This is a genomic window from Streptomyces sp. DvalAA-43 (assembly GCF_900091725.1).
Lineage (GTDB): Bacteria > Actinomycetota > Actinomycetes > Streptomycetales > Streptomycetaceae > Streptomyces > Streptomyces pulveraceus.
On sequence record NZ_FMBW01000073.1, the window covers coordinates 1 to 47,744 of the forward strand.

General features: G+C 69.9%; 36 protein-coding genes and 1 pseudogene. 22 read left to right on the forward strand and 15 right to left on the reverse strand.

The features are described 5' to 3' along the window. The 6 genes and pseudogenes from infB to GA0115234_RS31080 form a co-directional block, all read left to right on the forward strand. Positions 1-2,480 (forward strand): annotated as a pseudogene (gene infB, locus GA0115234_RS31055) (translation initiation factor IF-2); the annotation flags it as partial. A gap of 168 nt (positions 2,481-2,648) precedes the next feature. Further along, a complete protein-coding gene (locus tag GA0115234_RS31060) occupies positions 2,649-2,945 on the forward strand; it encodes a DUF503 domain-containing protein (RefSeq protein WP_093548378.1) in 297 nt (98 codons plus the stop codon). Positions 2,946-2,970: 25 nt separating this feature from the next. Continuing rightward, positions 2,971-3,423 carry a 30S ribosome-binding factor RbfA gene (rbfA, locus tag GA0115234_RS31065; protein WP_093548380.1) on the forward strand — a complete coding sequence of 151 codons (453 nt, stop codon included), beginning with the start codon at positions 2,971-2,973 and terminating at the stop codon, positions 3,421-3,423. Continuing rightward, the gene (truB, locus tag GA0115234_RS31070; protein ID WP_093548382.1) at positions 3,420-4,316 is read left to right on the forward strand and encodes a tRNA pseudouridine(55) synthase TruB; all 897 of its coding nucleotides are present in this window, start codon (positions 3,420-3,422) and stop codon (positions 4,314-4,316) included. Before rbfA ends, truB begins: the two co-directional genes overlap by 4 nt. Before the next feature lie 203 nt (positions 4,317-4,519). Further along, complete coding sequence (locus GA0115234_RS31075) at positions 4,520-8,296, forward strand: S1 family peptidase (RefSeq protein ID WP_093548384.1); 3,777 nt, start codon at positions 4,520-4,522, stop codon at positions 8,294-8,296. 43 nt (positions 8,297-8,339) lie between these two features. Then, complete coding sequence (locus GA0115234_RS31080; protein ID WP_093548386.1) at positions 8,340-9,293, forward strand: bifunctional riboflavin kinase/FAD synthetase; 954 nt, start codon at positions 8,340-8,342, stop codon at positions 9,291-9,293. Between the two features lie 109 nt (positions 9,294-9,402). On the opposite strand, the gene GA0115234_RS31085 is transcribed toward GA0115234_RS31080, so the two are convergent. The 9 genes from GA0115234_RS31085 to eccE all read right to left on the reverse strand — a co-directional run bounded on the left by GA0115234_RS31085 (position 9,403) and on the right by eccE (position 21,002). Continuing rightward, the gene (locus GA0115234_RS31085) at positions 9,403-10,398 is read right to left on the reverse strand and encodes an oligopeptide/dipeptide ABC transporter ATP-binding protein (protein ID WP_093548388.1); all 996 of its coding nucleotides are present in this window, start codon (positions 10,396-10,398) and stop codon (positions 9,403-9,405) included. Beyond that, positions 10,395-11,417, reverse strand: coding sequence for an ABC transporter ATP-binding protein (locus tag GA0115234_RS31090; protein ID WP_093548390.1), 1,023 nt, complete (start codon positions 11,415-11,417; stop codon positions 10,395-10,397). The genes GA0115234_RS31085 and GA0115234_RS31090 overlap by 4 nt, the downstream gene beginning before the upstream one ends. Then, a complete protein-coding gene (locus GA0115234_RS31095; protein WP_093548391.1) occupies positions 11,414-12,355 on the reverse strand; it encodes an ABC transporter permease in 942 nt (313 codons plus the stop codon). The genes GA0115234_RS31090 and GA0115234_RS31095 overlap by 4 nt, the downstream gene beginning before the upstream one ends. Beyond that, a complete protein-coding gene (locus GA0115234_RS31100; protein ID WP_093548393.1) occupies positions 12,352-13,434 on the reverse strand; it encodes an ABC transporter permease in 1,083 nt (360 codons plus the stop codon). Before GA0115234_RS31100 ends, GA0115234_RS31095 begins: the two co-directional genes overlap by 4 nt. A 90-nt stretch (positions 13,435-13,524) precedes the next feature. Continuing rightward, positions 13,525-15,396, reverse strand: coding sequence for an ABC transporter substrate-binding protein (locus GA0115234_RS31105; RefSeq protein ID WP_093548394.1), 1,872 nt, complete (start codon positions 15,394-15,396; stop codon positions 13,525-13,527). A gap of 197 nt (positions 15,397-15,593) precedes the next feature. Next, positions 15,594-18,284, reverse strand: a complete 2,691-nt coding sequence (locus GA0115234_RS31110; RefSeq protein WP_093548396.1) for an SCO5717 family growth-regulating ATPase — start codon at positions 18,282-18,284, stop codon at positions 15,594-15,596. A 324-nt stretch (positions 18,285-18,608) separates the two neighbouring features. Continuing rightward, positions 18,609-18,842: a DUF397 domain-containing protein gene (locus GA0115234_RS31115; protein WP_093548397.1), complete on the reverse strand. Its 234-nt coding sequence runs from the start codon at positions 18,840-18,842 to the stop codon at positions 18,609-18,611. A gap of 112 nt (positions 18,843-18,954) precedes the next feature. After that, positions 18,955-19,665: a hypothetical protein gene (locus GA0115234_RS31120; protein WP_093548399.1), complete on the reverse strand. Its 711-nt coding sequence runs from the start codon at positions 19,663-19,665 to the stop codon at positions 18,955-18,957. Then, the gene (gene eccE, locus GA0115234_RS31125; protein WP_093548401.1) at positions 19,662-21,002 is read right to left on the reverse strand and encodes a type VII secretion protein EccE; all 1,341 of its coding nucleotides are present in this window, start codon (positions 21,000-21,002) and stop codon (positions 19,662-19,664) included. Before eccE ends, GA0115234_RS31120 begins: the two co-directional genes overlap by 4 nt. A gap of 182 nt (positions 21,003-21,184) precedes the next feature. Between eccE and eccB the strand changes: the two genes are divergently transcribed. The 7 genes from eccB to GA0115234_RS31160 all read left to right on the forward strand — a co-directional run bounded on the left by eccB (position 21,185) and on the right by GA0115234_RS31160 (position 28,371). Beyond that, a complete protein-coding gene (eccB, locus tag GA0115234_RS31130; protein WP_093548403.1) occupies positions 21,185-22,717 on the forward strand; it encodes a type VII secretion protein EccB in 1,533 nt (510 codons plus the stop codon). A gap of 14 nt (positions 22,718-22,731) precedes the next feature. Beyond that, positions 22,732-23,988: a type VII secretion-associated serine protease mycosin gene (gene mycP, locus GA0115234_RS31135; protein WP_093548405.1), complete on the forward strand. Its 1,257-nt coding sequence runs from the start codon at positions 22,732-22,734 to the stop codon at positions 23,986-23,988. Positions 23,989-24,163: 175 nt separating this feature from the next. Continuing rightward, entirely contained in the window at positions 24,164-24,625 is a 462-nt protein-coding gene (locus tag GA0115234_RS31140; RefSeq protein WP_176729323.1) for a hypothetical protein, read from the forward strand. Then, positions 24,622-26,295 (forward strand): hypothetical protein, encoded by a 1,674-nt coding sequence (locus tag GA0115234_RS31145; RefSeq protein ID WP_093548409.1) that lies wholly within the window; start codon positions 24,622-24,624, stop codon positions 26,293-26,295. Before GA0115234_RS31140 ends, GA0115234_RS31145 begins: the two co-directional genes overlap by 4 nt. 25 nt (positions 26,296-26,320) lie before the next feature. Further along, positions 26,321-27,565 carry a S8 family serine peptidase gene (locus GA0115234_RS31150; RefSeq protein ID WP_093548411.1) on the forward strand — a complete coding sequence of 415 codons (1,245 nt, stop codon included), beginning with the start codon at positions 26,321-26,323 and terminating at the stop codon, positions 27,563-27,565. 79 nt (positions 27,566-27,644) lie between these two features. Continuing rightward, complete coding sequence (locus tag GA0115234_RS31155; RefSeq protein WP_093548413.1) at positions 27,645-28,004, forward strand: WXG100 family type VII secretion target; 360 nt, start codon at positions 27,645-27,647, stop codon at positions 28,002-28,004. Between the two features lie 64 nt (positions 28,005-28,068). After that, positions 28,069-28,371, forward strand: coding sequence for a WXG100 family type VII secretion target (locus GA0115234_RS31160; protein ID WP_093548415.1), 303 nt, complete (start codon positions 28,069-28,071; stop codon positions 28,369-28,371). 134 nt (positions 28,372-28,505) lie between these two features. Here the strand turns inward: GA0115234_RS31160 and GA0115234_RS31165 are convergent, their stop codons facing one another. The 4 genes from GA0115234_RS31165 to eccCa all read right to left on the reverse strand — a co-directional run bounded on the left by GA0115234_RS31165 (position 28,506) and on the right by eccCa (position 35,442). Beyond that, positions 28,506-28,970 (reverse strand): hypothetical protein, encoded by a 465-nt coding sequence (locus GA0115234_RS31165; protein ID WP_237541885.1) that lies wholly within the window; start codon positions 28,968-28,970, stop codon positions 28,506-28,508. A 155-nt stretch (positions 28,971-29,125) separates the two neighbouring features. Then, positions 29,126-30,937 (reverse strand): alpha/beta hydrolase, encoded by a 1,812-nt coding sequence (locus tag GA0115234_RS31170; RefSeq protein WP_093548417.1) that lies wholly within the window; start codon positions 30,935-30,937, stop codon positions 29,126-29,128. Positions 30,938-30,946: 9 nt separating this feature from the next. Then, positions 30,947-31,408 (reverse strand): hypothetical protein, encoded by a 462-nt coding sequence (locus GA0115234_RS31175; protein WP_093548419.1) that lies wholly within the window; start codon positions 31,406-31,408, stop codon positions 30,947-30,949. 59 nt (positions 31,409-31,467) lie between these two features. Beyond that, positions 31,468-35,442: a type VII secretion protein EccCa gene (eccCa, locus tag GA0115234_RS31180; RefSeq protein ID WP_093548421.1), complete on the reverse strand. Its 3,975-nt coding sequence runs from the start codon at positions 35,440-35,442 to the stop codon at positions 31,468-31,470. A 229-nt stretch (positions 35,443-35,671) separates the two neighbouring features. Between eccCa and eccD the strand changes: the two genes are divergently transcribed. From eccD to GA0115234_RS31210, 6 genes are all read left to right on the forward strand, one after another. Beyond that, the gene (eccD, locus tag GA0115234_RS31185) at positions 35,672-37,180 is read left to right on the forward strand and encodes a type VII secretion integral membrane protein EccD (RefSeq protein WP_093548423.1); all 1,509 of its coding nucleotides are present in this window, start codon (positions 35,672-35,674) and stop codon (positions 37,178-37,180) included. Between the two features lie 187 nt (positions 37,181-37,367). Then, complete coding sequence (rpsO, locus tag GA0115234_RS31190) at positions 37,368-37,658, forward strand: 30S ribosomal protein S15 (protein ID WP_093548425.1); 291 nt, start codon at positions 37,368-37,370, stop codon at positions 37,656-37,658. A gap of 336 nt (positions 37,659-37,994) precedes the next feature. Continuing rightward, positions 37,995-40,208: a polyribonucleotide nucleotidyltransferase gene (locus tag GA0115234_RS31195; protein WP_093548427.1), complete on the forward strand. Its 2,214-nt coding sequence runs from the start codon at positions 37,995-37,997 to the stop codon at positions 40,206-40,208. Then, positions 40,205-41,584, forward strand: coding sequence for a M16 family metallopeptidase (locus GA0115234_RS31200; RefSeq protein WP_093548429.1), 1,380 nt, complete (start codon positions 40,205-40,207; stop codon positions 41,582-41,584). The genes GA0115234_RS31195 and GA0115234_RS31200 overlap by 4 nt, the downstream gene beginning before the upstream one ends. A gap of 25 nt (positions 41,585-41,609) precedes the next feature. Further along, entirely contained in the window at positions 41,610-42,362 is a 753-nt protein-coding gene (dapB, locus tag GA0115234_RS31205) for a 4-hydroxy-tetrahydrodipicolinate reductase (RefSeq protein WP_093548431.1), read from the forward strand. A gap of 12 nt (positions 42,363-42,374) precedes the next feature. Continuing rightward, entirely contained in the window at positions 42,375-42,833 is a 459-nt protein-coding gene (locus tag GA0115234_RS31210) for a tetratricopeptide repeat protein (protein WP_093548433.1), read from the forward strand. Positions 42,834-42,872: 39 nt separating this feature from the next. Here GA0115234_RS31210 and GA0115234_RS31215 read toward each other — a convergent pair whose 3' ends face one another. Continuing rightward, the gene (locus GA0115234_RS31215; protein ID WP_093548435.1) at positions 42,873-43,424 is read right to left on the reverse strand and encodes a hypothetical protein; all 552 of its coding nucleotides are present in this window, start codon (positions 43,422-43,424) and stop codon (positions 42,873-42,875) included. A gap of 94 nt (positions 43,425-43,518) precedes the next feature. Further along, positions 43,519-43,758, reverse strand: coding sequence for a hypothetical protein (locus GA0115234_RS31220; protein ID WP_093548437.1), 240 nt, complete (start codon positions 43,756-43,758; stop codon positions 43,519-43,521). Between the two features lie 186 nt (positions 43,759-43,944). Between GA0115234_RS31220 and thyX the strand changes: the two genes are divergently transcribed. From thyX to GA0115234_RS31235, 3 genes are all read left to right on the forward strand, one after another. Then, positions 43,945-44,682, forward strand: a complete 738-nt coding sequence (gene thyX, locus GA0115234_RS31225; RefSeq protein WP_093548439.1) for an FAD-dependent thymidylate synthase — start codon at positions 43,945-43,947, stop codon at positions 44,680-44,682. A 152-nt stretch (positions 44,683-44,834) separates the two neighbouring features. Beyond that, complete coding sequence (dapA, locus tag GA0115234_RS31230; protein WP_093548441.1) at positions 44,835-45,734, forward strand: 4-hydroxy-tetrahydrodipicolinate synthase; 900 nt, start codon at positions 44,835-44,837, stop codon at positions 45,732-45,734. A 128-nt stretch (positions 45,735-45,862) separates the two neighbouring features. Beyond that, complete coding sequence (locus GA0115234_RS31235) at positions 45,863-47,548, forward strand: ribonuclease J (protein WP_093548443.1); 1,686 nt, start codon at positions 45,863-45,865, stop codon at positions 47,546-47,548. Positions 47,549-47,744: the final 196 nt, after the last annotated feature.

Below are 47,744 nucleotides of genomic sequence, written 5' to 3' on the forward strand. Positions count from 1 at the left end.
GGCCGGTCCCCGTCCGGGCAACAAACCCCTTCACCTCCGGTGGCTCGACGGGCATGGCCCGTCCGCAGGCGCCCCGTCCCGGCGGCGCCCCGCGTCCCGGCGGCGGCCAGGACCGTCCGGGCGCCCCGCGTCCGCAGGGCGGCCCCGGTGGCGCGCAGACCGGGCGGCCTCAGGGTCCTGGCGGTGCCCGTCCGACTCCGGGCGGCATGCCCCGTCCGCAGGCTCCCCGTCCGGGCGGTGCCCCCGGCGGTAACCGTCCGAACCCGGGCATGATGCCGCAGCGTCCCGCTGCCGGCCCGCGTCCCGGTGGTGGCCCCGGCGGTGGCCGTGGTCCCGGTGGCGGCGGTCGTCCCGGCGGCGGTGGCGGCGCAGGCCGTCCCGGCGGCGGTGGCTTCGCAGGCCGTCCGGCCGGTCCCGGTGGCGGTGGCGGCGGTTTCGCCGGTCGTCCCGGTGGCGGCGGCGGTGGCGGTGCGGGTCGTCCCGGCGGTGGCGGCGGCTTCGGCGGTCGTCCCGGCTTCGGTGGACGTCCCGGCGGCCCCGGTGGCCGTGGTGGCACACAGGGTGCGTTCGGCCGTCCCGGCGGTCCCGCGCGTCGTGGTCGCAAGTCGAAGCGGCAGAGGCGCCAGGAGTACGAGGCCATGCAGGCCCCGTCGGTGGGCGGCGTCATGCTGCCTCGCGGCAACGGACAGTCCGTCCGTCTGTCGCGCGGTGCCTCCCTCACCGACTTCGCGGAGAAGATCAACGCCAACCCGGCGTCGCTCGTCGCCGTGATGATGAACCTCGGCGAGATGGTCACGGCGACGCAGTCCGTCTCCGACGACACTCTCAGGCTGCTCGCGGACGAGATGAACTACGTCCTCGAGATCGTCAGCCCCGAGGAGGAGGACCGCGAGCTGCTGGAGTCCTTCGACATCGAGTTCGGCGAGGACGAGGGCGGCGAAGAGGCCCTGGTCTCCCGTCCGCCGGTCGTGACCGTCATGGGTCACGTCGACCACGGAAAGACCCGACTGCTGGACGCGATCCGCAAGACGAACGTCGTCGCGGGCGAGGCCGGCGGCATCACCCAGCACATCGGTGCCTACCAGGTCTCCTCCGAGGTCAACGGCGAGGACCGCCGGATCACCTTCATCGACACCCCGGGTCACGAGGCGTTCACCGCCATGCGTGCCCGTGGTGCGAAGTCCACCGACATCGCGATCCTCGTGGTGGCGGCGAACGACGGTGTGATGCCCCAGACGATCGAGGCGCTGAACCACGCCAAGGCGGCCGAGGTGCCGATCGTGGTCGCGGTCAACAAGATCGACGTCGAGGGTGCCGACCCGACCAAGGTGCGCGGTCAGCTCACCGAGTTCGGTCTGGTGGCCGAGGAGTACGGCGGCGACACGATGTTCGTCGACATCTCCGCCAAGCAGGGCCTCAACATCGAGGCACTGCTGGAGGCCGTCGTCCTCACCGCCGACGCCTCGCTCGACCTGCGGGCCAACCCGGAGCAGGACGCGCAGGGTATTGCGATCGAGTCCCACCTCGACCGCGGTCGCGGTGCCGTTTCGACGGTCCTGGTCCAGCGCGGCACGCTGCGCATCGGCGACACGATGGTGGTCGGCGACGCGTACGGCCGTGTCCGGGCGATGCTCGACGACAACGGCAACAACGTCGAGGAAGCGGGTCCGTCGACCCCCGTCCTCGTGCTCGGTCTCACCAACGTCCCGGGTGCCGGCGACAACTTCCTGGTGGTCGACGAGGACCGTACGGCCCGTCAGATCGCCGAGAAGCGTGCCGCCCGTGAGCGCAACGCCAACTTCGCCCGCAAGGGCGTCCGGTTCTCCCTGGAGAACCTGGACGAGGCGCTCAAGGCCGGTCTGGTCCAGGAGCTCAACCTCATCATCAAGGGCGACGCGTCCGGTTCGGTGGAGGCTCTCGAGTCCTCGCTGCTCCAGCTCGACGTCGGCGAAGAGGTCGACATCCGGGTCCTGCACCGCGGTGTGGGTGCGGTCACCGAGTCGGACATCGACCTGGCGACCGGCTCCGACGCCATCGTCATCGGCTTCAACGTCCGCGCTGCCGGGCGTGCCCAGCAGATGGCGGAGCGCGAGGGTGTCGACGTCCGCTACTACTCGGTGATCTACCAGGCCATCGAGGAGATCGAGGCGGCCCTCAAGGGCATGCTCAAGCCGGAGTACGAAGAGGTCGAGCTCGGTACGGCGGAGATCCGCGAGATCTTCCGCTCGTCCAAGCTGGGCAACATCGCCGGTGTGCTGGTCCGCTCCGGCGAGGTCAAGCGCAACACCAAGGCGCGCCTGCTGCGCGATGGCAAGGTCATCGCGGAGAACCTCAACATCTCCGGTCTGCGCCGCTTCAAGGACGACGTCACCGAGATCCGCGAAGGCTTCGAGGGCGGTATCAACCTCGGAAACTTCAACGACATCAAGATCGACGACGTCATCGCGACGTACGAGATGCGCGAGAAGCCGCGAGGCTGATCCACGGGGAATTCCGGGGGGAGACCCCCGGATCTCTCTTCCACAGTCGGGGCCGGTCGACGGGTCGTATTTCCGTCGATCGGCCCCGGCCGTTCCGTGTACGGTTCTGGTGTCCCTGCCAAGCACTGGCGGGGCGCGAACCCGAACCGGCGGGACATCCGGACACACATGTATGTGGGGACACTGTCCTTCGATCTGCTCCTCGGCGACGTACGGTCGTTGAAGGAGAAGCGCTCAGTCGTCCGTCCGATCGTCGCCGAGCTCCAGCGCAAATTCGCGGTGAGCGCGGCGGAGGTGGGCGGTCAGGATCTCCATCGCAGGGCCGAGATCGGCCTTGCCGTGGTCTCCGGGGAGACCGGACACCTCACAGATGTTCTGGACCGGTGCGAGCGGCTGGTGGCCGCCCGCCCGGAAGTGGAGCTGCTGTCCGTACGACGGCGGGTCCACAGCGACGAAGACGATTGAGCAAGGCGAAGAAGGAGACGGACCAGTGGCCGACAACGCGCGGGCGAAGAAGCTGGCGGACCTCATCCAGGAGGTGGTCGCCGAGAAACTGCAGCGCGGTATCAAGGACCCGCGTCTGGGTACGCACGTGACCATCACGGACACCCGGGTCACCGGTGACCTGCGGGAGGCCACGGTCTTCTACACGGTCTACGGCGACGACGAGGAGCGGGCGAGCGCCGCGGCCGGTCTGGAGAGCGCCAAGGGCATCCTGCGTTCCGCGGTCGGAGCGGCGGCGGGGACGAAGTTCACCCCCACGCTGGCCTTCGTGGCCGACGCCCTTCCGGAGAACGCCAAGGCGATCGAGGACCTCCTCGACCGGGCGCGTGCCTCGGACGCGCGGGTGCGCGAGGCGTCCTCCGGCGCCACGTACGCCGGTGGTGCCGACCCGTACCGCAAGGCGGACGACGAGAACGACGAGGACGCCGCCTCCGAATGACATCGCAGAAAACGCCGGACGGCCTTGTCATCGTCGACAAGCCGTCCGGCTTCACCTCGCACGACGTCGTCGCCAAGATGCGCGGCATCGCCCGGACCCGCCGGGTCGGCCACGCCGGCACGCTGGACCCGATGGCGACGGGGGTTCTCGTGCTCGGTGTCGAGAAGGCCACCAAACTGCTGGGCCACCTCGCGCTGACCGAGAAGGAGTACCTCGGCACGATCCGGCTCGGCCAGAACACCGTCACGGACGACGCGGAGGGCGAGATCACCTCGTCCACCGACGCCTCCGGCGTGACCCGGGACGGCATCGACGCCGGGGTCGCGGCCCTGACCGGACCGATCATGCAGGTGCCGTCCAAGGTCAGCGCCATCAAGATCGACGGCAAGCGGTCCTACGCGCGGGTACGCGGCGGCGAGGAGTTCGAGATCCCGGCCCGGCCGGTGACGATCTCGTCCTTCCGCGTCTACGACGTCCGGCCGGAGACTGCCGAGGACGGCACCCCGGTCGTCGACCTGGTCGTCTCGGTGGTCTGCTCCTCGGGTACGTACATCCGTGCGATCGCCCGGGACCTCGGCGCCGGGCTCGGCGTCGGCGGGCATCTGACCGCGCTGCGGCGCACCCGGGTCGGGCCCTACGGCCTCGACGCGGCGCGGACGCTCGACCAGCACCAGCAGGAGCTGACCGTGATGCCGGTGGCCGAGGCCGCCGCCTCGGCCTTCCCCCGCTGGGACGTGGACGAGAAGCGCGCCAAGCTGCTGCTGAACGGCGTACGGCTGGACATGCCGGCCTTTCCGCCGGGACCGGTCGGTGTCTTCGGACCCGACGGCCGGTTCCTGGTCCTCGTCGAGGAGCAGAAGGGCAAGGCCAAGAGCCTGGCCGTATTCGCCTGACGGGTGGACCGGCCTCCGGGACGTCATCGTGGAGCGGGCGGGGCAGTTCCCTGCGCCCGCTCCACGGTCCCTCACATGTTCTGTCCACCGGGCGCCTTCAATTCACCCCAATGAGCAGGCGCTCGGAGTGAATCAGGGGTGCATTCGGGGGCGCGTTTACTCCGAGTGGTCCACGCGCTGATCATCCGGCCTAACGTCGGACCATGGAAAGCGGGGACCGGACAGCGCTGGTACGTATCTGCGATCCGGCCGGCCGGCCGAGGGGGACCGGGTTCGTCGCGGACGACCGGGGCACGGTCCTGACCAGCCACGAAGCCGTGGCCGGCCTCGCCCGGTCCGTCCTGCACGGAGCGGGCGGCCGCAGCCGCACCGTCGAGGCCGGGGACATCACCGCGCTGCCCGAGCTGGACCTCGCGCTGCTGCCCACCGCCGGCCCCGGTGAGCTGGGCGTCGAACCCGTCGCGATCGCCCTGCGCGACCGGATCGACGCCGGTACGTACGTGACGATCGCCGCGCACGGCTGGCGCGAGGCCCGGGTGCTCGGCACGGCCCCCGTGACGTACACCGCGCACGGCCGCTCCCACCGGATCGGCGCGGCGCTGGAGCTGGCGCTCGGCACGGACGGCAGGGACGCCCTGCGGCTGGGCGGCGCCGCCGTGGGCGGGCCCGTCCTCGACCCGGAGAGCGGCGCGGTCATCGCCGTGCTGGGCAGTGCGCTGCGCGCCGGACATCCGGGCGCGTTCGCCGTGCCGCTGTGGGCGGCGGGCACCGGCGGCCCGCTCGACGCACTGCTGCGGCGCAACGCGACGAGCGTCCCCGGATACGGGCGCGACCTCAATCTCGCGGGCGCCCTGCACCTCACCGCCACCTCGCTCGGCTCCTCGGACGGCCCGGCCGCCTGCCCCGATCCGGTCGAACGCCCGGACGTCGTCGCGGAGCTCACCGCCTTCGAGTCCCCGGACCGCGCCGCGACGGCACCGGACGGTCCCGCCGTCGTCCTCGGCCTCGTCGGGGCACCGGGCACGGGCCGCACCACCGAACTGGCCGCGCTCACCGCACGCCGGGCGCGCGGCCCGGTCCCCGCACCCACCCTCTGGCTGCGCGGCGCCGACCTGCTGACCGACGACACCTCGGTCGCCGACGCCGTCGCCCGTGCACTGCGCCGGGCCGGAAGGATCGTCACCGCCGCCGGGGCCCGGGGCGACATGGCGAGCGCCACCCCCGAGCGGGTGGCCCGGCTGGCCGAGGAGTCCGGGAGCCCGTTGCTGGTCCTGCTGGACGGCCCCGAGGAGATGCCTCCCGCGCTGGCCCACGAGCCGGCCCGGTGGACCGACGCCACCGTCGCATGGCTGCGGGAGAACGGGGCGCGGCTCGTGATCGCCTGCGGGCCCGAGCACTGGGAGACGGCCGGCGCGCTCTGCCCGCCCGAAGTGCTGCACCGCCCCGCCAGACCGGCCGCGCGGCTGCCCTCCGCGGTCCGCCTGGGCGACCTCACCGCGGTCCAGGCCGAACGGGCCGGGGAGCGGTACGCCATCCCGCCCGGGGCGCTCGCCCCCGGCCACGACCGCCACCCGCTCACCCTGCGCCTGCTCGCGGAGGTGCGTGCCGCGCTGCCCGGCGACGTCGCCGGGCAGCCCGACACCGAGGAGGTCTTCGGTGCCCACCTGGACCTGATGTGCCTGCGCGTCGCGGTCCGTATCGCGGCCGCCTCGGGCCCGGCGCCGGGGGGCGGCGCGGTCCGCAGGCTGGCCGCCCGGGTGGCGGGGCAGGTCCACGAGGCGGCGCGGCGCTGTCTGGGCCCCGGCCAGGGGGAGCTGGACCGGGAGGCGTTCGAGGAGGTCTTCCCCTGGCGCACGGGCTGGGCGTCGGCCGTCCTCACCGAGGGCCTGCTCGTCCCGGCGGGCGCCGGCTACCGCTTCGCGCACGAGGAGCTGGGGGACTGGGTGCAGGGCGCCCACCTGGATGTGGACGCGGCACTGTACGCGCTGGTCCACCGGTGGCATGCGCAGGAGGGGCCGCGCCAGGAGCCGGGCCCGACGGTGGCCGGACGCCGGGTCCCGCGGCCGAGGAGCCCGCGTACGGGGCGCGAACGGGCCGCGGCGGTGTCCACGCAGCCGCGTACGGGGCGGGGCGGGGCGGTGCCCATGGAGCCGTGTACGGGGCGGGGCGGGGCGCCTCTGCCGGACCCGGCGGAGCAGCCCAGGGCGGCGACCGGGCCGCGCACCCTGCCCGTGCCGCGTCATCGCATCGGCCCGGTGATCCAGGCCCTGCTGCTCCTGGGCCGCCGACAGGGGCCCGCCGCGCTCTCCCACCAGCTGGCCGATCTCATCGACGCGCTGGACCGGCTGTCGGCGGAGGAGGGTCCGGGTGCGGATCCGGAGGCGGCGGACGGTGTCGTGGCCGACAGAACACCGCGTCATGACGCCCGCTGGTGGGCGGTCCGGCTGCTCTCCGAGACCCTGCTCCGGGTGCCCGACGCCCGTCCGTATCTCGGCGTGCTGCGACTGTTGGCCGGCCGGGTCGTGCGCCGGGCGGCCGCGGGCCCGGGGACGTACGCCGCGTTCGGGCCGTGGTTCTGGCGGCGGCTGAGACTGCCCGAGGAGGACCGGATCGATCTGTTCCGGCGTCTCGTCCCCGCCGACGAGCCGCCCCGCGCCGACCGTTCCTGCGGTACGCCCCCCGACGCCGACGGCGAACGGTTCCTGGACGCCGTCGCGCGACGGCTCGCCGACCGGCCCCGGACCGTACAGCCCCTGCTGTGCAGCTGGTTCACCGACGAGCGCCCGCTGCCCGCCGGGGACGGGGGCGCGATGCGGCCGACCGTGGCCGCCGCCGCCCAGGCGCTCCTCTACGCCCGCCGGGACCTGGCCGTCGACGATCTGACCGACGCGCTCGTCTCCACCTCCCACCCCAGGGCCGAGGAGCTGCTCGCCGCGCTGGCCGAGGACGCGCCCGCCGCGCTGTGCCGGGCCGTCCACCGCTGGGCCCACGACGAGGACCGGCCCGCCCGCCGCACCGCCGCCGCCTCCTATGCGCTGGTCACCTCGGCGCACACCACCCTCGACGCCGACCGCGAGCTGCTGCGCGGATCGGCCCTGGCGCTGCTGGCCCGCCCGGCGGACGCCGCCCTGCACGGGGCCGCGCTCGCCCTCCTCGTACAGGATCCGCGGACCAGGGACCGCTATCTCCCACAGGCGCTCCGGGCCTTCGTCGCGGGGGAGTCCGGGCCGTCCGCGCAGGCGCTCGCTGTCGCCTTGCCCTCCCATCCGGAACCGGTGCTCGCCGCGTTCCGGGAGCGGCTCACCCGGCCGGACGAGGGGGCGGGCGAGACGCTCCGCTCGCTCGCCGGGATCGAGGCCCCCGCGCTCGCCCTGCACACCGCCGGACTCGTGCGCGCCTACATCGACAGCCACCCGGACGACACCGTGCACGCGGCCTCGTACGTCGACCGGAGGCTGGAGCGGGGCCCAGCCGCCCGCGCCCTGCTGCTGCCGCTGATCACCGGGCTGCTGCGGGACCGTCCGGTGGCGCCGCCGGTACGCGGTGCGCTCGCCGGGGTGCTCGCCGCGCCCGGCAGTCCCGCCTCCGGGCCGCTGCGGGAACAGCTGCTGGAGGTCCTGCTGGATTTCGAGCAGGAGGCCCACCGGGATCCGGCCGTGCTCGACGCGCTGCTGCGGGCCGCCGCGACCGGTTCCGGCAAGCGCGCCCCCGCCCGTACCCGCGCCCTGGTCCACCGCACCGGGACGCTGCTGGTCCGGACCCCCGAGGGCGCGGTCCGTTTCGACCGCGCGCTGGTCGAACTCGCCCGTGACGTGCCCGGATTCGCCGCCCTGGTCACCGGGTGGCTGGCCGGGGCTCCGCAGGAATGGGCGGCGCTCGTCGGCCCGAGCGCACGGCGCACGGTGGAGGCGCTGGGAAGCCGGAAGGCGATGCCGATGCAGGCCGCGGGGCGTGAGCATGGCAGTCTTAGACCTGCGTAACAGGCAATCTCACGTACACGGGTTCGGGCGAGGAGCGGTCACAGTGCAGCGCTGGCGTGGCTTGGAGGACATCCCCCAGGACTGGGGACGCAGCGTCGTCACCATCGGCTCCTACGACGGGGTGCACCGCGGACACCAGCTGATCATCGGGCGCGCTGTGGAGCGCGCCCGCGAGCTGGGCGTTCCCTCGGTCGTGGTGACCTTCGACCCGCATCCCAGCGAGGTCGTACGGCCCGGCAGCCACCCGCCGCTGCTCGCCCCGCACCACCGGCGCGCCGAGCTGATGGCGGAGCTGGGGGTGGACGCGGTGCTCATCCTGCCGTTCACCGCCGAGTTCTCGAAGCTGGCACCGGCCGACTTCATCGTGAAGGTCCTCGTCGACAAGCTGCACGCACAGCTGGTCATCGAGGGGCCCAACTTCCGCTTCGGCCACAAGGCCGCCGGGAACGTACAGCTGCTCACCGAGTTCGGTGAGACCTACGACTACGCCGTCGAGGTCATCGACCTGTACGTGAGCGGCGAGGCGGGCGGCGGCGAGCCGTTCTCCTCCACCCTCACCCGTCGGCTGGTGGCCGAGGGCGATGTCGCGGGCGCCGCCGAGATCCTGGGCCGCCCGCACCGGGTCGAGGGCATCGTGGTCCGCGGCGCGCAGCGCGGCCGCGAGCTCGGCTTCCCCACGGCCAACGTGGAGACCCTGCCGCACACCGCGATCCCCGCCGACGGCGTCTACGCGGGGTGGCTGAACGTGGACGGCGAGGCGATGCCCGCCGCGATCTCGGTCGGCACGAACCCGCAGTTCGACGCCACGGAGCGAACGGTGGAGGCGTACGCGATCGACCGCGTCGGCCTCGATCTGTACGGGCTCCATGTCGCGGTGGACTTCCTCGCGTATGTGCGCGGGATGCTGAAGTTCGAGTCGATCGACGATCTGCTCGTCGCGATGGCCGCCGATGTGAAGCGGTGCAGCGAGCTGATCTCAGCGTACGAGCGCGGCTGAACCCCCGCCGCGCGCGTAGGGGCGCGGCCGGTCTTCTTCCCGTGGGGCGACTCGGGGCCGGAACCGTCCTCGACGGTCCCGGCCCCGCGTCCTCGTATAGGCGGCCGGGTCAGGGGCGCGCCTTCGCGGCGGCGACCGCCCAGTGGCACGCCACCTGTGTCTGCCCGCCGCCCGCGAGCACCGGCAGATCCTGCGTACGGCAGGCCTCCGCGACGCCCGCCCGTTCCGCCTCGCCCGACGCCAGCACCTGGCAGCGGGCATGGAACCGGCAGCCGGACGGCACCCTGGACGGGTCCGGCGGCTCACCGGTCAGGATCACCGGCTCGGCCCCGGACTCCGGGAGCACCGACAACAGCGCCTGGGTGTACGGATGCTGAGGAGCCGTCAATATCTGCTCCACCTTTCCCGTCTCCACGATCCGCCCGAGGTACATCACCGCGACCCGGTCCGCGATGTTCCACGCCAGACCGAGATCGTGCGTGACCACCAGGGCGGACAGGCCCAGCTCGTCCCGCAGTCGCAGCAGCAGAGCCAGGATCTCCCCGCGCACCGAGGCGTCGAGCGAGGCCACCGGTTCGTCGGCGACGATCAGCTCGGGCTCCAGGACGAGCGCGCCCGCGATCACGACCCGCTGGCGCTGACCGCCGGACAGCTCATGCGGATAGCGCAGGAAGAATCGTTCCGGCGGCCGAAGACCGGCCCGCGACAGCGCCCCGGCGACCGCCTCCCGCTCGTCCCCGGCGTAGCCGTGGATCCGCAGGCCCTCGGCGACGGCGTCGTACACCGTGTGCCTCGGATTGAGCGAACCGCTGGGATCCTGGAGCACCAGCTGGACCCGCTTGCGGTACGTCTTCAGCGCCCGGCTCGCGTAGTCGAGCGGCTTGCCGCCGAAGGTGACCTGGCCGGACGTCGGCGGGACCAGCCCCAGCAGCGAACGCGCCAGCGTCGTCTTGCCGCAGCCCGACTCGCCGACCAGTGCGACGATCTCGCCGGGCCGGATGTCCAGGTCGACACTGTCCACGGCCCGCGCCGGGGCGGCCCCGCGCCGGCCGGGGAAGGTGACCTTCAGCCCCTGGGCGCTGAGCAGCGCAGTGGTGGTGGTCATGGTGTGCTCCTTGCTTCCTCGGCGCCCGGCCGGGCCGCGACCGCCCCCGGCTCCACCAGCACGCAGGCGGCCCGCCGCTCCGGCCCCGCGTCCCGCAGCTCCTGATCCTCGGTCACGCAGGACTCCAGGGCCACCGGACAGCGCGGATGGAAGGTGCAGCCGCCGGGCAGCGCCGACGGGTCCGGCGGATCGCCGGGCAGCCCGCGGGGCGCGAACCGGGAGGCCGGGTCGCCGATGCGCGGGAACGCGCCGGACAGGGCCTTGCCGTACGGATGGTGCGCGTTCTCGTAGACCTCGGACGCCGGGCCCTCCTCGACGACCCGGCCCGCGTACATCACCGCGAGCCGGTCGCAGGTGTCGGAGAGCACCGCGAGGTCATGGCTGATCATGATCAGGCCGAGGTCCTGCTCGGACACCAGCTGCTCGATCAGCCGCAGGATCTGGGCCTGGATCATCACATCGAGAGCCGTGGTCGGCTCGTCCGCGATGATCAGCCCCGGGTCGCAGGCGAGCGCCATCGCGATCATCACGCGCTGGCGTTGACCGCCGGAGAGCTCGTGCGGATAGGCGGAGGCGCGGGCGGCGGGCAGCCCCACCTGCTCCAGCAGCTCGCCGGCCTTCTTCGCCGCACCGGCCTGCGTCGCCTTCCGGTGCAGCAGAATCGGTTCGGCGATCTGTTCTCCGATGCGGTGCACCGCGTTGAGCGAGTGCATCGCGCCCTGGAAGACGATCGACGCGCCTGCCCAGCGCACCGCCCGGACCTGGCCCCACTTCATGGTGAGGACGTCCTCGCCGTTCAGCAGGATCTCGCCGGAGACCTTCGTGCCGGCGGGCAGCAGCCGCAGCAGCGCGAGCGCCAGCGTCGACTTCCCGCAGCCCGACTCGCCGGCGATGCCGAGCTTCTGCCCCGCGTCGACCGAGAGGTTCACACCGCGGACGGCCTGTGCTCCGCCGGCGTACGTCACCGTGAGGTCCCGTACGTCCAGGAGCGGTGTCTTGCGGATGCTCGTCGTGCTCAACGGGCCACCCCCAGCTTGGGATTGAGGACGGACTCGATGGCGCGGCCGCACAGCGTGAACGCCAGGGCCACCAGGGCGATGGCGATGCCGGGCGGTGCCAGGTACCACCAGTCGCCCGCGCTGACGGCGCCCGCCTCGCGAGCGTCCTGGAGCATGCCGCCCCAGGAGGTGGTGGTCGGGTCGCTGAGACCGAGGAAGGCCAGGGTGGCCTCGGTGAGGATCGCGCTGGAGATCACCAGTGTGGTCTGCGCCAGCACCAGCGGCATCACGTTCGGCAGCACGTGCCGGATCATGATGTGCCCGTGACCGCCGCCCAGTGCGCGGGCGCGTTCGATGTACGGGCGCGACTCCACCGCGAGCGTCTGGGCCCGCACCAGCCGGGCCGTGGTCGGCCAGGTCGTGACCCCGATCGCGATGATGACCGTCCACATCGAGCGGTCCATCACGGTGGCGAGCGCGATGGCGAGGACCAGGGTCGGCATCACCAGGAACCAGTCGGTGATCCGCATCAGGACCGTCGAGTACCAGCCGTGGAAGTGGCCCGCGACGATGCCGACGACCGTACCGATGGCGACGCACAGAAACGCCGCGAGCAGCCCGACCGTCAGCGAGACCCGGGTACCCCACACCAGCAGGGCCAGCACACTGCGTCCGAACTGATCGGTGCCCAGCGGGAATTCACCGCTCGGCGACTCCAGCGCGCCACCCGGGGCGTCGGTGACGCTCTGCGAGTCGGCGCCGACGAGCTGCGGCGCGAACAGGGCGACCAACGCGATCGCGACGAGCGCGGCCAGACCCCACAGTCCGCTCCGGTGGCCCCGGTACGCCCGCCAGAAGCGGGCGGCGGACCGGCGCTTGCGCGCGCGGGCCAGAGCGCGTGGATTCCCCTCGGTCTCCGCCTTCGTGGGCGTGGGCGTGGGCATGGATTCGGTCGTCATCGGCCCACCCGGGGATCGAGCAGCGGATAGAGCACGTCGGCAAGGGTGTTCGCCAGGATCACCGCGGTGGCGAAGACGAAGAACAGCGCTTGCACGAGCGGGAGATCGGGCACGCTGAGTGCCTGGTAGAAGAGGCCGCCGAGGCCCGGCCAGGAGAACACCGTCTCGACCAGGATCTGTCCGGCGACCACATGCCCGAGGTTCACGAACATCAGAGTGAAGGTCGGCAGCATCGCGTTCGGCACGGCGTGCTTGCGGCGTACGACATCGTCCCGCAGCCCCTTCGCGCGGGCCGTCGTCAGATAGTCGCTGCCCATCTCGTCGAGCAGCGAGGAGCGCATCACCAGCAGCGTCTGCGCGTACCCGACGGCGACCAGCGTGATCACCGGAAGAACCAGATGGTGCGCCACGTCCAGGACGTAGGCGAAGCCGGTCTCGTTGCCCGACTCCAGCCCGCCGGTCGGGAACATCCCGGGGATCGGGCCGATGCCCACCGAGAAGACGATGATCAGGAGCAGGCCCAGCCAGAACGACGGCACGGAGTAGAGCGTGAGCGCGAACGCGGTGTTGAAGCGGTCGCTCAGGGAGCCGTTGCGCCAGGCGGTCCGGGTGCCGAGCCAGATGCCGAGCGCGGTGTAGAGGACGTACGAGGTGCCGGTGAGGAGCAGGGTCGCCGGTAGCGCCTCGGTGATCTTGTCGATGACCGGCGCGTGGAACTGGAACGAGGTGCCGAAGTCGCCCGTGAGGGCGTCTGCGACATAGGTCGTGAACTGCTGCCACATCGGCTGGTCGAGTCCGAACTGATGCCGCAGCGACTGGAGTTGCTCGGCGGACACGGGCCGGCCGCCCGTCATCTGCTTCACCGGGTCGCTGGGGAGCAGCCGGAAGAGGAAGAAGCTGGTGACCAGGACCGCGAACAGCGATACCGCTGCCCCCGCGATCTTGGCCGCCACGTACTGGAGATAGGCCTTGGTGTTGCGCGCCCGTGGACCGCGGGCGGCCGACGCGCCGGGCTGAGCCGGGCCGTCGGTGTCCGCGTCCGCGATCTGCACGAGCGCCGGAGTGCTGTCAGCTGTCATGGGGAACTCTCGTTACTCGTGCTGCACGTGGAGGGGCCGGCCGGCGGGGCGGGTGCTCCCCGGCCGGCCCCTCTTCACCCGTCCGAGTGATTACTCGCGGTCGTCCGCCGTGTTGCGGCGGCGCATCGCGATGAACAGCCCGCCGCCGACGAGCACCACGACCACCACGATGATGCCGACGACGACGCCGGTGGAGCCCGACCCGCCGGAACCGTCCGAACTGCCGCCGGACGCGGGAACGGCCGACCACCAGCTCCAGTAGCCGTCCTGGCCGTAGATGTTCCCGGCCGCCTCGGGCATGGTCGTGATCGACTTGATCTGGTCGGTGCGGTACGCCTCCAGCGCGTTCGGGTACGCGATGACGCTCATGTACCCGGAGTCGTAGAGCCACGACTGCATCTGGTCGACGATCTCGGTGCGCTTGGCGGGGTCGTACTCGGCGAGCTGCTTCTTGTAGAGCTCGTCGTACTTCTTGTCGCAGATGAAGTTGTCGGTGGAGGCGCTGTCCTTCGCCTTCGCCGGCAGTGCGGCGCAGGTGTGGATGCCGAGGACGAAGTCGGGGTCCGGGTTGACCGACCAGCCGTCGAAGGCCAGGTCGTACTCACCGGCATACCAGGGAACGGAGACGTCGTCGAGGCAGTCGACCTTCAGGCCGATGCCGAGCTTGCCCCACCACTCCTTGAGGTACTTGCCGACCGCCTTGTCGTTGGGGTCCGTGGCGTGGCAGAGGATGCGCAGGTCGAGCGGCTTGCCGTCCTTGCCGACCCGCTGGTCGCCCTTGAGCCGGTAGCCCGCCTCGTCGAGCAGCCTGGCCGCCTTGGCCGGGTCGTAGGCGAGGCTCTGCTCGGCGGTGGGCTGCCAGTGGTACGCGGAGAAGCGCGGCGGGATGTAGCCCTGGCCCTCGACGGCGTGGCCCTGGAAGACCTTGTCGATGATGGTCTTGCGGTCGATGGACAGGAAGAGGGCCTGGCGCACCTTCTGGTCGAGAAGGGCCTTGTTGCCGTCGCCGAACTTCTTGCCGTCCTTGGTCTGCGCGCCCGGGTTGGCGGCCAGCGCGAAGAAGCGGCGGCCGGGACCCTCGTTGACCTTGACGTTCTTCTCGCCCTTGAGGGACGCGGCCTGAGCGGGCGTCAGCGCGGGGGAGCCGGCGACGAAGGAGACCTCGCCCTTGCGCAGCGCGGCGACGGCGGCGTCCTGGTCCTTGTACGTCTTGAAGACCAGCTCGTCGAACTTGGGTCTGCCGCGCCAGAAGTCCTTGTTGGCCTTGAGCTTCACATACTGGTCGACCTTGTAGTCGGTCAGGATGAACGGCCCGTTGCCGACGACCGGGAACGACGTGTCGTTGTTGAACTTGGAGAAGTCACCGACCTTCTCCCAGACGTGCTTCGGCACGATCGGCACATCGAGTGCCGCCATGGTGGCCTGCGGCTCCTTGAGCTCGATGACCAGCTGGGTCGGGCTGGGAGCCGTGACCTTCTTGAAGTTCGCGACGAAGTTGCCGTTGGCCTGCGCGGCGCCCTCGTCGGTCATCATCTTGTTGAACGTCCAGGCCGCGTCCTCGGCGGTGGCCTGCTGCCCGTCCGACCACTTCGAGTCGGACCGGATGGTGTACGTCCAGGTCAACTTGTCCGCGGACGGCTCCCACTTGGTGGCCAGGCCGGGGATCGCGTGGTTGTCCTTGGTGTCGTAGTTGGTGAGGAAGTCGTACATGAGCCGGGTGATGCTGGTGCTGAGCAGCTTCTGGGCCAGGAACGGGCTCATCGAGTCGGCGCTCTGTGCGACGGCGACGGTCAGTGTCGACTTCCCGCCGTCGGCTGCCTGCGCCTGCTGCGGTGCGGCGCCGAGCGGCACACCCGGGACGACGGACCCGGCGGCCAGCGCCAGTGCGGCGGCACCGGAGGCCAGGAGCACACGCAGCCGTGTGCGTGGCTTGGCGGAGCGTGGTGGAACTCTTTCGACCATGGTCAGGGACCTCGCGTCATGACTCGCACGGAGAAGGCGGGTTGATCTGTGGTTCGCCAGCTGGTGAAGCGAAGGTTTATCAGCGGTGGTCGAGTTGCGTCAACGGTCATCGAAACGGCGTGTGGGCTGCGGGAATGTGCAGAGGGCCCGCACCGTGGAGACGGTGCGGGCCCTCATTGGTTCAGACCTCTGATGCCTTACTGCTGAGGCGCTGGCGGCGGCTGCTGAGGCCATCCCGCGGGCGGTACGGGCCCCTGGAGCTCGGGCGGAACCGGCTGACCCGGCTGCCCAGGCTGACCGGGCAGGGCCGGCTGCTGCTGGTGGGGCGGGAGCGGGCCCGCCGGGGCCGCGGCGGACGGGGCCTGCGGAGGCAACGGCTGCTGCCAGCCGTGCTGTTGCACTCCGGGTCCGGGCTGCGGCGGGTACGGCTGCGCGGGCGGCTGGCCGCCGTACGGCTGCTGCTGCGGGAACGGCTGCTGCGGGGGGTACTGCTGCTGTTGGCCGGGCATCGGCGGGGCGTACTGCGGCGGCGGGTTGGAGCCGTGCGAGGTCCACAGGCCCTGCTGCTGCTGGGCGCGGGAGAAGTCCTCGGCGACCATCGCGGAGAGGTTGAAGTACGCCTCGCGGGTCTTGGGTCGCATCATGTCGAGGTCGACCTCGGCACCGGCCGACAGGTGCTCGTCGAACGGCACGACCACCACGCCCCGGCAGCGCGTCTCGAAATGCTGCACGATGTCGTCGACCTTGATCATCTTGCCGGTCTCGCGGACCCCCGAGATGACGGTGATGGAGCGCTGCACGAGCTCCGCGTAGCCGTGCGCGGACAGCCAGTCCAGCGTGGTGGACGCGCTGGACGCACCGTCCACCGACGGCGTCGAGATGATGATCAGCTGGTCCGCGAGGTCCAGCACCCCGCGCATCGCGCTGTAGAGCAGACCGGTGCCCGAGTCGGTGAGGATGATCGGGTACTGCTTGCCCAGCACGTCGATCGCGCGCCGGTAGTCCTCGTCGTTGAACGTCGTGGAGACCGCCGGGTCCACGTCGTTGGCGATGATCTCCAGCCCGGAGGGCGCCTGCGAGGTGAACCGGCGGATGTCCATGTACGAGTTGAGGTACGGGATCGCCTGGACCAGGTCACGGATGGTGGCGCCGGTCTCGCGGCGCACCCGGCGGCCGAGCGTGCCCGCGTCCGGGTTGGCGTCGATGGCGAGGATCTTGTCCTGCCGCTCGGTGGCCAGGGTCGCGCCCAGCGCGGTGGTCGTCGTGGTCTTGCCGACGCCGCCCTTGAGGCTGATCACCGCGATCCGGTAGCAGGACAGCACCGGCGTACGGATCAGCTCCAGCTTGCGCTGGCGCTCGGCCTCCTCCTTCTTGCCGCCCAGCTTGAAGCGGGACGCGCCGGAGGGGTTGCGGCTGCTCTTCGCCTTCTGCTTGCCCCGGACCAGCCGGTCGGAGGAGAGCTCCACGGCCGCCGTGTACCCGAGCGGGGCGCCGGGTACGGAGCGCTCGCGCTGGTCGTGGGTGACCGGGGTCGGCCAGGCGCCCCCGGTGCGCGGGTCGACGGGGGCTCCCGGCTGCGGCTGCCCCGGAGGCTGCGGTGGCTGGTGCTGGTGGGGAGGCTGGGGCTGGGCGGGCTGCTGCGCTGCCTGCGCGGGCAGCTGGGGCGCGGCCTGAGCAGGGGGCTGGGGTGCCTGCGGTGCCTGAGGGCCGTGGGGGACCTGCGGCGGCAGCGGGGCGCCCTGCTGCGCGGGCCATTGCGACTGCTGGGGCGCCTGGGCCTGCGGGGGTGCGTGCGGAGGCTGGGGTGCGTGCGACGGCTGAGGCTGCTGCGGTGGCTGAGGCTGCTGTGGGAATCCGTAACCGCCCTGTCCCGGTGCCTGCTGCGCCGGGGGAGCAGGCTGCTGCGGGAATCCGTAACCGCCCTGAGGCTGCTGGGGCGGCTGGGGTGCCCCGGCCTGCGGGAAGCCGTAGCCGCCGGGCGCCTGGCCGGCCGGGCCTGGTGCGGGCCACTGCGGAGCCGGCTGGGGCGCGGTGGGCTGCGGCGCGGCGGGCTGGAAGGCGGGCGGAAGCGGCGGCAGGCCACCGCCCTGCGGCGCCGCCGGGGCCCAGGGGTTCGGTGTGGCGGGCGCCGGGGTGTTCTGCGGCGCACCGGCGGGCGGCACGTCCTGGGGCGTCGCGTCCGTGGCGGCGTCGGCGGGGGCGGAGTCCTGCGGACCGTCGGCAGCGCCGTCCGGGCCGTCCGTCCGGCTTCCGGCGGCTGAATCCGCGGCGGTGGCGCCGTCGGACCCCCCGGTGGACGCGTCCGGTGTCCGCGCGGAGTCGGAACCGGGCGCCTCGCCCGCCCCCGTGCCGCCAGCACCGGCAGCAGCGGAGCCCGAGCCCGAGTCCGGACCGGAGCCGCTCCCGGAGGTGTCCGCCGCACCTCCCTCGATCTCCGCGATCTGCCGCTTCAGCGCGGCCGGAGAGAACCGCATGGTCGTGCCGCTCTCCACGTCACCGCTCCCGAACGGGTCCGACGCACCGCCGGAATCCCCCGTACCCGGCGCGGGAGAAGGCGCGGTGTCACCCGTCGCGGAGTCACCCGCGGCGGACTGGGCGGGAACCGGTGCGGGCGCGGACGGTGCGGGCGGTGCGGGGGTCCAGTCGGAGTCGAAGCCGCCCGCGCTCGGCGGCGGGGGCACGGAGAGCGGCGCCCCGGTGGGCGGCGGAGGCGGCGCGAGATGCGTTCCGGCACCGCCCGACGAGTCCCCCGGCGCGTTCTGCGTGTACCAGGCGGGCGGGGTGTAGTCGATGGTGAACTCACCCGTCATCTCGGCGGGCTCCGCGTCGGACGACTCGTCGACGGGCTTGTTCCAGCCCCCGCGGATCTCGTCCCGATCGCCGTTCACTTTGCCTCCTGGTGTGGTCGAGCACCCTTGTGCCGTGGTGGGTGGGGTCGACCGTTTCCGTCTGCCTGACCGCCCGGCTCTCCCCCTGGGACACGCATTGCCTGCCCGCAGGTTCTTCTGCCGCGCCCGGACCCACCCTAATCGTCATGGGGCTCCCTCCGGCAGGCCGTACGGCACCGCAAGAACTGTCCCGTGCATCACGTGGTGCGCTCAAGTACCCCGGGCGCCAACAGCACACAGAGCGAAGCGGTCAATTCGCTGCATATCCCGGCATGGCGAAGGGTGGCCGCCGATCCGGACAGCCACCCCGCACGTTGCCCTCGCCTACGTGAGGTCGAACTCACCGTCCCGTGCGCCCAGTACGAAGGCGCGCCACTCGGCCTCGGTGTACCGCAACACGGTCTCGGGGTCCAGCGACGAGCGCATGGCGACCGCGCCGCCCGGCAGATGTGCGATCTCGACCCGTTCCTCGACGTTCTCGGTCCCCGGTGCGCTCAGCCACTCCACATCCGAGATGTCGAGCGCGTAGAGCTCTTCCTTTTCCTGCTGGGTGCCCATGTCGGCGTCCCTTCGATCGAACCAAGTCGTTGCCCGGCCATCTTCCCCGGAAGCGGCAGGTCCGGGGGCATGAACGGGACAGTATTCAGCCCATCATCCGGTCCATCCGGATTCAGTCCATCCGGCGGGCGGCGCCCAGCAGCCCGGTCTCGATCTCCGTCGCACCGGTCATCACCCAGTGGCGCTCACGGCCCGCCACCCAGAGCGTGACCCCGTCCGCCAGCGTGGGCAGTGCCTCGCTCTCGGTCCGGGCGAGCCCCAGGATCCGGCCGACCTGGTCCGCCTCGGCGGGTGAGACCCGCTGCACGCCCACGAGCGTCGACGCCCGCATCAACCGGGGCGCCACGGGGCTCAGATAGGGCAGCAGCGTCAGCACCGACTGCCAGGGCGAGGACACCACCCGGCCACGGGGCGGGCGCATCCCGCAGTCCCGCACCACGACCACCGGGCTGCTCACGGCCGCACCGGTCGGCGGAACCCGCCCCACGTCGTGGAGCGAGACACACTCAAGACCCGCACCCGCGGCCTGGGCCAGAGTCGTCCACGCCTGGGTGCGCCCGGTCTCCACCGCCACCCGCGCGCCCGTGGCCGCCGCACGCAGCGCCAGTACCTGCGCGGTCCACAGACCGCCGATCAGCAGGACGTCGTACGGTGCCGGGCGGTGGAACCCGATCATCTGCGTACGCCCCTCGGCATCGGTACCGAGGATCACCCCGTCGTCCCCGACCGGCAACGACAGCGCGCCCAGATGCTCCGCGGCCAGTGTGTGTCCCGCGTGGCGAGGGCCGCGCAGGCCCCGCCCCGGGCGGATACGAACCGTCACTGTGCTCCTCCCAGCGGGAGCGTCGCCAGTACGCCCGGCAGCTGCTCGCGGTCCAGCCGCACCAGGCCGACTTCGGCGTGCCGTGCGGCCTGCTCCAATGTCCTTCGCACGCCGACCAGTTCGGTGTCCGAGCCACCCGTGATCCGGACGTGACCGGAGACGGAAACATCGCCCTGGCGCGAACCGCGGCGCACCGTCAGGCTGAAGGTCGTCGCATACGCGGGCACCGAGGTCAACAGCGCGACGAGGCGGGGAAGCGGGGTCGCCCCCCGGCCCAACTCGGGCCAGCGGTCCACCGCGTAGGCGGTGTGCCAGCGATCGTCGCACCGCCAGACCCTCGACGTCTCCGACGTCCGCCGCTGCGGAGGGACATCCGGGCGCCCGGCGCGGGCGGAGAGCATCGGATTGGCACACGCGGACGTCGCCAGGGCGGAGTGCAGCTCCTCCTGGTCCAGCACCACGGCCCGGAATCCGGCACCGGTGATCCGGCTCGCCACATGGTCAGCGACCCGGACCAGACAGCGCTGAGCACCGCCGACACCGCCCCCGCGCGCCTCGACCGCCTCCCGGCACAGTGCCGGATCCAGCTTCACCGCCACCCAGGTCATCCGGAGCGCGGGCGCCCCGGTCTGCTCCTGGAGGGGCGTGTAGGAGAGCCGTGCCGCCGACTGCTGCGGCAGATGCTGCGCCGGAGCGGGGCGCACCTGCTGCACGAGCTGCGCGGACTCCAGCACGATGTCGTCCACCGAGAGGGCGTCGCCCAGGAGGGACAGCGGAAGCGCCCGCGCCCCCTGCGCCTGGCGGAGGGATTCACCACTGGCCTCGACCCGTACGACCGCGGTCAGGAACGTGCCGTCCCCTACCATGCCCACCGTGCGACGATTCCGGTCGACATAGATGTACGGGGCGAAGCCCGGCACACTCTCGGCCACCGGCGCCAGCTGAGGCTCGGCGTCCACGGGGGGCGCCGCGGCCGTGCGCCTGCGGTCGCGGACGGAGAGCGCCGTCGACAGCCAGTCCTGCACGGTGCGGCCCCGGCGACGTACCACCGCGAGAGCCACCAGCAGGCAGGCGATCGCGATCGCGGGCACCGGCCAGGTACCGCCGAGCGCGGCACCCACCGCGGCGACCGCCAGGGCCGCCTCGACGAACACCATCTGTCGCAGTACGGGACCGAGGCCACCGGTCCGCGAGAGCGACCGCAGAGTCGTCGCCGCGGGGGCGTTCACCGACGGGGCGGGAGCTGGGCCGGCCGGTTCGTTGCCACGTTGCCGTCGGGAATTTCCGGATGTTCGATGGGTAGCCGGCCCCGTGCGTTCGCGCGTCGCTGAGCCCATCGCCGCGTTGCCCCCTCGTATGCGTATGTGCTGTTTTCCCACGGGTGTCGACCGGGCGATCACCCTACCTGAGCAGTGCCCGCCAAGCCCCAACGGGCATAGTAGGGGGCCCAGTCGGCGGCAGTGGCCCACGGTGTGTGTGGGAGCCTGGTCGCCCACGGGGGAAAAGGGGCAGTCGACAGATGGCATCACGGCGGGACGAACTCAACGCCTACACCTTCGCGAAGCGGAGATTGATCGCGCAGTTCCTGCAACCCGGCCCGACCGGCTCCGAGGAGGGCGCGCCGCGCCCCCTGCGCGCGGTGGTGCCCGGGGCGGTCGTCGGTGCCGTCGTCCTCGCGGCGTTCGGAGCCTGGGGGATGTTCAAACCCGTGGCACCCGAGAAATGGGACACCCCCTACGAGAACGTCATCATCGCCAGCAAATCCACCACGCGCTATGTGGTGTTGACGACCGACGGCAAGACGCAGCTCCACCCGGTGCTGAACATGTCGTCCGCCAAGCTCCTCCTCGCCCCGGACAAGGGCAAGGTCATCAACGTCGACGAATCGGTCCTCGACAACGGCACGATCCCGCACGGCGCCACGCTCGGCATCCCCTACGCCCCCGACCGGCTGCCGGACCAGAACGAGGCCGGCTCGAAGAAGCGGTGGGCCGTCTGCGAACGGCCGGGCGAGGGCGGCAGGGCCATCCAGAAGGCGTCGTTCGTCTTCGCGGAGCGCGACCAGAAGCGGACCGAGGGCGCGGGCCGGCTGCACGGTGGTGAGGTGATGTACGTCGAAGGGCCGGGACCGGACCGGGCCCGCTACCTCGTGGACGCCGAAGGGAAGGCGTACCGGGTGAAGCGGGACGAACTGCTGCTGCGCACCCTGTTCGGCGAACGCCGGACCCCCCAACGGGTCTCCGCCGCCTGGCTGGACACCCTGCACCAGGGGGATCCGATCGACTTCCCGGACATCCGCGACACTCCCGGCACCGACGCGGGCATCCCGGGGAAGCTGCCGCCCGAGGCGAACAAGGTGGGCATGGTCCTCGCGGCGACGTCCGGCACCAGGACGCAGAAGTACGTGGTCCTGCCCGGCCGGGTCGCCCCCGTATCGGACTTCGTCGCGAAGCTCCTGCTCAGCAGGCGGGACCTGGTCCCCCTCGGCCAGGACGGCAGGGAAAGGCATGTCAGCGCCGGAGCGTTCGAGCCCGGCGAGGCCTTCGGGCAGCGCATGGACTGGCCCACGAGCCAGGCGAAACAGGTCAACTCCGCGCGGACCGCGCCCGGCAGCCACAACACCGTGTGCAACGTCCTGCGCGGTGTCGCCACGAAGAACGGTGCCACCACACTCAGCACCTGGGTGGGCACGAGCTTCCCCGCGACGCTCCCCACCGGCTCCAGCAGCGCCTACGTCACCCCCGGATCCGGGCAGCTCTTCCGGCAGTTCAAGGGGTCCAGCGCCGACTCCGGACCGCTCTTCCTGGTCACCGACACCGGTCTGCGCTATGCCATGCAGTCCAACGGCGACAGCGTGGGGGACGACTCCGGCATCGGCGAATCAGGAACGAAGCAGGAAAGGGCGGAGCGGCAGCAGGAGGCACAACAGGCCCAGAACCGGCTGGGATACAAGGACATCGTGCCCGCCCCCGTCCCCGCCGCATGGTCCTCCTTCCTGCCCACAGGGCCACGCCTGTCGACCGGCGCGGCACGCCAGCCGCAGGGTTCCTGAGGGAGCTCATCCACATGACGACGCACTCCTCTCCGTACCGGCGCCCGCTGACGGCCGCAGCCGCCACCGCCGTCCTCCTCGTCACACTGCCGGTACTGCCCGCGGCGGCGGACGACTCCACCCAGTGCACCTTCCCCTCGGCGAAGTACGCGGGCCGCCCCTGGTCGTTGCAGCGTGTCCTGATGGACGAGCTGTGGAAGCAGTCCACGGGCAAGGGGGTGCGGGTGGCCGTCATCGACACGGGCGTGGACATCAGGAACCCCCAGCTCAAGGGGGCTGTCGACACCAGGAGCGGCCGCAACTTCCTTGACAAGAACCTCACGGACGACAACGGCGGCAGGATCGAGCGCGGCAAGGAGAACGGCACCACCGACAGGGTCGGTCACGGCACCAAGGTCGCCGGAATCATCGCCGCACGAGAGATCAAGGGCACCGGCTTCACCGGCCTGGCCCCGGACGCGACGATCATCCCGATCCAGCAGAACGACGCGGAGGGCCATGGAACGGCCAAATCGCTGGCCACCGCCATCCGCTACGCAACGAACGACGCCCACGCGGACATCATCAACATCTCCCAGGACACGGCCAAGGCGGTGCGGCCCGAGAGCGTTCTGAAAGAGGCGGTGGACGCCGCCCTGGCCAGAGAGATCGTGATCGTCGCGTCCGCCGGCAACGACGGGCTCGGCGGCAACGTCAAGAAGACCTACCCGGCCTCGTTCGACGGTGTCCTGGCCGTGGCCGCGTCGGACCGCAACAACGAGCGGGCGGCCTTCTCCCAGTCCGGCTCGTTCGTGGGCGTGGCCGCCCCCGGCGTGGACATGATCTCGACGGTCCCCGGCGGCGGACACTGCGCCGACAACGGCACCAGCTTCTCGGCCCCGTACGTCGCGGGCGTCGCCGCGCTCATCAAGGCCAAGCACAAGGACTGGACACGGCGACAGATCGTCGCCCAGATCCAGCAGACGGCGGAACGCTCGATCGCGGGCCACGACAGCCGGGTGGGCTGGGGCGTGGTCGACCCGGTACGTGCCCTGACGGAGGACGACAAGCCCATCGAACGCCCGGTGGCGCACGAAGGCATGAGCAGGGGCGAGGCACCGACACCGGCCGAACTCCATCTGGGTGAAACGGCCGAGGAGCGCAACGCACGCCTGGCGACCTACGTGATGGTGGGCGGGGCCGTGCTGGTCGCCGCGATAGCGGGCGTGGCCGTGGCCGTGCGCGATGCACGACGACGGTCCGGGAACCTGGGGCGAGCGGGCCGTGCCTGAGGCCTTGAGGCCGCCGTCAACCAGGAAACGAACCGTGGAAGTGACGTGGCGGATAAGCAGGTTGGTCCTGTCGTAGCCAGTGGCTAGAGTCTGCGGCACGGGGTCGGACATGTTCACGGTGATGCGAAAGCAACGAGTGACGGTCTGAGCAAACGGGGAAACGGGGAAGGGCAGGATCGTGACCGATCCGGGCGGTGGGGGAGGCCGGGGCGATCTCCGGCGTGGCGTCGGTGCGCTGGAGAGGTTCAGGGGGCGCGTGGACACGCTCCTCGCGGAGCTGGAGGGCTCGGCGGCCGGCAAGTCGGAGATCGCGGCACAGACGGTGTCACGCGCTGCCCTGAGTGGCCAGAACGCGTGCTTTGCTGAGGCAGATGGGCTGTACGCGCAGTACAACCGCGTCCACGAGTCGCTCGTCGCGCTCTCCAAGTCCCTCGGCGACCAGATCGAGTACCTGAGCCTCGGCGTGCACGCGGCGGCCGTCGGCTTCGACAACGTGGACGACGACGTCCGGCGGCGCTTCTACGAGATCCAGGCGCGCCTGGACAAGGAGCACGAGAAGGCACGGGGCGAGAAGGACGGCCGGTCCGAGCCCCGGAACGACGAGAAGCAGAGCGACTCGGGGTGGGCAGCCGAATGAGCGAAGCGAAGAATCCGGAACTCTCTCCCAAGGAACAGCGGGCGCAGGACCAGCAGAACGTCCAGTCCCAGCTGATCGCCACCGACGTCAACCGGCAGGTCCAGAACGTCATGGACTCCTTCGGCTCCGGACGTCCGGGATCTTCGGGGCGGACGTCGTTCGAGGGCCACGAGCTCAACGCGATGATCGACCTGATCGAGAACTCCAACCCGGAGCACCTCGAGAACGCGGGTGCGGCACTCCTGAAGGCCAGGACGGCCATCAAGGACGCCGCAAAGGAGTTGGGCGATTTCATCAAGGCAGTCGACTGGGAGGGCGAGTCCGGAACCGCCTTCCGCGACTGGGGCAACGGCCTGGTCGCCCACGCCACGAAGCTGGGCGATTTCGCGGAGGCGGCCGGGACACAGATCACGGTCGCGGGCACCGGTCTCGCGTCGGTGCGCAATTCCCTGCCGCCGCGCGACAGCCGCCTGGTCCGCAAGTCCGTCGACGACATCGAGACACCGAAGCGGATCGGTGGCAACCCGGAGTACGTCGCGGCGGTGAAGGTCGAGAAGGACCGTCAGGAGGCCATCAACCAGGCGAACCGGCTGGCGTCGTACTACGCGGTCTCGGAGGAGACGCTGGCGGCACAGGAGCCGCCGCGGTTCGACAAGCAGCTTGGTATTGCGATGCCGCGGCCGCACAGTTTGAGAGTGGGTGACAAACCCGGTGACTCTTCCGTCGGCTCCGAGACACTGAACAACGGCATGACACAGGGGAGCTCGGACGGCGCTGCCGCAACTGGTGCAGGCACCCCTGGCACCAGGGGCGTCGACGGCAGAGCTGCGATCGAGGCGCTCGGAACCGCACCCGTGCCGGACAAGACCATCTCGACAGAGATCGACAGCGTGACCGTGCCACGGGCGCCCGTGACAGTGCCCGACTCGTCCCCCGTCCCGCCGACCACAGGTCCTACGGGCCCGAGCACAGGCCCGACTCCGCCCGTGGCGCACGACTTCGTGAAACCTGTGGCAGACAGCTTGCGGCGGTCCACGACATCAACCGGGCTGCCCAGAGCCATTGGGCAGCCTGGGAAGAACGGCCCTATGAACAGTGGGCCTGTGGCCAATGGACGCACCAGAGCTCTGGTCGGACGTCCACCCGTGCTGGGAGGTGGCCCGAGCCAGGGCACGTCGGGGCGCCCCGATGGGGGCGGAAACCAGTCACCTGTTGTCGGTCGGCCCGGTGTGACCGGGGGCAGGCCCGTGCAAGGAGGCCAAGCAGGTACGCCCAGGCCTCCTGGTCCACCTGCTGGCCGGGCAAACGGCATCGTGGGCGGGACCCCGCAGCGCGCGGTTCCGGGCACGGGTACGCCTGTGGGGGCCCGTGGTGTTCCGCGCGGCGGAGTGATCGGAGCCGGAGGAACGAACACCGGGCCCCGGGCCGGCGGGCGGGGCACTCCCGGTTCGAACGGAGTCGTGGGTACGCCGCGCCGTGGTGCTGCCGGATCCGGCAGCACCAGGGGATTCACCGCTGGGGGCGCAGGCCTTGCACGCGGGCCCGCAGGCCGACGGGATTCCGACGACGAGGAGCAGAACGATGGCACGCCGCGTCCGGACTACCTGAGGGAAGACAGAGAGACGTGGGAGGCCGGACGGCGTGGAGCCGTACCGCCGGTGATCGACTAGGTACAGGGAAGGTTCGGAAGTCAGGATGACAGCAGGAATGTGCCAGCCCCGGAAGTGCCGCATGCCTCTCGGATTTCGAGGACGCTCGCTCGGCGCGGTGGCTGTGGCTGCTGCCTTGAGTGTGGGATTCGCAGGTGCTGCCTCCTCCGCGCTTGCTGCGGATGTGCAGTCGAAGCAGTGGTACCTGAACGCCATGCAGGCTGAGGAGATGTGGAAGGTCACCACGGGCGAAGGCATCAAGGTTGCTGTCATCGACTCCGGTGTCAACCCATCGACGCCGTCCCTGAAGGGGCAGGTCCTGAAAGGGTTTGACGCCACAGGGGCCGCCGGTGACGAGCACAACGATTACCGCGGACACGGCACAACCATGGCTGAGTTGATTGCCGGAACAGGTAAGGGCGGAGGCCTGCGAGGCCTTGCTCCGGGTGCGAAGATCATCCCGATGCGGATCACCGATACGGAGTTTCAGAACCAGCATTCAGTGAATGCGTATGACGCCGAGGACGCTATCCGCGCTGCGGCGGACAGTGACGCAAAAATCATCAGCATGTCGGTTGGCAGTGAGTCTCCCACGCAAAGAGAACGAGACGCTGTTCAGTACGCACAAGACAAGGGGAAGCTGTTCTTTGCGTCGGTCGGCAATGGGGCACGGAATGGAAACAAAGAAGAGTATCCGGCAGCATATCCGCAAGTCGTCGGAGTAGCCGCAGCAGATCGCAACGGTAAGGTTGGTGCATACTCCCAATACGGTCAGGCTGCCGAAATCGCTGCTCCTGGTAGTGACATTCCGTACTGGTGTGACGAAACCTTCCAGACGTATTGCGATGGAAACGGTACCAGTCAAGCGACAGCCATCGCCTCCGCTTCCGCAGCCCTGGTGTGGTCCGCCCACCCGGACTGGACCGCGAACCAGGTACTCAACGTTCTCTTCGACACGGCGAGCCGTGACTGGGAGAAGGGCACGCTCAGCAAGTACCTCGGCCACGGCCTGATCCGCCCCTCCATGAACATCCTCAAGGGCAAGGGGAACCCCGGCGCTCCGGACATCAGCCCCCTCACCAAGGAGAAGACGCCCGGCTCTTCGCCCTCCTCTGCCTCCGCTTCGTCACAGCCCGAGAAGAAGGAAGGGGCTGGTGACACCGCCATGGCAGGCTCCGGCAAGGAGAAGAGCGACGGTGGTTCGCTCGGCCTGATCCTTGGCGGAGCGGCGGTGGTCGTCGTACTCGGCGGCGGGGCTTTCGCCGTCGCCCGCAAGCGACGAACCGCCTGACCGACCACAGGTTCTTCGCTCGTATCCACCGGCGAGTGAAGCCGGACCGAACACACGCACCAGAAAGGAAGCCACAACCATGGCTGATCAGAAGCTCTCAGATGCCGCACTCCTCAAGCTGGAGGGTGAGCTCTCCACACGGTTCGACTCCGTGAAGGGCCAGTTGAAGACGCTACAGGCGACGATCGACAGCCTGGAAGGTGCCTGGAAGGGCATCGGTGCCGGCGCCTTCAACACGAAGCAGGAGCAGATCAACCGGAGGATGGTGAGCATCGCCCATCGGCTCCTCAATTTCCAGGAGGCCATCAAGGCGGCGCGAACCATTACCGGCAACACCGAAGACGAGATCAAGCAGGCACTCCAGGGCATCGACGTCGTCGACGGCTACTCCGGTGACGCGGCCGCAGAGGCCAGGATGTCGAACCTCAACAAGTTCTGACCTCGCCACGCCCGTACCACGTACCAGGCATTCAACCCACACCTAGACAACGCAGGAGGACCGCATGCCGAACAACAACGACGGCACGATGGTTGTCACTTACTCAAGCCTGGAACTCGCAGCCAGTGCCATCGACCGGCAGAGCAAGCAGCTCCAAGAGGACCTCGCGTCCATCAAGCGGATGATCGCCAACGTGTCCGAACTCTGGGTGGGCGAAGCCAAGAGCGCCTACGACAGTGCTCAGCAGGGCTGGAACGATGACGCCACGGCGATTCACTCCGCGCTGAGCGAGATCTCCCGCAAGGTGCGGGACGCCGGTGCTGCGTACCACGCCGGAGACAAGCGGGCGAGGGCCCACTTCGAGTAGAACTCGGCAGGGCACGGACCAGGGTGGGCACGCACGGGAGGTGCCCACCCTGAGCTGTATGCCGTACCCCGAGCCGATCAGGTCCGGCCGTAACCTGACCGGACCTGACTTGATCGCCTCGACCGCTGCGACGATCAGAACCGCTGGATCTTTTCGCCGTCCGGCACCTGGTAGCAGCCGGAGACGACCATCAGACTCAGCTTCGGCGGGTCGTTCTTGGCCATCTGAACTACTTTGACGCTGTATTTCTTCTTGTCGTTGTCTGCCGTGAGGTTGATGTTCTTGTTCTTGCTGGTGTCCGGCCCGTAATCGACGACTTTCCAGCCCTGCTTGGGCAGCTCCGCCTTAAGCCGCTTCATCGCCTCGTCGAGATCGTTCGCCGACGCTGGATAGAAGCTCCAGGGGTGAAAGATCTGGAAGTACTTCTCTTGGTCCCTGCCCGAGCATTCCGTCACTCCCGGACGGCTGTCGGACGCCTTCCCCTTGATACCGATCAGGTCGTACAGCCCACTGGAAACCTGTTCCATCTTGTCGGCGGCGGCGAGCGAGGTACTTGTGCCCGCGAGCGGGATGTCATCGGAATTACTGCTGTCAGCCATGCTGCATCCAGTGAGGGTCGCGAGGGTGAGGGACAGGAGGAGCGCCGGGGCGCTCAGTTTGCTGTTCAAATTGAGGGCCTTGATGCGTCGGACCGGCGTGGGACCGGTTATGTCGTCGGGGTTTCGAGAGGATACGTCCGCAGGCACCGACATCTTTACTTCACGTGCGCCCAGTAGTTCGGCGGCGGCTTCAACTTCACTTCGTCACTGTTGCCTGCCACGACCTGGCCCTGGTTCCACAAGCTGTCGGTACCTTCCTTCCAGTAGTCGCTGTGGCCCTCGGTGTCTGTAGTCATCTGGTTGGCGCCGAAGCGTTCGTCGCTGGGGATGGTCCAGGGGCCGTCCCAGTCGGTTCCGCCGTGTCCATAGCGACCGATGTCGGGGACGGGATCCCCGTCGGCCTCCTGGTTCCAGACATGCCCCGTGGGCACATCCAGCTGCTCGGCCTTAGACACCTGAACACCAGGGCTGCCTGCAAGGATTACGTCGTCCGCGTTCAGGTCACCCTGCCGGGCCGCAGAACCGATGAGGGTCGTTCCGTACGAGTGGCCGATCGCGGTTCGGTGCGGGTCCGAGTCGCCAGTGTGCGACGCGTCGAGCCCGTCCAGGAACTGATTGAAGGCCGGCGCGCCGTCATTCGCGTAATGGCTGAACGGCGAGTCCTTGACGATGTTCTGCGGTGCGTCGTAGCCGAGCCAGGTGATCGTGGACACCGATTTCCCATCGGCTGAGTCATTGGCAACAGTCCAGACGTTGACCATCCGGTTGATATCACCGCCGATTCCACCCAGGTTCGACGTCGTACCCGGCACGTAAACCGCCTGGTGATCAGCCGTGTCCGGGTTTCCGTTGGCGACGATCGCCCGGCCGTTGCCTTCCGCGTCGAAGCCGAGCAGGTACGCCTCGGGCAGGTTCTTGATACCGGTTGAGTCGAAACGCTCCTGGATGCTCTGCATCCCGTTGAGGGACTTGTTGAGCTGTTCGTACCGATCGCCGTACTTGTTGTACCAGGCCATCCATTCGTCAGTGTGTACCTTGGACGGCATCTGACCTGCGGGGATCCACGTCCATTCGTTGGCCGGCGGTTTCGGGATCGAGTCCAGCTCCAATTGCAGCTCGCCCTGCTTCTCCGAGAGGACGACACGATTCGCCTCGTCCCGGACCGGAGAAGGCAGCCCGTCGAGTGCTCCCACGGTGTCGGGCCGGAGGGAGAGCCAGGCTGCCTGCTCCTCCGGGCTGAGCCCGTTCCACCACGATGCGTTGTCCTTCGGGCTGCCGTCCTTCGGAGGCTCCGGCAGCGAGGCGAGGTAGCTCTTGCCCGCCTCGCGGACGCCGCCCATGTCCGACTGCGCATCGGCCCAGTCACGCTTGGAGACCTTCAGATCGTCGTCGGCCTTCAGCGCGCGCAGCTTCGGTGCCCACTTCTCATCGACATCCGTGGCTTCCTTCAACGCATCGGCGACGCGGTTCGCATAGGCCATCGCCCTGCCGTAGTGGGGGTTCGGATGGATGTTCGCCGCCTGGCGCTCCAGCGCGTCGGAGGTCGGGCTGCCCCCGGTACTCCCTGTCACCGTGCCGCCCTCAGCGGTCTTCTCCTCGCCGGGCTTCTTGCCTGCGGGGTAGGTGACCGAGCCGTTCGCGTTCACTGTGCAGTGGTCCGCGCGAGCGTCCTCGATCGCCGCCTCCAGCCTCTGCTTGGCCGCCGCCATGTCGAAGGCGAAACCGTTGAGCGCGGTGCTCGCCAGACCGCATTCGGTCTGCGCGTAGTGGAAGTTCTTCGACAGCTCCTGGAGCTCTCGCGTGGCGGCGGCCGCCGCTTCGCCCTCGAGCTGGTTGCGTATCCCCGCGCAGATCTGGTTGTCGATGGTGTCCTTGGCCGCACTGGCCATGTCACCGGTCGCCCGATAGGCGTCCGCGGCGCCCTCGTACTCCGACGGCTTGAAGGCTCTCAGCGTCACGAGGTCCATGACCGTGAATCACTTCTCCTTCGCCTGGCCGCCGACGGCCTCGGTGTCCTCGTACTTCAGCTGCAACTTGTCCAGCTCTTCCCTGACTGTCTGGTCGGACTTCGAGAGATCGTGACCGGCCCCCACCAGAAGTCCGCCCAACCCGTCGCAGCGACTGCTGACATCGCCGACGTACCGTCTCCAGGAGTCGTACAGATCCTTCTGCGCCGCCGCACTCCGGCACCCGCCGGTGTCACCCAGCCCCGCCTGGCCCTCGGCCAGCTTCGTCAAAGCCTTGCCGACGCCGTCCATCAGGCCTTTCACGCCCTCGCCGGCCTTCAGCCATGCCTTCTTGTCCGACTTCAGATCGCCCGAGGCCGCGCCCGCCGGGCCGCCACCCCCTTGATCAGCCGGATACTGATTCAGCTGCATCCGTGCGGAACCACGAGCCGCCGCATCGGACTTGAGCTGCTCCCACTCATCCCACGCCATCCGTGAACCCTTCCCCGTTCATCCGGAACTGCCCGCCGGGCACACCATCAGCCCTGCCCCTACCCCTGCCCCTCCATGAGCCCCGACTGCACCAGCGGATTCCCTCGTCGCCGCGTGATGAAGACCCCGCGCCCCGGAGGCATCGGGCGCGGGCGTACGTTGCCGAGGACGTCGCCCTCGATGGGGTCGCCGGAGAGCATCAGGCCCTGTGCGCCCAGCTCCATGATCCGCTGCATGAACGGTTCGTACAGGGCCCGTCCGACCCCGGCCGTGCTGCGGGTGATGATGAACCGGACGCCGACGTCACGCGAGAACGGCAGCATCTCCGTGAGCTTGGACAGCGGGTTCCCGCTGGATGTGGAGACCAGGTCGTAGTCGTCGACGACCACGTACACCGTCGGGCCGCTCCACCAGCTGCGTTCGCGCAGCTCCCGGGCGGTGACGTCGGGCGACGGCGTACGGCGGTTCATCAGGTCGTACAGCGCGTCCACGTGGTGCTCCATGTTGTTGGACATGGGCACGTACTCCGCCAGGTGCGTCGCCGGGGTGACGTCGAGGAGCGTCCGCCGGTTGTCGATGACGAAGAACTTGCAGGTGTTCCCGTCATACCGCTCGGTCAACTGCTTGATGAGCAGGCGCAGCAGATTGGACTTGCCGGACTCGCTCTCGCCGAACACCAGGAAGAACGGGTCGCGCTCGAAGTCGAGGAAGACCGGCTCCAGGTTGTTCTCGTCGATGCCGAACGCGATGCCGCGCTCCGGATGCGCGTGGCCCGCGGGCAGTTCGTGCACCGGGAGCTCGCGGGGCAGCAGCCGTACCGCCGGTGCGGAAGCCGCGGTCCAGTGGCGGGCGACCTCCTGGTTCATGGCGGCCGTCGCCTCGGAGAGGTCGCTGTCGGAGTTGATGCCGTCGATCCGCGGCACCGCGGCCATGAAGTGCAGCTTCTCCGGTGTGAGGCCACGGCCGGGCACGCCGGGTGGCACATTGACCGCGGCCTTGCGGTCCAGTTCGGAGTCCATGACATCGCCGAGCCGCAGTTCGAGCCGGTTCATCAGATGGTCCTTGAGGTTGGCCCGGACCTCCATGGAACGCGACGCCGTGACGATCAGATGGATGCCGTAGCCGAGGCCGCGCGCCGCGATGTCCACGGCCGCCGATTCCAGGCCCTCGTAGTCCGTACGGAAGTTGCCCCAGCCGTCGATGACCAGGAAGACGTCGCCCCACGGCTGGTCCGCGGCCGAGATCTCGCCGCGCGCCCGCAGCCTGCGGAAGGTGGCGATGGAATCGATGCCCGCGCTGCGGAAGTACTCCTCGCGCCGCGCCATGATCCCGTACACCTCGGCGACCGTTCGCCGTACCCGTTCCGGGTCGAGCCGGGAGGCGATCCCGCCGACGTGCGGCAGACCGGAGACGGAAGCCATGCCGCCGCCACCGAAGTCGAGTCCGTAGAACTGGACCTCCTGGGGCGTGTGGGTCAGCGCGAAGCCCGCGATGAGTGTGCGCAGCAAGGTGGACTTGCCGGACTGCGGACCACCGGTGATCTGCATGTGGCCCGCGGCACCGGAGAAGTCCCGGTAGAGCGTGTCGCGTCGCTGCTCGTACGGCTTGTCGACCACGCCGAGCGGTACGACGAGGCGGCCCGAACCCTCGAACCCCGGCTGCGTCAGCCCGCGGCCCTCGACCGCGGAGAGCCCCGGCAGAAGCCCGTCCAGCGACGGCGGGTTGTCCAGCGGCGGGAGCCACACCTGATGCGCGGAGGCCCCCCGGCCCTCCAGCCTGCGCACGATGACGTCGAGCACCGTGTCCGCCAGCGCGTCGTCCTCGGCCGTACGCGGGTCGGGCACCGGGGCCCCGGTCCGCGTACTCGGCTCCACGTACCGCACCGGCACCGGAGCCGCCGTGAACAGCACCGGCCTGCGGTCCACCAGCAGCGGTCCGGCGGACACGGCCGGCTGGGCGCCCGAGCGGTAGACCCCGGAGACGTACGCGGCCTTGAAGCGCACCATCTCGTCCGTGCCGTACTTCAGATAGCCGGAACCGGGGATGTTGGGCAGGTGGTAGGCGTCGGGCACCCCCAGTGCGGCCCGGGACTCGCCCGCCGAGAAGGTGCGCAGGCCGATCCGGTACGACAGATAGGTCTCCAGACCGCGCAGCCGCCCCTCTTCGAGGCGCTGCGAGGCGAGCAGCAGATGGACGCCCAGCGAACGCCCGATGCGTCCGATCTGTACGAACATCTCGATGAAGTCGGGCTTGGCGGTCAGTAGTTCGCTGAACTCGTCGATGACCAGGACGAGCGAGGGGATGGGCTGCAACGGGGCGCCCGCGGCGCGCGCCTTCTCGTAGTCGTGGATGTTGGCGTAGTTGCCGGCATCGCGCAGCATCTCCTGGCGGCGGTTGAGTTCACCGCTGATGGAGTCACCCATCCGGTCCACCAGCGTCAGATCGTCCGCGAGGTTGGTGATCACCGCCGCGACGTGGGGCATCTGCGCCATACCGGCGAAGGTGGCACCGCCCTTGAAGTCCGCGAGGACGAAGTTGAGCGTCTCCGAGGTGTGGGTGACGGCCAGGCCGAGGACGAGCGTACGCAGCAGTTCGGACTTGCCGGAGCCGGTGGCGCCGACGCACAGACCGTGCGGCCCCATCCCTTCCTGCGCCGCCTCCTTGAGGTCCAGCATCACGGGGGCGCCGTCCTCACCGACGCCGATCGGGACACGCAGCCGCTCCGACTGGGAGCGGGCCCGCCAGGTCCTGCTGACATCGATCGAGGCCGCGTCGCCGAGGTTCAGCAGATCGGTGAATTCGAGGTTGGCGAGCAGCGGCTCGTCGTCGTCCCCGCCCGAGGACACATGCAGCGGGGCCAGCTGCCGGGCCAGTGCCTCGGCGGCCTCGGGGCCGAGCAGGTCGGGGAGGCCGTCGTAGACCAGCCCGTGCCCGGACTCCAGCTGCAACGCGTGCGGGTGCACCACGACGGACAGGCCGCCACGCGCCCCCATGACCTCGCCCGGTACGACCTCGACGACGGTCACGCCCTGAAGGCCCTCGGCCGTGGCGAGCGCCGACACCGGTGACACGGACCGGCCGTCGAGCACGACGACGACATGCGGCTGGTCCAGCAGCGGCTGGCCATCGGGCTGGAAGCGCGGCCGGCCTTCGAGCCGGCCCGCGAGCAGGTCCTCCAGCTCGCCGACGCTCGTGGTGATCAGACGGCGGACACCGGCACCGTCGACGGACCCCGGTACCTGGACGTGCGGAAGCCACTTCGCCCATTCCCAGAGCGGGGCCGCGTCCCGGTCCGTCGCGACGGCGATGACCAGGTCCTCGGGGGAGTGCAGCGAGGCCAGCGCACCGACCATGGCACGGGCCGTGGACCGCACGGACTCCGCCTCACCACTGACCGTCAGGTGGTAGAAGGCGCGCAGCGAGACGGCCATGGGCAGGCCGTCCAGTGTGCTGTGGGTCGTCAGGAACTGCTGCATCGCCCCCGCGGTCAGCGGCTCCAGCTCATCGACCGGTGCGGTCTCGGGCGCGACGAGCGGGGTGGCCAGCTCCTGACTGCCCAGCCCGATGCGCACCTGCGCGAAGTCGGCGTCACCGACGCGACGTTCCCAGACCCGGCTTCCCTCGGCGACGAGCGCCCACAACTGGTCCGGGGACGGGTGGAGATAGAACTGCGCGTCGCGCTGTTTGCGGGCCGTCCTCAGCACGGCGCGCCTGGTCTGCGTCAGATACTTCAGATAGTCACGCCGCATATCGGCGAGCTGCCCCTGGGTGCCCCGCCGGAAGCGGACCATCATCGCGACGGCCATGGCGACCGTCGACGCGATCATGATGATGCCCATGATCCGCATGATCGGGTTCGGGGTCATGAAGAAGAAGACGACGGAGCCACCCATGCCGAGCATCGGCAGCAACTGCATCATGACCCCCTCCTGCTGACCGCGAGGCAGCTCGGGGGGTGGTTGCAACTGCACCTGATCGTTCGGCACTTCGGAGGGCAGGGCCCGTGGTGGGCGCTTGACGACGATCTGGCTCACAGCTCACCAATTCCCTTGCCGGACAGAACTGTTCGTATCGACGCCCCCGTGGCGACGGGCTCCATCCGCGGGAGGATCCTACTGGCGGATGGCGGGACACCGAGAGCGGTAGGGTGTCGCGACGCGTGTAAGCATTTGCTAACTACCGCAAGGAAACGGTCATTCGGGGTACGAGCGCGGACCGCGACCCCGGGGCCCGTTCCGGGCGAACGACGAGGGGGAGCAGCGGGTGACTACGACCGCCCAAGCGGTGGCCACCGGACAAGGCAGGCAGGGACCCGGAGTTCCGGCAGGCAACGGAACCGGCTTCTGCCGGGTCACGGTCGTCGCGCCCGACAGCCGCGTCGATGTGGCGCTGCCCGAGGACATTCCCGTCGCCGACCTGTACCCGGAGATCCTCCGGCTGTCGGGACAGAACCCCGCCCAGGGCGCTCCGGTCGGCTACCACCTGGTACGTCGCGACGGCACCGTCCTCGACAGCGGGCGCACCCTGGCCGGCCAGCGCATCCTCGACGGCGAGCTGCTGTCCCTGCGCCCCTTCTCCGAGTCGCTGCCCCCCGCGGTCTTCGACGACGTCTCCGACGCGGTCGCCACCGCCGTCGCCAAGGACCGCAGCCTCTGGGGCGACAGCCTCATGCGCGGAGCCGGGCTCTTCGCCGGATCGCTCCTGCTGGTCCTGCTCGGCTTCGTGCTGTGGAACTCGGGGCCCCGGCACGACATGCACGGACTGCCGGGCGTCCTCGCCGCGATCGTCGCCGTACTCGCCCTGGCGCTCGCCTGTGTGCGTGCGCGGGTGTACGACGACCGGGGCTCGGCCACGGCCCTGGGGATCGGCGCGCTCGCGAACGCCGCGGTCTCCGGTGCGGGGCTGCTGTCGCTCGGCGAGGGGCAGGGCATCGGCAGACTCCAGTTCCTGCTCGCCTGCGCCGCGGTGCTGGTGGCGGCGGTGGTCCTCATGATCGCCGCCCCGGGCGGGGACGGTGTGTTCGTCGCGTTCGTGTTCGCCGCCGCCATCGGCCTGCTGGTGACCTTCGTCGCGATCATGACCGGCATGGCGCCCGTCGAGACCGCCGCGGTCTGCGCCCCGCTCTCCGTCGGGGTCCTCGCCTTCCTGCCCGGCCTCTCCGCCCGTTTCGCCCGCCTTCCCATCGGCTTCGAGCCGCCCCGTACCACCGCCGGTGACTACGGGACGTCCGAACCGGCGCCGCAGGGCCCGGTCGACGCCGACCGCATCGCCGCCCAGGCACGGCGCGGCCATGAACTGCTCCTCGGCCTGGTCGGAGGCTGCGCGCTGGTGACCGTGGGCGCCGCCGCCGTCCTGGGCTTCTCGGACAGCATCTGGGCCCAGCTGCTGGCGCTCGCCACCGGAGTCGCCATGGTGATGCGGTCCCACCTGTTCCGCTACACCGCCCAGGTCGGCTGTGTGCTGGCGGCGGGTCTCGGCGCGCTCGTGCTCCTGGGCCTCGGCCTGTCCCTCAACCCTCCGGTCGCCATGGTGCGCGAGGCCCTCGCGGGGGACAGCACCGCGCTCGACCTCCGTACGATCTGGCTCGCCGCGGCCGTCGCGGCCGCCGCCGCCCTGGTCACCGCCATCGGGCTGATCGTTCCGCGCAAGGGGGTCACCCCGTTCTGGGGGCGCTTCCTGGAGATCGCCGAAGCGTGTGTGCTCCTGACGCTGATCCCGCTCTGCCTCGCCGTTTTCGATCTCTACCACTCGATCCGCGCTCTCACCAGCTGACCCCGGGGCCACCCGTTCCTTCCGGGCTCAGCCGGGCTGGTACGCTGTGTGACGGCCGTTTGTGTACGCCCTTCCGGATCGTTCTGGAAGCTGCGCTCATCGGACCTTCGCCTCCGAGTCATGGAAGCCCCCCTGCGATCAAGACCAGGGGCACTCGTGGGCGCATCGAACATCAAGAGGAGTACGCGTGCCGCTCGACGCCGCTACGAAGAAGCAGATCATGTCCGAGTTCGCCCAGAAGGAGGGTGACACCGGATCCCCCGAGGTCCAGGTCGCCATGCTCTCCCGCCGGATCTCGGACCTGACGGAGCACCTGAAGGTCCACAAGCACGACCACCACTCCCGTCGTGGTCTGCTGATCCTGGTCGGCCAGCGTCGCCGCCTCCTTCAGTACCTGGCCAAGAAGGACATCCAGCGCTTCCGTGCCCTGGTCGACCGCCTCGGCATCCGCCGCGGTGCGGCCGGCGGCGCCAAGTAGTTCGCCGTGAAAGGGAGCGGTTCCCACCACTGAGGGGGGCCGCTCCCTTTGCTGTACGTACGATGGTGCGTACGCGCGCATGTACGGGACGTGACGGGCCCGCCCGCACGGCCGGAATGCCGAGCACAACCGAATCTCAGTAACCTGGTCGGAGAACGACCTACAGACGAGCGAGAAGCAGACCTCCCCGCCGCCGGTCCTCGGTAGTGGCCCCCGGACTCATCGACCCGGGTGCTTCGATCGAAGACCGGCCCGCCGACGGAGGGCTTCTCCGCTACCGTCCCCCGCCACACGGGCGTGGGGGCGCGAAGACGCTATGTATCGGAGAAAACGCTAGTGGAGAACGAGACCCACTACGCCGAGGCCGTTATCGACAACGGAACCTTCGGCACCCGCACCATCCGCTTCGAGACGGGCCGCCTGGCCAAGCAGGCCGCCGGCTCCGCCGTCGCGTACCTGGACGACGACACCATGGTGCTGTCGGCCACCACCGCTTCCAAGAAGCCCAAGGACCAGCTCGACTTCTTCCCCCTCACGGTGGACGTCGAGGAGCGGCAGTACGCCGCCGGCAAGATCCCCGGCTCCTTCTTCCGTCGTGAGGGCCGGCCCTCCGAGGACGCGATCCTCACCTGCCGCCTGATCGACCGCCCGCTGCGCCCCTCCTTCAAGAAGGGCCTGCGCAACGAGATCCAGATCGTCGAGACGATCATGGCGCTCAACCCCGACCACCTGTACGACGTGGTCGCGATCAACGCCGCCTCCTGCTCCACGCAGCTGGCCGGCCTGCCCTTCTCCGGCCCGGTCGGCGGCACCCGTGTCGCCCTGATCAAGGGCCAGTGGGTCGCCTTCCCGACGCACACCGAGCTCGAGGACGCCGTCTTCGACATGGTCGTCGCCGGTCGCGTCCTGGAGGACGGCGACGTCGCGATCATGATGGTCGAGGCCGAGGCCACCGAGAAGACCATCCAGCTCGTCAAGGACGGCGCCGAGGCCCCGACCGAGGAGGTCGTCGCCGCCGGTCTGGAAGCCGCGAAGCCCTTCATCAAGGTCCTCTGCAAGGCCCAGTCGGACCTCGCCGCCAAGGCCGCCAAGCCCACCGGCGACTTCCCGGTCTTCCTGGACTACCAGGACGACGTCTTCGAGGCGCTCGCCGCCGCCGTGACGTCCGAGCTGGCCCAGGCGCTCACCATCGCCGGCAAGCAGGACCGCGAGGCCGAGCTGGACCGCGTCAAGGAGATCGCCGCCGAGAAGCTCCTCCCGGCCTTCGAGGGCCGCGAGAAGGAGATCTCCGCCGCGTACCGCGCGCTGACCAAGAAGCTGGTCCGCGAGCGCGTCATCAAGGACAAGGTCCGCATCGACGGCCGCGGCGTCACGGACATCCGTACGCTCGCCGCCGAGGTCGAGGCCATCCCGCGGGTGCACGGCTCCGCGCTGTTCGAGCGTGGCGAGACCCAGATCCTGGGCGTCACCACCCTCAACATGCTCCGCATGGAGCAGCAGCTGGACACCCTCTCCCCGGTGACCCGCAAGCGCTACATGCACAACTACAACTTCCCGCCGTACTCCGTCGGTGAGACCGGCCGCGTGGGCTCGCCCAAGCGCCGCGAGATCGGCCACGGCGCGCTCGCCGAGCGCGCCATCGTGCCGGTGCTGCCGACGCGCGAGGAGTTCCCCTACGCGATCCGCCAGGTCTCCGAGGCGCTGGGCTCCAACGGCTCGACGTCCATGGGCTCGGTCTGCGCCTCCACCATGTCGCTGCTGAACGCCGGTGTGCCGCTCAAGGCCGCCGTCGCCGGTATCGCCATGGGCCTGATCTCCCAGGAGATCGACGGCAAGACCCACTACGTCGCCCTCACCGACATCCTCGGTGCGGAGGACGCCTTCGGCGACATGGACTTCAAGGTCGCCGGTACGAAGCAGTTCGTGACCGCGCTCCAGCTCGACACCAAGCTCGACGGCATCCCCGCCTCGGTCCTGGCCGCCGCGCTGAAGCAGGCCCGCGACGCCCGCCTCCACATCCTCGACGTGATGAACGAGGCCATCGACGTTCCGGACGAGATGTCCCCGAACGCCCCGCGGATCATCACCGTCAAGATCCCGGTGGACAAGATCGGTGAGGTCATCGGCCCCAAGGGCAAGATGATCAACCAGATCCAGGAGGACACCGGCGCCGACATCACGATCGAGGACGACGGCACCATCTACATCGGTGCCGCCGACGGGCCGGCCGCCGAGGCCGCCCGCGCCACGATCAACTCGATCGCCAACCCGACCATGCCGGAGGTCGGCGAGCGCTACCTGGGTACGGTCGTCAAGACCACCACCTTCGGTGCCTTCGTCTCCCTCATGCCCGGCAAGGACGGCCTGCTGCACATCTCGCAGATCCGCAAGCTCGCCGGTGGCAAGCGCGTGGAGAACGTCGAGGACGTGCTCGGTGTCGGCGCCAAGGTCCAGGTCGAGATCGCCGAGATCGACTCCCGCGGCAAGCTCTCCCTGATCCCGGTCGTCGAGGGCGAAGAGGACGAGAAGAAGGACGACGCCGCCAAGTGACGTCCCGTAGTTCCGTGACGACGGCCCGCGCCTCCTCCGAGGTGCGGGCCGTCGCCCGTACCCAAACGCTTCTCAAGGGCACCAACGGCATCGGGACGGTCCGCCGCACCGTCCTGCCCGGCGGCCTCCGGGTCGTCACCGAGACCCTGCCCTCCGTCCGCTCCGCCACCTTCGGCATCTGGGCCAACGTCGGATCACGCGACGAGACCCCCACGCTGAACGGCGCGACGCACTACCTCGAACACCTCCTCTTCAAGGGCACCGCCAAGCGCAGTGCCCTCGACATCTCCGCCGCGCTCGACGCGGTCGGCGGCGAGATGAACGCCTTCACGGCGAAGGAGTACACCTGCTACTACGCGCGGGTCCTCGACACCGACCTGCCGCTGGCCATCGACGTCGTCTGCGACATGCTGACCGGCTCGCTGATCACCGCCGAGGACGTCGACGCCGAGCGCGGTGTCATCCTCGAAGAGATCGCGATGACCGAGGACGACCCGGGCGACTGCGTGCACGACCTGTTCGCCCACACCATGCTCGGTGACACCCCCCTCGGCCGCCCGGTCCTCGGCACCGTCGACACCATCAACGCGCTCGACCGAGGCAGGATCGCCCGCTTCTACAAGAAGCACTACGACCCCACGCACCTGGTCGTCGCCGCCGCGGGCAACATCGACCACGCCACGGTCGTACGCCAGGTCCGCAAGGCGTTCGAGCGGGCGGGCGCCCTGTCCCGCACCGACGCCGTCCCGGTCGCCCCGCGCCAGGGCACCCGCACCCTGCGCACCGCGGGCCGGGTGGAACTGCTCAACCGCAAGACCGAGCAGGCCCATGTCGTCCTCGGCGTCCCCGGCCTGGCCCGCACCGACGAGCGCCGCTGGGCACTGGGAGTCCTCAGCACCGCCCTCGGCGGCGGCATGAGCTCACGCCTCTTCCAGGAGGTACGGGAGAAGCGCGGCCTCGCCTACAGCGTGTACTCGTACACCTCGGGCTTCGCCGACTGCGGACTCTTCGGGGTGTACGCGGGCTGCCGGCCCAGCCAGGTCCACGACGTCCTCAAGATCTGCCGGGACGAACTCGACCGGGTGGCGTCCGAGGGGCTGAGCGACGAGGAGATCGGCCGCGCCATCGGGCAGCTCTCCGGCTCCACGGTCCTCGGGCTGGAGGACACCGGCGCGCTGATGAACCGCATCGGCAAGAGCGAGCTGTGCTGGGGCGACCAGATGTCGGTCGACGACATGCTGGCCCGGATGGCGCAGGTCACCCCCGATGATGTCCGCGAGGTCGCGGGCGAGGTCCTCGGACACCGCCCCTCCCTCTCCGTCATCGGCCCGCTCAAGGACAAGCAGGCCGACCGCCTCGAAGAAGCGGTCTCCTAACTCCACCGTTTAAGGAAGCAGAGCAATGAGCAAGCTGCGCGTGGCCGTTCTCGGCGCCAAGGGCCGTATCGGCTCCGAGGCGGTACGGGCCGTCGAGGCCGCCGACGACATGGAGCTGGTGGCCGCGCTGGGCCGCGGCGACGGGCTGGAGACCCTCACGGAATCCGGCGCCCAGGTCGTCGTCGAGCTCACCACCCCCGCGTCCGTGATGGACAACCTCGACTTCTGCGTCCGGCACGGCATCCACGCCGTGGTCGGTACGACGGGCTGGTCCGAGGAACGGCTCGCGCAGCTGAACACCTGGCTCTCCGGCTCCCCGGAGACCGGTGTGCTCATCGCGCCGAACTTCTCCATCGGTGCCGTCCTCACCATGAAGTTCGCGGAGCAGGCCGCCCGCTACTTCGAGTCCGTCGAGGTCGTCGAACTGCACCACCCCAACAAGGTCGACGCCCCCTCGGGCACCGCCACCCGCACCGCCCAGCTGATCGCCGAGGCACGGCGGAAGGCCGGCTGCGCCCCGCAGCCGGACGCCACCACCACGGCCCTGGACGGTGCCCGCGGCGCGGACGTCGACGGAGTCCCGGTCCACGCGATCCGGCTCCGCGGCCTCCTCGCCCACCAGGAAGTGCTGCTCGGCGCCGAGGGCGAGACGCTCACCATCCGCCACGACTCCCTGCACCACAGCAGCTTCATGCCGGGCATCCTGCTCGGCGCACGCCGTGTGGTGACCACTCCCGGCCTCACGTTCGGCCTGGAACACTTCCTCGACCTGAACTGACTGAGCCCTGCCATGCGCGCAAAGATCACCTACTTCGTCACCGCTGCCGTCCTGGTCTTCTACTTCGTCCTGGTCGGCAGCCGCGGCGTACTGCTCATCCGGCACGGCACACTGCTGACGGTCGCCTTCGGGGTCGCGGTGCTGATCCTGCCGGTGATCGGCGTCTGGTTCCTCTGGAAGAACACCCAGTTCGTGTCACGGGCGAACGCGCTGGCCGCGGAACTCGACGCGGAGGGCGGCCTGCCGGTCGACGAGCTGGTCCGCACCCCGTCCGGCCGCATCGACCGCGACTCGGCCGACGCGGTGTTCGCCCGTCGCCGCGAGGAGACCGAGGACGCCCCGGACGACTGGCGCTGCTGGTTCCGGCTGGCCGTCGCCTACCAGGACGCCAGGGACACCCCGCGGGCTCGCAAGGCCATGCAGCGGGCCATCGCCCTGCACATGAAGGAAGCCCGGCCCAGCACCCCCTGAACGGGCGTGCCGGGCCGGGCCGGCCATCGGACCTAGGGCTCAGGCCTGCCGGTACTCGTCCCCCCACGCCTCCACCGTGTCGGCCGCACGGTCGAACGCCTCGCCCCGCGTCAGGAAGTCGGCGTTGCTGTCGGTGAGCAGCGGCCCGAGCGCCTCGCCTCCCTGGCGTACGACGATCAGCGCCTGTCCCTGGACCGTGCGCGGGAACCCGAGCCACTTCACCGGCTGCTGCACGGTACGGACGGCGGTGACCCGGTTCCACGGCACGGTCACCGTGGTGAAGAAGCCGACCCGGCGCACGCCGTGGCGGCTGACCCAGGCGCCGACCCGCAGGAGTCGCAGCGCGCAGACGATGACCACGAGGGCCAGCACCACGCACACCGCCGCGCCCGCCAGTGCGCCGGCGAACGCGATGACCATTCCCGCGAGCAGGACGAAGGACGCGAGCAGCAGCAGGAAGGCCGCAGCCGCGACCCGCCAGGGTCCCGGACGGTACGGACGCCGCCAGCTGTCGTGGTCGTCGAACGGCAGCGCGATGTCCTCGGCGCTCGCGTCAAACGCGCGGTCGGCCGTCAGAAAGGGCAGGGGCACGACTGATCCTCACTCACAAACACGCTCGATTGCTGTGCCCGGTGAGGCTACCGAGGAGGTCACCGCCCCGACCACCCCAGGGGGTCCGTACGAGTCAGTGCCCGGGGGTGGCCTCGGTCTGTTCGGCGTGCGAGGGGCTCTGGGCGGGGCTGAGCGCGGGCAGGCCGAGGATCAGCGACCCGACGAGGCCGGCGACCACCGTCAGCCCGACGAGGGAACGCGCGGCCAGCTGGGAGACGCTCGCGCGCTCCCGCGGGGGCGGAGTGACGTTGCTGCGGAATCGGTCGCTCTCGGCCACGAACGAGAACGGGACGGCTTCACGCCGGCGGAACATGAGGAAGGTCTCCTTGAACTCTGTTACGGATACTGCTACTGAGTCAGACGCGTGGCGGGCCCGATCGGTGCCCCGAATTGCCGAATTCGTCGAAGAAATCCCTGGAAGGCCCTTCCGGACCCGGTTGTCGGTGGTGGCCCGTAGAGTGGGCGCCGCCCGAGCGACGCAACTGGAAGGACCCCGCCGGTGACCGAGACCCCCGAGCCCGCACAGCCCAGCTTCCGCAGCGATGTCACCGTTGAGCTGGTAAAACACGCCGCGGGCGACTCCGACGTCCTGTTCGCGGCCCGTGTCTCCACGGCCGGTGAGCAGTCCCTGGAGGAGGTCACCAAGGATCCCGAGCGTTCCAAGGGCCTCATCAACTACCTGATGCGTGACCGCCACGGCAGCCCGTTCGAGCACAACTCGATGACCTTCTTCATCAGCGCCCCGATCTTCGTGTTCCGCGAGTTCATGCGCCACCGCGTCGGCTGGTCGTACAACGAGGAATCGGGCCGCTACCGGGAGCTGGAGCCGGTCTTCTACGTCCCCGACGCCTCCCGCAAGCTGGTCCAGCAGGGCCGCCCCGGCAAGTACGAGTTCGTCGAGGGCACCCAGGCCCAGCAGGAGCTCACCGGCCGCGTCATGGAGGACTCCTACCGCCAGGCGTACGAGGCGTACCAGGAGATGCTCGCCGCGGGAGTGGCCCGCGAGGTCGCCCGCGCCGTGCTCCCCGTCGGCCTCTTCTCCTCGATGTACGCCACGTGCAACGCCCGGTCGCTGATGCACTTCCTCGGCCTGCGCACCCAGCACGAGCTGGCGAAGGTGCCGTCCTTCCCGCAGCGCGAGATCGAGATGGTCGGCCAGCAGATGGAGGAGCACTGGGCCCGGCTCATGCCGCTCACCCATGCAGCCTTCAACAAGAACGGACGCGTAGCCCCGTAGGCGGTGTCCGTATTGCGGCGTTTCATGAAGTTCATCTAGGCTGATCAAACGGACCCGGCACTGCTTGAACCCCCGAGCAGGCAGTGTCGGGCTCCTATCGCTTGTCCCCCCGAGGGGACATTGGGCGCTGAGCAGCGAGTAGCGTGTTACCCATGGCTCCGATCTCCACTCCGCAGACCCCCTTCGGGCGGGTCCTCACCGCTATGGTCACGCCCTTCACGGCGGACGGCGCACTCGACCTCGACGGTGCGCAGCGGCTCGCCGTCCATCTGGTGGACGCAGGCAATGACGGCCTGGTCGTCAACGGCACCACCGGCGAGTCCCCGACCACCAGCGACGCGGAGAAGGACCAGCTCGTCAGGGCGGTTCTGGAAGCGGTGGGGGACAGGGCCCATGTCGTCGCCGGCATCGGCACCAATGACACCCGCCACAGCGTCGAGCTGGCCCGTACGGCCGAACGCTCCGGCGCCCACGGCCTCCTCGCGGTGACGCCGTACTACAACAAGCCGCCGCAGGAAGGCCTCTTCCGTCACTTCACGGCCATCGCCGACGCCACCGGCCTCCCGGTGATGCTCTACGACATTCCCGGCCGCAGCGGTGTGCCGATCGACACGGAGACGCTGGTACGGCTCGCCGAGCACCCGCGTATCGTCGCCAACAAGGACGCCAAGGGTGACCTGGGCCGCGCCGGCTGGGCCATCGCCCGTTCCGGTCTCGCCTGGTACTCCGGCGACGACATGCTGAACCTGCCGCTCCTCTCGGTCGGCGCCGTCGGATTCGTCTCCGTCGTCGGTCATGTCGTCACCCCCGACCTGCGCGCGCTCATCGAGGCGTACACCGGCGGCGACGTCCAGAAGGCCACGGAGATCCACCAGAAGCTCCTGCCGGTCTTCACCGGGATGTTCCGTACCCAGGGTGTGATCACCACCAAGGCCGCACTGGCCCTCCAGGGCCTCCCCGCGGGCCCGCTGCGACTCCCTCTGGTGGAACTCACCGCACAGGAAACGGCGCAGCTCAAGATCGATCTCGCGGCCGGTGGGGTAGAGCTGTAACCACAGACTTCACAACTGAATAAGCGAAGAACACTCGCAAGAGCGACACACAGACAACAGCAAGTGCACGAATGACATGCGCGCCACGTGCCCAAGCGGTACGTGGCGTGCGTGGTAAGGAGAGTCTTTTGAGTCATCCGCATCCCGAACTCGGCACCCCGCCGAAGCTCCCGAAGGGCGGCCTCCGCGTCACCCCGCTCGGCGGCCTCGGCGAAATCGGCCGCAACATGACGGTCTTCGAGTACGGCGGCCGCCTGCTCATCGTCGACTGCGGCGTTCTCTTCCCCGAGGAGGAGCAGCCCGGGATCGACCTGATCCTGCCGGACTTCACCACCATCCGGGACCGCCTCGACGACATCGAGGGCATCGTCCTCACGCACGGCCACGAGGACCACATCGGTGGTGTCCCGTATCTGCTGCGCCTGAAGCCGGACATCCCCCTCATCGGCTCCAAGCTGACCCTCGCGCTGATCGAGGCGAAGCTCCAGGAGCACCGCATCCGTCCGTACACCCTCGAGGTGGCGGAGGGCCAGCGCGAGCGCATCGGCGTGTTCGACTGCGAGTTCATCGCGGTCAACCACTCCATCCCGGACGCCCTCGCGGTCGCCATCCGCACGCCCGCCGGCATGGCCGTCGCCACCGGCGACTTCAAGATGGACCAGCTCCCGCTGGACGGCCGCCTCACCGACCTGCACGCCTTCGCCCGGCTGAGCGAGGAAGGCATCGACCTTCTCCTCTCCGACTCGACGAACGCGGAGGTGCCCGGCTTCGTACCGCCCGAGCGGGACATCTCCAACGTTCTGCGCACGGTCTTCGCCAACGCCCAGAAGCGCATCATCGTGGCGAGCTTCGCCAGCCACGTCCACCGCATCCAGCAGATCCTGGACGCGGCGCACGAGTACGGCCGCAGGGTCGCCTTCGTCGGTCGCTCGATGGTCCGTAACATGGGCATCGCCCGGGACCTCGGCTATCTGAAGGTCCCCGCGGGGCTGGTCGTCGACGTCAAGACCCTCGACGATCTGCCGGACGACGAGGTCGTGCTGGTCTGCACGGGTTCCCAGGGCGAGCCGATGGCCGCACTGTCCCGGATGGCCAACCGCGACCACCAGATCCGGATCGTCCAGGGCGACACGGTGATCCTCGCGTCGTCCCTGATCCCGGGCAACGAGAACGCGGTCTACCGCGTGATCAACGGCCTGACCCGCTGGGGCGCCAATGTCGTCCACAAGGGCAACGCCAAGGTCCACGTCTCGGGCCACGCCTCGGCCGGCGAGCTGCTGTACTTCTACAACATCTGCAAGCCGAAGAACCTGATGCCGGTCCACGGCGAATGGCGCCATCTGCGGGCCAACGCCGAACTGGGCGCGCTCACCGGCGTGCCCAAGGACCACATCGTCATCGCGGAGGACGGCGTCGTCGTCGACCTCATCGACGGCAAGGCCAAGATCGTCGGCAAGGTCCAGGCGGGCTATGTGTACGTCGACGGCCTCTCGGTCGGCGATGTCACCGAGACCTCGCTCAAGGACCGCCGCATCCTCGGTGACGAGGGCATCATCTCGGTCTTCATCGTGGTCGACAGCTCCAGCGGCAAGATCGTGGGCGGCCCGGACATCCATGCCCGTGGCTCCGGCATCGACGATTCGGCGTTCAGCGCCGTCGTGCCGAAGATCGAGGAAGCGATCAACAAGTCCGCCCAGGACGGTGTGCTGGAGCCCCACCAGCTCCAGCAGCTGGTCCGCCGCACGGTGGGCAAGTGGGTCTCCGACACCTACCGTCGGCGCCCGATGATCCTTCCCGTCGTCGTCGAGGTCTGACCGAGGTCTGACTCCGACAGGCGCGAACTCCGGAGCGGGGCCCCCGATTTGCATCGGGGCGCCCCGCTCCAGTACGTTTACGGCTCCGCCTGACCGGGAAGCGCCCAGCACACATGTGTGCGGTGAGCCTCCCGAACGGGGCGGGAATTCCGACTCAGAAGTTCTGATAAAGTCGGATCCGCCGAAAGGCAAGGTC

What these genes read in the sequence shown, in the direction of transcription:
- GA0115234_RS31075 (WP_093548384.1), top strand. Translation starts at nt 4,520, where the DNA reads ATGGAAAGCGGGGACCGGACAGCGCTGGTACGTATCTGCGATCCGGCC.
- mycP (WP_093548405.1), top strand. Translation starts at nt 22,732, where the DNA reads ATGACGACGCACTCCTCTCCGTACCGGCGCCCGCTGACGGCCGCAGCC.
- dapB (WP_093548431.1), top strand. Translation starts at nt 41,610, where the DNA reads ATGAGCAAGCTGCGCGTGGCCGTTCTCGGCGCCAAGGGCCGTATCGGC.
- GA0115234_RS31210 (WP_093548433.1), top strand. Translation starts at nt 42,375, where the DNA reads ATGCGCGCAAAGATCACCTACTTCGTCACCGCTGCCGTCCTGGTCTTC.
- eccB (WP_093548403.1), top strand. Translation starts at nt 21,185, where the DNA reads ATGGCATCACGGCGGGACGAACTCAACGCCTACACCTTCGCGAAGCGG.
- GA0115234_RS31060 (WP_093548378.1), top strand. Translation starts at nt 2,649, where the DNA reads ATGTATGTGGGGACACTGTCCTTCGATCTGCTCCTCGGCGACGTACGG.
- truB (WP_093548382.1), top strand. Translation starts at nt 3,420, where the DNA reads ATGACATCGCAGAAAACGCCGGACGGCCTTGTCATCGTCGACAAGCCG.
- GA0115234_RS31220 (WP_093548437.1), bottom strand. Translation starts at nt 43,758, where the DNA reads ATGTTCCGCCGGCGTGAAGCCGTCCCGTTCTCGTTCGTGGCCGAGAGC.
- eccE (WP_093548401.1), bottom strand. Translation starts at nt 21,002, where the DNA reads ATGGGCTCAGCGACGCGCGAACGCACGGGGCCGGCTACCCATCGAACA.
- GA0115234_RS31155 (WP_093548413.1), top strand. Translation starts at nt 27,645, where the DNA reads ATGGCTGATCAGAAGCTCTCAGATGCCGCACTCCTCAAGCTGGAGGGT.
- GA0115234_RS31100 (WP_093548393.1), bottom strand. Translation starts at nt 13,434, where the DNA reads ATGACAGCTGACAGCACTCCGGCGCTCGTGCAGATCGCGGACGCGGAC.
- GA0115234_RS31175 (WP_093548419.1), bottom strand. Translation starts at nt 31,408, where the DNA reads ATGGCGTGGGATGAGTGGGAGCAGCTCAAGTCCGATGCGGCGGCTCGT.
- GA0115234_RS31165 (WP_237541885.1), bottom strand. Translation starts at nt 28,970, where the DNA reads ATGGCTGACAGCAGTAATTCCGATGACATCCCGCTCGCGGGCACAAGT.
- GA0115234_RS31115 (WP_093548397.1), bottom strand. Translation starts at nt 18,842, where the DNA reads ATGGGCACCCAGCAGGAAAAGGAAGAGCTCTACGCGCTCGACATCTCG.
- GA0115234_RS31085 (WP_093548388.1), bottom strand. Translation starts at nt 10,398, where the DNA reads ATGACCACCACCACTGCGCTGCTCAGCGCCCAGGGGCTGAAGGTCACC.
- GA0115234_RS31105 (WP_093548394.1), bottom strand. Translation starts at nt 15,396, where the DNA reads ATGGTCGAAAGAGTTCCACCACGCTCCGCCAAGCCACGCACACGGCTG.
- GA0115234_RS31095 (WP_093548391.1), bottom strand. Translation starts at nt 12,355, where the DNA reads ATGACGACCGAATCCATGCCCACGCCCACGCCCACGAAGGCGGAGACC.
- GA0115234_RS31145 (WP_093548409.1), top strand. Translation starts at nt 24,622, where the DNA reads ATGAGCGAAGCGAAGAATCCGGAACTCTCTCCCAAGGAACAGCGGGCG.
- dapA (WP_093548441.1), top strand. Translation starts at nt 44,835, where the DNA reads ATGGCTCCGATCTCCACTCCGCAGACCCCCTTCGGGCGGGTCCTCACC.
- GA0115234_RS31170 (WP_093548417.1), bottom strand. Translation starts at nt 30,937, where the DNA reads ATGGACCTCGTGACGCTGAGAGCCTTCAAGCCGTCGGAGTACGAGGGC.
- GA0115234_RS31150 (WP_093548411.1), top strand. Translation starts at nt 26,321, where the DNA reads ATGACAGCAGGAATGTGCCAGCCCCGGAAGTGCCGCATGCCTCTCGGA.
- GA0115234_RS31160 (WP_093548415.1), top strand. Translation starts at nt 28,069, where the DNA reads ATGCCGAACAACAACGACGGCACGATGGTTGTCACTTACTCAAGCCTG.